Source organism: Xylanimonas allomyrinae (genome assembly GCF_004135345.1).
In the GTDB taxonomy this organism is placed as follows: Bacteria; Actinomycetota; Actinomycetes; order Actinomycetales; family Cellulomonadaceae; genus Xylanimonas; species Xylanimonas allomyrinae.
Map to the genome: position 1 here is coordinate 1,554,620 of NZ_CP035495.1, position 57,671 is coordinate 1,612,290.

Here is a 57,671-nt window from a genome sequence, read left to right on the forward strand (position 1 = left end):
CGAGTGGCGGAGCTTCTCGACCAGGTCGCCCTGCCGACCGACGTACTCCATCGGCGTCCCGGCGAGCTGTCGGGCGGGCAGAGGCAGCGCGTCGCGATCGCACGGGCCCTCGCCCCGGAACCCGCACTGCTTGTGTGCGACGAGGCCGTGAGCGCACTGGACGTACTCGTGCAGGATCAGGTACTGGCGCTGCTTGCAGACCTGCAGCAACAGCTCGGCGTCTCGTACCTGTTCATCACACATGACCTCGCCGTTGTCCGGCAGATCGCCGACAATGTCGTGGTGCTGCGCCACGGCAGTGTCGCAGAGTCAGGTTCGGTCGACGACGTCTTCTTGAGTCCGCAGTCCGACTACACCCGTGAGTTGCTTGGAGCCATCCCCGGTGCCGCCTTCCTCCGCTGATCACCATGCCGTAGCCGCCGTCCCCGCCTATCCGTCGGGCGGCGCGACCTCGTGGGTGCAGGACGCCATCCGCCGGGACGTCATCACCGGTCGGCTCACGCCCGGCGACCGCGTGACGGAGGCGTCCCTCGCAGCGCGCTACCGCGTCTCGCGGGTTCCTGTGCGGGAGGCGCTACGCGGGCTGGAGAGCGAGGGGTTCATCGTGCCGCGGCCGCACGTGGGCTCACGCGTCGCGGCCGTCCCCGTGGCCGATGCCGACGACTTGTTCGCCATCAGGGAGACCATCGAGGTCTCGACGGCGCGGCGGGCCGCGCTTCGCGCTTCGACGATCTGGTCGGGGGACGACACTCCGGACGAGTGGTTCGTTCAGAGGCGTGAGATCGCCTCGCTTCTCGACGAGGGTGATGCGTGCCTGGTGCGGGGCGACCTGGATACCTTGGTCGACGTTCATGACCGGTTCCATCTTGCCGTCGCAAGCCTGGCGGCAAGCGACGTGCTGCAAAGGCTGCTGCGGCACGTGACCTGGAACATCGAATGGCTGTACTCCACCGACCCGCACGCTCGCGGCAGTCGCCTCTGGCCCGAGCACCGTGTGATCGTCGCGGCAATCGATGCCGGCGACACCGCCAGAGCGGCGTCGCTGATGGGCGCGCATGTGCGTGAGTCCCGCCTTACCTACCTCGCCCGCTATGAGGGGCGCGGGACGAGCGCCGACCCTGCCGTCGCGGCCGCCGTAGACGAGCGCCGCCGCACCCCCTAGTACTCACGGGGTCGCAGGCACCACCCACCACATCCGGCACAAGGACGACGCGACAGACGCGCTACGTCGAGAGCACGCTCTGCGCTGGCCCTCGACGCCGTCGTCGTCCCCGCAGCCGTCATCGGCACCGCTGTCCGCCATCTCCGCCCACGGCCCGAGGGGCCCGCCGGTACCTAGGGCCCCCACGATGGCGGACCACCGCGACGTAGGTCCCACCCGCCGCGAAGATACGGCACCTGCCCGATCCGCGGACGCTACCTCAGGGACGAGCCTGGTCTGGTCGCACCGAGAGAACGGATCAGCCATGGACTCGCTCGCCTTCCACACCGTCCAGCGCGCCGAGCAGGAAGAGCTTGAACGCCACCTCGCCCAGGTCCGGCTCGCGCGCGCCGTCCGCGCCGAGCACGACCGGCTCGCGCGCAGGGACCCGTCCCCGCGGCGTCGCCCTCCGCGGACGCTGCGCAGCCGCATCTCCGACATGCTCCACGTACCGCGCCATCCCGTCCGCACGGCCTGAGCGCGGTCGCGACGCGCCACCCGAGGCACGCACGGCGACCGACCCCCACCGCCAGCGCCGCAGGACACGCAAAACGGCCCGGCGCCGGGCAGAATGGAGGTGCTGGCGCCAGGTCGCCAGCCCGGCGACGTCGCCACCGCGCAGCGCCGGATCCACGGCGGGCCCACCCTTCCCGCCCGGCACCAAGGAGCACTCTCATGGACCCGCAGTCCTACGTCACCACCTGGCTCGCCGTCGAGGCGCAGCGCGCCGTCGAGGCCGAGCACCGCCGCGAGGCCGCCGCTCGGCCCGAGCAGCGTGTCCGCCGTCGCCACGGCCGGCTCGCCGTGGCGGTTCGCCGCGCGCGTTGATCCCGGCCGCACGCTGACCGCACCCGTACAGTCGCGGTCGTGCACGACCGTTACGGCCCCGACGCCCTGATCTCGACGCCCCGCACCCGGCCCACGTCGCAACCTCTCGCCGCCGAGCACGGACTCGTCGTCGAGGAGGTGCAGACCGGCTGGGTCGGGGCCGTCGTTCGTGTCGAGAAGTCCGGCGGGATGCACCTGGTGGTGCTCGAGGACCGCGCGGGACGCACCCGGTCGTTCCCGCTCGGGCCCGGCTTCTGGGTGGACGGCAAGCCTGTCGTGCTCACCGCGCCCGTCACGTCTCGTGCGCCCGCGCCACCCACCCGGACGGCGTCGGGATCCGTGGCCGTGCACGGGCAGCGCGCCCGGGTCGCGCGCGGTTCACGCATCTGGGTCGAGGGCAAGCACGATGCCGAGCTCGTCGAGAAGGTCTGGGGCGACGACCTGCGCGTCGAGGGCGTCGTCGTCGAGCTGCTCGACGGCGTCGACAACCTGGCCGCGGCGCTGGCCGACTTCCGCCCGGCCCCGGCCGGCGCGTCGGCGTGCTGGTCGACCACCTGGTGCCAGGGTCGAAGGAGCGGCGGCTCGCCGACGCGGCGCTGCGGACCGTCCCTGCAGGAACCGTGCTCGTGCTCGGGCACCCCTACGTCGACGTCTGGCAGGCCGTGCGCGCCTCACGGCTCGGGCTGGCGGCCTGGCCGGTCATCGAGCGCGGGACCGAGTGGAAGCGCGGCATCCTGCGTTCTCTGGGCTGGCCGGCACAGACCCAGGAGGACGTCGCGCACGCCTGGCAGCGCATCCTGCGCTCCGTGCGCGACTACCGGGACCTGGACCCGGCGCTCCTGGGGCGGGTCGAGGAGCTCATCGACTTCGTGACCGCGTGACCCGGGTCTGCGACGGGGGGTCACGCTGGCCGGCGCCCGCCGCATCGACGGGCGCCGGGGGCGATCAGACGATGGTGCCGCCCGTGATGCGGCGGAACGCGTAGGCGACCGCGAGCGTCGACAGCGGGATCGTCACGAGCAGACCCACGACCAGCGCCAGGGCCCCGACAATGTTGATGCCGACGAGCGTCAGCAGCAGCAGGAACACCGATCCGAAGTTCTTGCCCACGAGACGGAAGCTCGTGCCGATCGCGCCGAACGCCGTCGCACCGTGGTCGATCGTGACCAGCAGCGCGAAGACCGTGAACAGCGGCCATGCCAGCCCGCCGAACGGGACGTAGCTCACGACCGTCGCGGCGATGCCCAGGACGACGGCGGTGAGCAGGGCCGCGCCGAGGTGCGGTGCCCGGAAGAACGAGCCGAGCGACGGACGCACGCCGTCCGCCTCGCGCAGCGCGCCGTTCCACGCGAACACCTGGAGCATGTAGCCGACGAGCGTGCCGAGGAACGACAGGAAGACCAGCCCAGGGGCGAACCCGATCGACAGGCTGGCCTGCGCGGCATCCGGGTCGTTCGTCATGTCCGCGACGTCCCGGAAGAAGCTCACGGACTCTCGCACGAGAGGAATGCTCGCCGCGCCGCTCACGATGGCGATGATGAGGACGAGAACGACCCACGAGATGGCGTTGCGGGCGAACTTGGCCCACGCGAAACGCAGGGCGTCGCCGACGCGCAGCACAGGGGCGTTCGGTGCGTAGGGCGACGTGGGCGGCGCGGCCGGGGCACCGCCCGCGAACTGCCCGTACGACGGCGGGGCCTGCGGGGCCGGACCGGGCTCGCCGTACGACGGCGGGGCCTGCGGGGCCGGACCGGGCTCGCCGTACGGCGATGGGGCCGGCTGACCGGGGGTCGGCTGCGGGTACTGCGGGGGCACGGGCGGCACACCGTGCGGCTGCGGCTCGCCGGCGCCGGGCTGCGGGGTTCCGTATGGGTCGCTCATGGGTCCCAGCGTTCCGTGCTCAGCACGGAAGCGCTAGTTCGCGGTCGCCATGAGCGCAGACACGAGCACCGTTTCGCACATATCGTTGTCCGGGTGAGCACCCCCGTGCACTACCCGCCGCCGCCCCTGCCCGAGCACGAGGCACGCAACTGGGCGATGGCCGCCCACCTCTCGCCTCTCGTGATCGCCCTCCTGAGCGGCGGCATCCTCGCCGCGATCGCTCCGCTCGTCATCTGGCTGCTCTACCGCCAGCGCAGCTGGCTCGTCGACGACCAGGCCAAAGAGGCGCTCAACTTCCAGATCACGCTGGCCATCGCCTACGTCGTCGGCCTGGTCACGCTGGTGTTCCTCGTCGGGGTGCTCATCTGGGCGGCAGCGTTCGTGCTGGCGATCGTCTTCGCCATCCAGGGTTCCGTCGCGGCATCCCGGGGCGAGCGCTACCGCTACCCGATCTCGATCCGTTTCGTGCGTTGACGCGGAGCCGCGTCAGTCGGTCAGGTCCCGCACGACGGCGTCGGCCAGCAGGCGGCCGCGCAGCGTCAGCAGCGCGCGCCGCGGCTCACCGTCGGCCCCGAGCGCGGCCCGCCCGTCCAGCAGTCCGCGCGCCACGAGCCCGGCGACGGCGCTGCGGGCCGCTGGCGCGAGCCCACCGATCGGCAGACCCTCGCGCAGCCGGACGCCGAGCATGACGCGCTCCAGCTCGCCGTCGGCTCGCGTGAGCAGCTCGCGAGCCGCGCCCGGCGTGCGGCCCTCCTCCAGCAGCGCGGCGTAGCGGCGCGGGTGCTTGACGTTCCACCAGCGCACGCCGGCATGCCCCTCGGCCCCGCCCGCCGCGGCGACATAGCTGTGCGCTCCCGGACCGATGCCCCACCAGTCGTGGCCACGCCAGTAGGCGAGGTTGTGGCGGCACTCGCGCCCCGGTACGGACCAGTTGCTCACCTCGTACCAGCGCAGCCCCGCGTCGGTCAGCAACGCGTCGGCGAGCTCGTACTTGGTGGCCTGGTCGTCCTCGTCGGGCAGCGGCAGCACGCCGCGGCGCACCTGCGCACCCATCTTCGTGCCCGGTTCGACGACGAGGGCGTACGCCGAGACGTGCTCGACGCCTGTCGCGAGCACGGTCTCGATCGAGGCCCGCCAGTCGTCCAGGGTCTCCCCCGGAGTTCCGTAGATCAGGTCGAGGCTCACGTCGAGCCCCGCGTCACGCGCCCAGCGCACGACCTCGGGGATGCGCCGCGGGTCGTGCGTGCGCTCGAGTGTCGCGAGCACCGACGGCACGGCCGACTGCATGCCGAACGACACGCGCGTGAAGCCCCCGTCGGCCAGCTCGCGCAGCGACTGCGGGGTGACCGAGTCGGGGTTGGCCTCCGTGGTCACCTCCGCGCCGGGGGCCAGCGCCCCCTGCGACAGGGTCTCGCGCACCCCGCGCAGGATCCGCACCAGGTCCGACGCCGGGAGCATCGTGGGCGTGCCGCCGCCGAAGAACACCGTCGAGACGGGCCGCCCGGCAAGCCCCGCACCCTCCAGCACGCGGCTCGCGAGGCCGACCTCGCGCAGCGCCGTCGTCGCGTAGGCGTGCTGCGACGCGCCGCCGCCCAGCTCGGACGCGGTGTAGGTGTTGAAGTCGCAGTACCCGCACCGCACCGAGCAGAACGGGACGTGGACGTACACGCCGAAACGCCCGCGCGGGTTGCCCGCCCACGTGGGCAGCGCACCGTCGTCGGGTACCGGGACGCCCTCGGGGAGCTGCGGCACTACTTCTTCGCCTTGGCGTCCTTGCCGCCGCCGGCGTCGGAGGACAGGGCGGCGATGAAGGCGTCCTTCGGGACCTCGACGGACCCGATGGTCTTCATGCGCTTCTTGCCCTCCTTCTGCTTCTCCAGCAGCTTGCGCTTGCGGGAGATGTCGCCGCCGTAGCACTTGGCGAGCACGTCCTTGCGCATCGCCCGGATCGTCTCGCGGGCGATGACGCGAGCCCCGACGGCCGCCTGGATGGGCACCTCGAACTGCTGGCGAGGGATGAGCTCCTTGAGCTTCTCCGTCATCCGCACGCCGTAGTCGTACGCCTTGTCCTTGTGGACGATCGCGGAGAACGCGTCGACCTTGTCGCCCTGGAGCAGGATGTCGACCTTGACGAGATCGGCGGCCTGCTCGCCCGTGGGCTCGTAGTCGAGCGACGCGTAGCCGCGCGTGCGGGACTTGAGCTGGTCGAAGAAGTCGAACACGATCTCGGCCAGCGGGAGGGTGTAGCGCAGCTCGACGCGGTCCTCCGAGAGGTAGTCCATCCCGAGCAGGCTGCCGCGACGGTCCGTGCACAGACCCATGACGGTGCCCACGAACTCGCTCGGCGTCAGGACCGTCGCCCGCACCACGGGCTCGCGCACCTCCCGGATCTTGCCGCCGGGGAACTCGCTCGGGTTCGTCACCAGGACCGTCGTGCGGTCCTCCAGGTCGACGTCGTAGATCACGTTGGGGGCCGTCGAGATGAGGTCGAGGTTGAACTCCCGCTCCAGGCGCTCGCGCACGATCTCCAGGTGCAGCAGGCCCAGGAACCCGACGCGGAACCCGAACCCCAGGGCCACCGACGTCTCGGGCTCGTAGTTCAGCGCGGCGTCGTTGAGCTTGAGCTTGTCCAGCGCCTCGCGCAGCGCGGGGTAGTCGGAGCCGTCGATGGGGTACAGGCCCGAGAACACCATGGGCTTGGGGTCCTCGTACCCGCCGAGCGCCACCGTGGCCGGCTTGGCCTGCGTGGTGACGGTGTCGCCCACCTTCGACTGCCGCACGTCCTTGACGCCCGTGATGAGGTAGCCGACCTCGCCGACGCCGATGCCCTTGGTGGGGATCGGCTCGGGCGAGATGACGCCGATCTCCAGCAGCTCGTGGGTCGCGCCCGTCGACATCATCGCGATGCGCTCGCGCGGGTTGAGGTTGCCGTCCACGACCCGCACGTAGGTGACGACGCCGCGGTAGATGTCGTACACCGAGTCGAAGATCATCGCGCGGGCCGCGGCGTCGGCGTCTCCGACCGGCGCGGGGATGCGCTCGACGATGCGGTCGAGCAGCGGCTCGACACCCTCGCCGGTCTTGCCGGAGACCCGCAGCACCGACTCCGGGTCGACGCCGACGAGGCCGCCGATCTCCTCGGCGTACTTCTCGGGCTGCGCGGCCGGCAGGTCGATCTTGTTGAGCACCGGGATGATCTCGAGGTCGTTCTCCATCGCCAGGTACAGGTTGGCGAGGGTCTGCGCCTCGATGCCCTGCGCGGCGTCCACCAGGAGCACGGCACCCTCGCACGCGGCCAGCGAGCGCGAGACCTCGTAGGTGAAGTCGACGTGGCCGGGCGTGTCGATCATGTTGAGCGCGTACGGGGTGTCGCCCACCTGCCAGGGCATGCGGACGGCCTGCGACTTGATCGTGATGCCGCGCTCGCGCTCGATGTCCATGCGGTCGAGGTACTGGGCGCGCATCGCGCGCGCCTCGACGACGCCCGTGAGCTGCAGCATGCGGTCGGCCAGCGTGGACTTGCCGTGGTCGATGTGCGCGATGATGCAGAAGTTGCGGATCAGCTCGGGCGCGGTCGCGTTGGGCTCGATGCGCGCACGGAGATCAGGTCCGGGAATGGGCAACGCGTACTCGCTTCTCATGGACGGATTCGTAGGCCCCGACATTCTCCCATGCTGCGCAACAGGCGTGACCGCCGATAGCGTGCTGTTATGACGCCTGCAGCGCTGCTCGCGCACCTCAGCCGCCTCCAGGACGCGTTCACCACCCTCACCGCCGCGACCGACCCCGCCACGGCGGTGCCCGGACTCGGTGGCTGGCGCGTGCGCGACCTCGTACTGCACCTGGCGGGGGTGCATCACTGGGCCGCCGGCATGGCCGTCGGCGACCCCACCCGTGACATCACCCTCGTCGCCGACCCCGGGCTGCGCCCCGGCGAGCTCGCCGCGCTCTACGCGAGCCACGCCGCCGCGCTGCGCGCGACGCTCACCGACGCCGGGCCCGACGGCCCCGCTCGCACGCTGGTGGGACGCGGGACGACGTCGTTCTGGTTCCGGCGCCAGACCCACGAGACGCTCGTCCACCTCGGCGACCTCGCCGCGGCCCGAGCGGGTGCCTGGACTCCCGACGTGCTCGACAGCCTCGTCGCGCTCGACACCGACCTGTGGGCCGACGGCGTGGACGAGGTCGTCACGATGTTCCAGCCCCGGCAGACGCACCTGGGGCGCACCTCGCCGCTGGAGCGGACCGTCGCGCTGTACGACATCGACTCCGGACGCACCTGGGTGCTCGGCGCGCACGAGGACGGGCGCACGCCGTCCGACCGGCCCGCCGTCACCGTGACGGGCGACGCCCGCGCGCTCGACCTGCTGCTGTGGGGCCGGGTGCCGCTCGCGGCCGGCAGCGTCGTCGTCGACGGCGACGCGGGAGCGCTGAGCGCGGCGCTCGCCGCGGGCGTCACCCCCTGACCCGGGCCCCACGGCCCTCACCCGAGCCGGGTGACCTGCACCTCGACCTGCAGGACGCTGGGCCCGGGCCCGGCGTACACACCCTTGAGCGGCGGCACGTCGCCGTACTCGCGCCCGCGCGCGACCACGACGTGGTCGGTGCTCACGAACCGCCGGTTGGTGGGGTCATAGCCCGTCCACGAGCCCGTCCAGAACTCCAGCCACGCATGCGAGTCGCCGCGGACCGTCTCCCCGATCCCAGCGTCGCTCAGCGGGTGCAGGTACCCCGACACGTACCGGGCCGGGATCCCCACGCTGCGCAGGGCGCCGATCGCCAGGTGCGCCATGTCCTGGCACACGCCCTTGCGCGCGGCCCACGCCTCGGCGGCCGGGGAGTGCACGGCCGTCACGCCCGGCACGTACTCGAGCCGGTCGCGCACGGCCAGGCACACCGCCTCGGCCGCGGCCGCCGGGGCCAGGCCGCCCGCCGCCTCGAGCGCGAGCTCGGCGACGTCGTCGGGCACGTCCGTGGTGGCGGTCGGCGACAGGAACGCCGCGTGGGCGTCGAGGACGGCCTCCTCGCCCAGGTCCGCCCACGAGCGGTCGGGCGTCGGCGCCGGAGCGGGCCCCCGCTCGACGACGGACGACGCCACGATGGTCAGCCGCTCGTGGGCGCTGAGCATCTCGAACGCCGTGACCGCCGTGCCCCAGTAGTCGACGTACTCGTCGGTCCAGGTGTGCGGGTGGACGTCGACGCGGGTGCTGCGCACGTGCTGGCGCTCGTCGGCGACCGGGCGCATGCGCGCCTCGTTGTACGAGGCGCGCACCGCACCGCCGTAGTCGAACCGGGTCGTGTGGACCACACGCAGGACGCTCACAGTGCCTCCCCCACCCAGGCCGTCGTCGCCGCGGCCGGGAAGTACCTCGCCTTGACGGCGTCGCTCGCCTGCGAGCACGCCAGCTGGACGCGCTCGAGCACCTCGGGCAGCTCGTCGAGCAAGAGCTCGAGCCGTGCGTACTCCAGCTCGGTGCGCACGATGCCGAGCTCGCGCCTCGCCTCGTCCCCCGCGCCTCGCGACGGTTCGGAGGGGCCGAGGTCGCGCAGCGCGGCGTCGGCCTGCGTGAGTGCCGCGACGATCGAGCGCGGGAACAGCGGGTCGCGCAGCAGGAATCCCGCCGCACGGTCGTCGTCGGCTCGCCCGCGGTGGGCGCGCAGGTAGGCCTCGTGCGCGCCGCACGAGCGCAGCAGCGTGGTCCAGCCCGGGCCTGCCGCGCCCAGGCGTGCGTGGGTGGCGACGAGGCGAGCCGTCATGTCGGCCCGCTCGATCGACCGGCCCAGGATCATGAAGTGCCACGTCGCGTCGCGGCTCGTGGCCGAGTCCATGATCCCCGCGACGACGGCGGCGCGCTGGCGCACCCACTGGAAGAAGTCGTGCGGGATCAAGGACAGCGCCATCGTCGAGACCTCGTTGCGGGTCGTGTTCAGGCACTCCCACAGCTCGGTCGAGACGATCTCGCGTGCCCGCCGCGCGTTCTCCCTGGCCGAGACGAGCGATCCGGTGATCGACGACGGGTTTGCGCGGTCGCGCGACAGCAGCCGCACCACCAGGTCGCGGTCCACGATCTCCTCCGACGGCGGCGCCGGGTGGTCCATGATCGCCAGCAGCGACCGGCACGCGAGCTGCTCGTCGGCGAACGGGTCCTCCGAGAGCCGCTGGACGTGGACGTCGAGGATGCGCGCCGTGACGTCGGCCCGTTCGACGTAACGGCCGATCCAGAACAGCGACTCGGCGATGCGGCTCAGCACGTGACGGCTCCCGATGGTTCGAAGAAGGACTGTTGCTGTTGTTGCTGCTGCTGGCTCGACCGCAGGTCCGCCGGGTTGGTCGTCAGCGGCACCCCGGCCGCCGTCGCACCCGCGGGGTGAGCCGGCCTGCCCGTCGGCGTCGCGGCCTCGGCCTCGGCGCGGCGCGTGCGCGGACGGCCCTCGACCACCCAGGTGTCCTTCGAGCCGCCCCCCTGCGAGCTGTTGACGACGAGCTGCCCCTCGGGCAGCGCGACGCGCGTCAGTCCACCCGGCAGCACCCACACGTCGTCGCCGTCGTTGACCGCGAACGGCCGCAGGTCGATGTGGCGCGGGCGGAACCCGCCGTCGACGAACGTCGGCGCCGTCGAGAGCTGGACGACCGGCTGCGCGATCCAGCCGCGCGGGTCGGCGACCAGGCGCGTGCGCAGCTCGTCGAGCTCGGCCCTGCTCGCCGCCGGGCCGACGACGATGCCCTTGCCGCCCGAGCCGTCGACCGGCTTGACGACCAGCTCGTCGAGGCGGTCGAGCACCTCCGCGAGCGCCTCCGGCTCCTGGAGCCGCCAGGTGTCCACGTTCTTCAGGACGGGCTCCTCCCCGAGGTAGTACCGCACGAGGTCGGGCACGTAGGTGTAGACGAGCTTGTCGTCCGCGACGCCGTTGCCGATCGCGTTGGCGAGCGTGACCTGCCCGCGCCGTGCGCAGCCGACCAGGCCGGGCACGCCCAGCACGGAGTCGGCCCGGAACTGCACGGGGTCGAGGAAGTCGTCGTCGACCCGGCGGTAGATGACGTCGACGCGGCGCGGCCCCTGCGTGGTCCGCATGAACACGTGCCCGGACGCGCAGAACAGGTCGCGCCCCTCGACGAGCTCGACGCCCATGAGCCGCGCGAGCAGCGCGTGCTCGTAGTAGGCCGAGTTGTAGACGCCCGGGGTGAGCACGACGACGGTCGGGTCCGGCACGCCCTCGGGTGCCGCCGCCACCAGCGCGGCCAGGAGCCGCTGCGGGTAGTCGACCACGGGCCGCACCCGCATCGAGGAGAAGAGCTCGGGGAAGGAGCGCACCATGGCCTGCCGGTTGGACACGACGTAGCTGACGCCCGACGGGACGCGCACGTTGTCCTCCAGCACGCGGAACTCGCCGGACTCGTCGCGAACGATATCGATGCCCGCGACGTGGCACCGCACACCGTTCGGAGGCTCGATGCCGTGCGCGGCCCGCTTGAACTCCGCGCTCGACAGGATCAGCCGCAGGGGCACCACGCCGTCCTGGACCGCCTGCTGGGGGCCGTACACGTCAGCCAGGAACGCCTCCAGCGCCCGCACCCGCTGGGCGACGCCGCGGGCCACGACATCCCACTCGGCAGGCTCGACGACGCGCGGGACGACGTCGAGCGGGAAGGGCCGCTCCTCTCCCGCGAAGTCGAAGGTCACGCCCTGGGCGAGATAGGAGCGGGCGAGGGCGTCCGCGCGTGCGGCGACCTCGGAGGCCGTCAGGCTGGCCAGGGTGCCGTGCACGGGCGCATAGCGCGGGCGCACGCCACGGTCACGGTCGAGCATCTCGTCATATGCCGCGCCGAGTGCGTAATCGTCGAACAGGTCCGCCATGGGCGCACGGTACGGCGCGTTCTGTGGCCTGTGGGTTCCGTCCATGTTTCGAGAAGATGACGACACGGCGCCAGGTGCCGTCCACCGCCGTGCCCCGGCGGAACTTCGAGACGCGCCGTCGCGCAACCGGCCGCGGCCGTAGTCTGGGCGCCGTGGCGAACAGATGGGTCAACGTGCTGGTGGACGTCGCGCGCGCTGCGCTGTCGGGCAGCCGTAAGCGCACGCCCACCGCGGGGCGCGGCGCCGGCGTGGCCGCCCGGCCCGCCCGCGACGGCGGCACGCCCGGCGGTCGCACCGCACGGCCTTCCGCGACGACGACGCGGCCCAGGCCCACGTCGTCCGGCACCGCCGCGGCGGGCACCGCCTACCCCGGCGACTACCTCGGGACGGTGCGCGCGCAGTACGCGCCCCGCCTCGACGGAGCGCCCGACCCGGGCGAGATCGTGTGGACCCGCGTGCCGTTCGAGGAGGATCCGGCCCAGGGCAAGGACCGGCCGGTGCTGCTGGTCGGCCGCGACGGGAGCTGGCTGCTCGCGCTCCAGCTCACGTCGAAGGACCACGACCGCGACGCCGCGCAGGAGGCCCGCGCGGGCAGGCTCTGGATGGACATCGGCACCGGCGCCTGGGACACGCAGGGGCGACCCTCCGAGGTCCGGCTCAACCGGGTGATCCGGATCGACCCCGTGGCGGTGCGCCGCATCGGCGCGGTGCTGCCCGAGCCGGTGTTCCGGCGCGTCGTCGCCGCGATGAACGACGCGCTGGGCTGACGTCAGCCCAGCGCGCGGGCCGCGGCGTCCACGGCCGCACAGCGACGCCGCAACGAGGCCGAGCCGGCCCGCTCCGGCACGGCGAGCACGTCGCGTGCGAGGGCGTGGGCGTCGTCGACCACGGTGGCGAGCCGCCGGGCGCGGCCGACGCCGAGGATGCGGGCCGCCCGCACGGTGCCGTCGAGCAGTTCCAGCTCGCCGTCGGCTGCCGCGAGCCGCTGCGCGGGCTGCGCCGACGCCTCCCCCGCGCGGCGGCGGCGAGCACCTCGCGCGCCGCTGCGGCCAGGCGCGCCACGCGCGACCGGGTCACGTCGCAGGTCCGCACCGGCAGCACGATCCAGGCACAGGCAACGGCGACGACACCGCCGAGCACGACGCCCAGCAGGCGCTGCTGCAGCAGGTGCGGGCCGGCCTGCCCGAGGAAGCCGTAGAACAGGCTGAGCGCGGCCGTGACGCCGAACGCCCAGAACACGTGCCCGTGCGGGCGCAGGGCCGCGGCGAGCGCGAGGATCGCGAAGAGCAGGGCGAGGGCCGTGCGGTCCCCCGCCGTGGTCCCCAGGAGGGTCGCGACGGCCGTCCCGGCCAGCGCACCGGCGACGCGCTGCACACCCTTCCAGAGCACATCGCCGCGACCCCGGTTGGCGCTGTGGACGATGAGCGCGGTCATCACCGGCCACACGACGTGCGCCGGGTCCACCCACTGCGCGGCCGCGAACGCGACGGCGACCGCGACACCGGCCTGGACGGCCAGACGCGTGCTCGCTCGCGGCGTGCGGGCCGGCCTGCGCGGGGCCGACCGCTGCGAGGTCGGCCGTGCGCTGGTCGGCCGTGCGCTGGTCGCCGGCGGGCGCAGGCTCCGCACGGCCAGCGTCCATGCGAGGGCGACGCCCGCTGCGACCAGCGCCCAGCCCAGGAACGACGAGGAGGGCTCGAGCGCGGCCGAGACCACCAGGACGGCCGCGAGCGGCAGGGTCGTCGCCGCCCCCGCCGCCTGCCACACCGCACCGAACCTCCGCAGCCAGACCGGTACCGCCACCGCGAGCGCGAACAGCCCGGCGCCGACGGCGCGCGCGCGTCCGCCGTCGGCCAGCAGGATGCCGCAGCAGACGGCCACGGCCACGCCGAGGCCGAACGACGCGACCGCCAGGGGCAGAGCCCGCCCGCGTGCGGGGCCGAGGCCCCTGGGCAGCGAGAACGCGAGCACGACGGCGAACACGACCGCGCCGCGAGGCGGTGCCCACCACGTTCCGAGCTGGAGCATGGACCACAGGGTGGGCAGGACGACGACCATCGTTCCGACTGCCAGCGTCGCGCTCTCGCGGATCGGCCGGACGGGACGGGTCGGGGCTGTGGTGGTCATGCGTCCGTGCCTCCGCGTGGTGGACCGGCGGTGCCCGCGCGCCGTCGAGATACTAAGTGATAGCGTAATACTTGTGGATGCGCGAACCAGCCCTGGCGACGTCGCCCCGCTCGTACGGTTCGCCGTCCTGCGGACGGCGCGACGACTGCGAGCCGCGCGCGACCGCTCCGCGCTGAGCACCAACAAGATCGCGATCCTCGGCCACCTCGCGCGCAACGACGCGAGCACGCCGTCGCGCATCAGCGCCGAGGAATGGCAGCAACCGCAGTCCCTGACCCGCCCCCTCGCCGAGCTCGAGGCCGACGGCCTCATCGCACGCTCGGCCGACCCCGCGGACGGCAGGCGCAGCGTGCTGCGGCTGACGCCCGCGGGCCGCAGCGCGTTCGACGCCGACATGCGCGCCCGCGACGAGTGGCTGCGCGGCGCGCTCGCGCACCTCGACACCGACGACCTCCGCACGCTCGCCGAAGCCGCCGAGATCCTCGGCCGGCTCGAAGGAGACGATCCCCGTGACTGACACCCCCGACTGGGCCGCCCACGCGATCTGGTGGCGCCTGTACCCGCTCGGGTTCACCGGCGCCTACCCCGCCGCCGTCGCCCCGGCCGCCGACGAGCACCGGCTGCGCCGGATCATCCCGTGGCTCGACCACGTCACCGAGCTGGGAGCGTCCGGGATCGCTCTCGGTCCGCTCTTCGCCTCCACCAGCCACGGCTACGACACCGTCGACCACTACCGGATCGACCCCCGCCTGGGCGACGAGCACGACTTCGACGAGCTCGTCGCCCAGGCGCACGCACGCGGCCTCAAGGTGCAGCTCGACGGCGTGTTCAACCACGTGGGCAGCGCGCACCCGATCGCCCAGGCCGCACTGCGCGACGGGCCGGACAGCCCCGCCGGGCAGTGGCTCGCCCCCGGGGCCGACGGCGGGTTCGTGCCCTTCGAGGGTCACGACATCCTGCTGACGCTGAACCACGCCAACCCCGACGTGCAGCGGCTCGTCGCCGACGTCATGCGGCACTGGCTCGACCGCGGCGCCGACGCGTGGCGCCTCGACGCCGCCTACGCGACGCCCACCACCTTCTGGGCGCAGGTACTGCCGCAGGTGCGCCGCACGCACCCGCAGGCATGGTTCGAGGCCGAGGTCATCCACGGCGACTACGCCGCGTTCGTGCAGGCGAGCAGCGTCGACACGTGCACGCAGTACGAGCTGTGGAAGGCCGTCTGGTCGTCGATCAACGACCGCAACCTCCACGAGCTCGCCTGGACGCTCAGCCGCCACGACGAGCTGCTCGCGACGTTCGCGCCGTCGACCTTCATCGGCAACCACGACGTCACCCGCATCGCCAGCCGGCTCGACGACGCACGCCACCTGCCGCACGCCGTCGTGCTGCTCGCGGTGCTCGGCGGGACCCCCACCGTCTACGCGGGCGACGAGTACGGGCTGCGCGGCGTCAAGGAGGACCGCCCCCACGGCGACGACGCCATCCGGCCCGCCTTCCCGGCCACCCCGGCGGACCTCGCCGGCGCAGACCAGGGGCTGTTCCGGCTGCACCAGCGGCTCCTCGGCCTGCGCCGGCGCCACCCGTGGCTGCACCGGGCCACCGCCACGCCGACGCAGCTGAGCAACGACCACACGATCCTCGAGGTCGCGCACGGCGGGCATGCGCTCAGCGTGACCCTCAACCTCTCCGACGTCGCCGTGCCGAGCGGGGCGGGCGACGTGCTCGACCAGGACGACGGCTCGCAGCACACGGGTGACTCCGTCGCACCGCACGGCTGGCGGATCGCCTCGCTGCGCTGAGGGGCGACAGCCTCTGTTACTCTTGGTGGTTGCGTGTCCGCCCAGGTCGGCGGACACCGCCTCAGTTCCTCTCCAAGGGTTCCCCACCCCCAGTCCCGGAGCTGTGGCCGCCCTCTACGACCTATCCGCTCGTGCTGTCACCTCGCTGGCAGGCGAACACACCAGAAAGTCCACCAGTGGCAAACATCAAGTCCCAGATCAAGCGCATCAAGACGAACGAGAAGGCTCGTCTGCGCAACAAGGCCGTCAAGTCGGAGCTCAAGACGTACGTGCGCCGCGTGCGCGAGGCCGTCGCCGCCGGCGACAAGGAGGCCGCGACCACCGCTGTCGCCGCTGCGTCGCGCAAGCTCGACAAGGCCGTCTCGAAGGGCGTCATCCACGCGAACCAGGCCGCGAACCGCAAGTCGGCCATCGCGAAGCTGGCCAACGCTCTCTGAGCCCACCTGGCACAGGCACCACACAGGGCGCCGCCTCCCGCAGGGGAGGCGGCGCCCTTGCCGTCGCGCTCGCCCGGACCGGCAGCGACCGCGACTCGCGCGGTTGTGGCTGCAGGTCGTGACAACCAGTCGTGGCGAGAGGTCGTCGCGACGCGCGCGACGGGACCGCACCGGCACACGGCACGCCGCCGCGCGGGCGGGCGCGGGCGTGCGGGCGTTGGCGTGAGCGCGCGCGACGTCCGGACGCTCACCGGGAAGGCGGGCGCGGTGGGCAGGGAGGCGCGGTAGGCGGGCGCGCGCGGTGTCGCGTGCGCCGGTGGGGGCGAGGAACGGTCAGCGAACGGCTGCGGGGCGTGCGGCGGCGGCGATGGCCAGGACGGCCGTCTCGACCGCGTAGACCGGGTCGCGGCCGGCGCCCTTGACCTCGGCGTCCGCCTGCGCGACGGCGGTGATCGCCCTCGCGAGCCCCTCCGGCGTCCAGCGCTGGAGATCCTTCTGCGCGTTGCGGACCTGCCAGTCCTGCAGGCCGAGCTCGCGCGCCGTGACCGCGCCGCCGCGCAGCGCCGCAACCTTGGCCAGGGTGCGCAGCCGCAGCGCGAGCGCCGCGACCAGCGGCACCGGGTCGGCGCCCGTCGCCAGCGCGTGCCGCAGGAGCGCGACGGCGCCGCCGGCGTCACCCGCGACCGCGGCGTCGGCGACCTTGAAGCCCGTCGCCTCGACGCGCCCGCCGTAGTACCGGTCGACGACGCCGGTGGTGAGCGTCCCGGTCGTGTCGGCCACGAGCTGGGCGACCGCCGAGGCGAGCTCGCGCAGGTCGGTGCCCAGCGCGTCCACGAGGGCGCGCACGGCCTCCGGCTCGGCACGGCGGCGAGCCGCGCGCAGCTCTCGGGCCACGAACTCCGCCTTCTCCGCGTCGCGCGTCACGGCGTCGCACTGGAGCACCGGGGCACCCGACGCGACGATCGTGTCGAGCATCTTCTTGCCGCGCTGCCCGCTGCCGTGCACGACCACGACCGTCGTCTCGTGGTCGGGGTTCGCCGCGTACGCCAGCACGTCCGCGTACATCTCGTCGGTGCCCGCGTCCGCACCGGCGAGGACGACGACCTTGGCCTCCCCGAACAACGACGGGCTCGCCGCGACCTGGAGCTGCCCGGCGCCGTACGTCGGCCCGTCGAGCTGGGCCTTCTCCGTCTGGGGGTCGCGCTCGCGGGCGAGGCCGACGATCCCCTCGACCGCCCGCTCACGCAGCAGCTCCTCGGGGCCGCGCACCAGCACGAGGGGGGCGAGCGTGGGCTCGTCCCACGAGCGGACGTTGCCGGGACGAGGGCGGGCGCCGGACCGGGCGCGGGCAGCGGGAGGCACGCGCCCACTCTGCCACGCGCCACCGACCGACCCGGCGGGCGCGCGCGCCGCACGCCTCATCCGCACGCCAGCGCCAGCCTGCCGTGACGTGCCACCAGCACGGCCGACCCGCACTCGTCGGTCCGTACGGTGGTGGCGCCCACGGCCGCATACAGGGCGAGCATGCGGTCGGTGGGATGCCCGTAGGTGTTGCCCGCCCCGACGCTGACGAGCGCGACGCGCGGGTGCAGCAGGCGGGCGAGCCCCGCGGACTGAGACGCCGACCCGTGGTGCGCCACCTTGACGACGTCGACGCCGTCGGTCACGCCGGGCGGGCCGGTCGCCCTCAGCGCCGCGAGGAGCGCCTCCTGCCCGGGCTCCTCCAGGTCGCCGAGCGCAACCACGTCGATCGTGCCTCCGGGGCCGCGCGAGGTGAGGTCGAGCGCGAGCGAGGCGTCGTTGACGCCGTCGCCCTCGGCCGACCCGCTTGCCACGCCGGCCGGCCGGCTCCCGCTGGCGGTGCCCGTGCCGAGCACCCGGACGCCCACGGCCCACGGGCCCTCCCCCACCGTGCCGCCGTCCCCCACGACCGGCACGGCAGGTGCCAGGCCGGCGGCCTCCAGGGCGCCCGCCGCGCGGCGCGCGTTGGCGGCCGGCTCGTCGAGCGGCGAGACCCACGCGGCGCGCACACGGCGCCCGGCGAGGACGCCGGCGAGCCCGCCGACGTGGTCGAGGTGGTCGTGCGTGAGAACCAGCAGGTCGACCCGCGTGACCCCCAACCGGTCGAGGCAATGCCCTGCGGCGTCACCCGGGGGCCCGGTGTCGACGACGATCGCCGACGCCGGGCCCGTGCGGACGGCGAGCGCGTCACCCTGCCCGACGTCACAGGCCACGACCTGCCAGTCCGCGGGCACCGAGCCGCGCACGGGCAGCGCGCGCACGAACGCCGTCGTTGCGGCGACCGCCAGGAGCACGAGGGCCAGGGCAGCACCGCAGACGGCGGTGGCGACGCGCCGGTCGTGGTGCGTCGCCACGCCACGCCGACAGCGGGCGAACGTCGCGCGCCCCGACGTCCGCGCACGGCGCCACGTGCGGCGCCCGATCTCGGTCCACGCCCAGCCCTCGGCCGGCTCGCGACGCAGGACGAGCACGAACGCCGCAACCGTCGCCGCGAGCATCGCGAACGCCCCGGGCGGGCCACCCGGCCAGGGCAGCGCCGCCCCGGGCAGGGCCGCGCACCATCGAGCGACCGCGGCGATCCACCAGGTCGCGCCTCCGGCGAGCCAGGCGAGCACGCGCGCCGCCGCGGGCCACCCGGGGCCGATGACGGTCGCGCCGAGGCCCAGCAACGTCGCGGGAGCGACCGCGGGAGCGGCGAGCAGGTTGGCGAGCACCGACGTCGTCGGGAGGCCGGGCGAGAGCAGCACGAGCACGGGGCCGCACGCCGCCTGGGCCGCGACCGGGACCGCGAGCGCGAACGCGCCGGCCCGGCCCAGCCACGGCGTCAGCCGGCGCACGAGGGCCGGGGCGAGCAGCACGAGCCCGGCCGTCGCCGCACACGAGAGCGCGAACCCGAACGATCGCGCGAGCCACGGGTCGGCGCACAGCAGCGCGACGACGCACACGGCGAGCGACGGCACCGACGCGGCGGGCCGGCCCAGGACCAGGCCCAGCAGCGTGACCGCACACATCGCCGCGGCGCGCTGCACGCTCGGGTCGGGGCGCACGAGGAGGACGAACGCGGCCGCGACCACGGCCACGAGCGCCACCCGTGCGGCGCGAGGGGCACGCACGGCCCCGGCGAGCGCCGTGACGAGCGCGAGCACGATCGCGAAGTGCCCGCCCGAGACGGCCGTCAGGTGTGTGAGCCCTGTCGCCCGGAACGCGTCCGCCAGGTCGGGCGGCAGCCGAGAGGTGTCCCCGACGGCGATCCCCGGCACGAGCCCTTGCGCCTGGGGCGACAGGTCCGCGGTGACGTCGCGCAGCGCCGCACGCATCGCGTTCGTCACCCGGACGACGGCAGGTGGCGCGCGGGTGACCTGCGCCGCGTCGCCCGTGGCGCGCGCGGCCGCCGCATCACCCGGCCGGGCGGGCGAGAGCCGCGCGCGTACGACGACGCGCGCCCCGTACGGCGGGGCCGTCGGCGTCGTGACCTCGATGCGGCCTCGCACCGAGGTCGTCACGGCGCGCGCCGTGAGCGAGTCGGCGGCCAGCTCCCAGCGCTGCCCCGTCCCGAACGACGCCGGGGCAGGGTCGGTGACGACCCGCCCGTGGAGGACGGCGTCGGCGTGCTCGGTCGCGAGCAAGGCCAGCGGGGCGCGCGTCGTGGTGTCGACGTGGGCCGAGAGCGCGACGGCGGCGACGGCGCCGAGGGCGAGCAGGACGTGCGCGGCACCGGTTCCCGAGCGCCACCCGAGTCGTGGCGCGGCCTGGCCCCGCCTGGACGCCGCGAGGGCCGCGAGGATGCGCGGCCACCGGTCCACCGCGCGCGCAGGCCGCGCACGGGCGGCGGTCGCCCGCGGCGGCTGACGCTCACCGCGACCCCGCGGCGGCTGGGGTTCACCGTGGCCCCGGGGCGACGCGAGGCGCAGGCGTCGCCACCCCAGGGTCAGCAGCGCGAGCAAGGCCCCGGCGCTCGCGGCGACGACGGTCGACGACGCGGCCCGGGGCGGGGCTGCCGCGCCTGTGAGCGTCCACGCGGCGGCCCACGCCGCGAGCGCCGCCGGGGCGAGCCGCAGGTCCGCCCTCACACCGTCACCAGGTCGCGGACCTTGGCCATCATCGCGGGCCCGATACCGGACACCTGGTCGAGCTCGTCGACCGACGCGAACGCCCCGTTCTGCTCACGCCAGGCGACGATCCTGGCGGCGAGCGCCGGGCCGATCCCCGGCAGGGTGGCGAGCGTCGCGGCGTCGGCGGTGTTGAGGTTGACGAGACCGGCGGGCGCGGCGAGGGCGCTCGTCCCGTCCGCGGCGGCCGCTGGTCCGGGCGCCGGAGCGACCGCCTCTCCGGGGCCGGCACGCGCAGCTGCTCACCGTCGACGAGGAGCCGGGCGAGGTTGACGGCGCTCAGGTCCGCGCCCTCGGTCGGCCCGCCGGCGGCGGCGACGGCGTCGGCGACGCGCGCCCCCGCGGGCAACGTGAGCAGTCCGGGCGCGTGGACCTGGCCGACGACGTCGACCACGACGCCGGGGGCCGACGGGCTGGGCGACGGCAGCGGGGCGACGCTCGCGAAGGGGTTTCCCGCCGCGTCTCCCAGGGTCGGGGACGCGGCACCGGTCATGCCGAGCACGTCGACGTCGTCGCGCGGCCACAGCGCGACGACGGCGAGCCCGGCACCCAGCAGGAGCACGGCACAGACCGCGGCGACGGCGGCCCGGGGTCGCAGCGCCCAGCGTCGGGCGCCGGGGTTGTGAAGCTCGGTGTCATCGCCGCCGGGGACGTGGCCTTGGAGCGCGGCGTACGCCGCGGCCGCGTGCCGCGCGGCGGCGGTCGCCTGGCGGCGGTCGGCGAGCCGCGAGCGCAGGTCGTCCGCGAGGTCATCCGCCGTGCCGGCGTCAGCGATGTCACCTGCCGAGCCGACCCCGGCGAGGCCGTCAACCACGCCAACCCCAGCGACATCGCCCGCCGTGCCAGCGCCCGCGAGACCGTCAGCCGTGCCGACCCCAGCAGGACCGTCAGCCAAGCCAACCCCCGCAGGACCGTCAGCCAAGCCAACCCCAGCGAGATCGCCCGCCGTGCCAGCGCCCGCGAGACCGCCAGCCGTGCCGACCCCCGCAGGACCGTCAGCCAAGCCAACCCCAGCGACATCGCCCGCCAGGCCGACGCCCGCGAGACCGTCGACCACCCCTGCGGGACCGCCGGCCGGATCGCCCTCCGCAGGGCCGTCACCCGAACCGGCCCCCGCCGGACCACCGGTCCAGGCACCCCCAGGGCCACCAGGCTCGGCACCCCGGAGAGGTCGCGCCTGCGCGTCGGGCGGGGACACGGGCACCGCGCCCGACCCGCTCTGCTGCACCGCGCCCGCCGCGCGCGGCGCGCGACCGGTCACGGCGTTGTCCCACGGCAGGCCGGCTCCGCCCTCGTGCTCCCCGGTGCGGGCAGCGCCGTCGGCCCGTGCCGCCCGCAGCCTTCCGAGGGCTGCCGCGAACGCGTCGCTCTCCCTGTGCTCGCTCACGGCCGCGACGTTAGGGCGCGCCGTGGCGGCGCCGGTCCTGCCGGCTGCGGCCTGTGCGCAACCCCGGCGGCCGGCCCGCGGGGGACGGCGTCAGTGCGAGTGGCCGCCGAGGTCCGCCACCACGACGGCCACCGCGCCCGGCCCCGCGTGGGTGCCCAGGACGGCGCTGACCGGCGTGACGACGGGCGTCGCGTCGAGGCGCTCCCGCAGCCGGGACGCGACGTCTGCGGCACGCTCGGGCGCACCGAGGTGGTGCACGGCCACGCCCACGCGCTGCATCCCGTCGGCGTGCTCGACGGCGAGCGCGAGCATGCGTTCGAGCGCTGCCGCCCGGGTCCGGACGCGCTGCACGAGCCGCACCGCGCCGTCGTCGATCTCCAGGATGGGCCGCACGCCGAGGGCCGTGCCGAGCGCGGCGGCCCCTGCGGACAGGCGCCCGCCGCGCCGCAGGTGGTCGAGCGAGTCGACGAGGAACAGCGTCCGGCTCGATGCCGCGACGGCTGCGGCGCGGGCGGCGACGTGCTCGGCGTCGGCACCCGCGGCGGCGCACTGCGCGGCGGCCTGCGCGGCGAACCCGAGCGCCATCGCGACGGCACGCGAGTCGACCGCCCGCACCGCGAGCATCGCGCGCTGCCCTGCGTGCCCCGCGCCGGCGACCGTCCCGGACAGGGCGCCCGACAGGTGCACCGACACGATGGCGCGCGCCCCGTCCTGCGCGAGCGCGCGGTATGCCGCGGCGAAGTCCTCGGGCGAGGGCTGCGACGTCGTCAGCCGCTGCCCGGCACCGATGCGCTCGGCGACCTGCGCGGGTGTGATGTCGACGCCCTCGCGCAGCTCGCCGTCGGGCGTCATGACGCGCAGCGGGACGACGACGGGCCCGCTGCCCGCGCCGTCGGGCGAGACGCCGGGGTGATGGGGCAGGCACGCCGTCGAGTCGGTGACGACACGCACGGCGGGTCGGGCGACGTCGTCCGCGACGACGTCGCGCGGAGCTGAGCGGACGCTGTGGGTCAGGAGGTGAGGCAGGCGCATGGCACGGTCACCATATCCAGCCACCCGCCGGGCGGCGGCCCATCGCGCGCGCTAGGTTGCGCGCATGCCCGAGGATCACCAGCCCACGGCCCCGACGAGCGCCGACCTCGCGGCCCTGCGGGCAGCGGCGGCGCAGGCGGCCGCCGAGGCCGCAGCCGCCAAGGCGGCGGCAGCGCAGGCCGCGCTCGAGGCGGCCGAGGCCGCCGCGCAGGCCGCCGGCCCCGGCCAGGCCGCCACGCCCGCACCGCCCGCCGACCCCGCTCCCCCGGCGGTCGCGTCCGCACCGTCCCTGCCACCGGCCGCCGCACCCGCGCCGGTCGGCGACGCCCCGCGCACGCCCCCGGACCTCGACGGGTACGCCGCCGAGGTCGCCGCGGGCTACGCGGTGCGCGGAGCCTTGCTCCCGCTCGGTGCCCTTCTCGAGGACGTCGGCGGCACGCCCGCCCCGAACCCGGACGTGCAGGTGGGCTTCGCGCTGTCGATGCTCAACCGGCACGGCCTCGTCGCGGGAGCCACGGGCACGGGCAAGACCAAGACGCTCCAGGCGATGGCCGAGGGCCTGTCGCTCGCGGGTGTGCCGGTGTTCCTCGCGGACATCAAGGGCGACCTGTCGGGCCTGGCGGTCGCGCCCGCCCCGAGCGAGGCCGTCAGCGCGCGCGCGGCCAGCATCGGCCAGGCGTGGGCCCCGACGGCGTTCCCCGTCGAGTTCTACTCGCTGGGCGGGCTCGGTGCGGGGGTGCCGATCCGCACCACGGTGACCGACTTCGGCCCGTTGCTGCTGAGCAAGGTGCTGGGGCTCAACGACACCCAGGAGTCGAGCCTCGGCCTGGTCTTCCACTGGGCCGACGCGCAGGGCCTGGCGCTGCTCGACCTCAAGGACCTGCAGGCGACCATCGCCTACCTCGTCTCGGACGAGGGCAAGGCGGAGCTCAAGGGCATCGGCGGCCTGTCGGTGGCGACGGCGGGCGTGATCCTGCGCGAGATCGTCGCGCTCCAGGCGCAGGGGGCGGACGTGTTCTTCGGCGAGCCCGCGTTCGCGACGTCGGACCTGCTGCGCACGGCCGCCGACGGCAGGGGCGTGGTCTCGGCGCTGGAGCTGCCCGCGGTCCAGGACCGTCCCGCCCTGTTCTCGACGTTCCTGATGTGGCTGCTGGCCGACCTGTTCCAGGAGCTGCCGGAGGTGGGCGACCCGGACAAGCCGCGCCTGGTCTTCTTCTTCGACGAGGCTCACCTCCTCTTTGCCGGCGCGAGCAAGGACTTCCTGCAGCAGGTCACGCAGACGGTGCGCCTCATCCGCTCCAAGGGGGTGGGCGTCTTCTTCGTCACCCAGTCCCCCAAGGACGTGCCGGCCGACGTGCTCGCCCAGCTCGGCAACCGGGTGCAGCACGCGCTGCGGGCCTTCACCCCCGACGACGCGACGGCGCTGCGCCAGGCGGTGCGGACGTTCCCGCACTCGCCCTACGACCTGGAGCGCCTGCTGCAGTCGCTCGCGACGGGCGAGGCCGTGGTCACCGTGCTGACCGAGAAGGGTGCGCCCGCGCCGGTCGCCTGGACGCGCGTGCGCGCCCCGCAGGCGTCGATGGACCCGGCGCCGCCCGCCACGCTCGACGCCGTCGTGGCGGCGTCGAGCGGGCAGGCGCGTTACGGCACCGCCGTCGACAACGAGTCGGCGTTCGAGCTGCTGCAGGTGCGCGTGCAGCAGGAGGCGGCCGCGCGCGAGGCCGCCCGGGCCGCCGACGCCGCCGCGCAGGCGCAGGCGAAGGCTGAGGCGGACGCCGCGGCCCAGCGCGAGCGGGCCGCCCGCAAGGAGCAGGCCGAGCTGGAGAAGATGCGCGAGCGCCTGCTGCGCGACGCCACGCAGCGTCCGACGGCGTCCCGGCCCCGCTCGCGCGCGGCGAGCCCGCTCGACTCGATGCTCCGGACGGCCGGCAACACGCTGGCGCGCGAGATCACCCGCTCGATCTTCGGCACGCGGCGACGCTGACCGCCGCCGTCACGCCACGTACTCGTCCGCAACGTCGAGCGCGGCGTCGATCACCGCGAGCCCGCGCCGCAGCTCGTCCTCCGCGATGACCAGCGGCGGTGCCAGGTGCACGCGGCTGAAGTGCGTGAAGGGCCACACGCCGCCCGCCTTGCACGCGGCGGCGATGCGCGCCATCGGCTCGGCGTCGGCACCCGCGGCGTTGAACGGTACGAGCGGCTCGCGCGTCTCGCGGTCGCGCACGAGCTCCAGCGCCCAGAACAGGCCCCGGCCGCGCGCCTCGCCCAGCGCGGGGTGCCGCTCGGCCCAGGCCGCGAGCTCGGGGGCGATCACGCGTTCGCCGAGGTCGCGCACGCGCTCCAGGATGCCGTCGCGCTCGAACACCTCGAAGGTGGCCACGCCCGCCGCGCAGGCCAGCGGGTGGCCGGAGTAGGTGAGCCCGCCGGGGAACGGGACGTCGTCGAAGTGGCGTGCGACGGCGTCGCTGATGACGACGCCGCCCAGGGGCACGTACCCGGAGTTGACGCCCTTGGCGAACGTGATGAGGTCGGGCACGACGCCGAACGCGTCGACGGCGAACCACTCCCCGACGCGGCCGAACCCCACCATGACCTCGTCGGCCACGAGGAGGATGCCGTGCCGGTCGCACAGCTCGCGCACGCCCGCCAGGTAGCCCGGCGGCGGGACGAGCACGCCGTTGGTGCCGACGATGGTCTCCAGCACGATCGCGGCGACCGTCCCGGCGCCCTCGAGCCGCACCACCGACTCCAGGTGCTCGAGCGCGCGCTCGGTCTCCTGCTCGGGGTCGTGGCGTGGAACGCCGAGCGGTACGGGTAGGGGCCGAAGAAGTGGGCGACGCCCGGGTCGATCGGGCGGTTGGCCCACCGGCGCGGGTCGCCCGTCAGGGCGATCGCCGTCGACGTCGAGCCGTGGTACGAGCGGTAGGCGGACAGCACCTTCCAGCGCCCGGTCGCCTGCCGCGCGAGGCGGACCGCGTACTCGTTGGCCTCGGCGCCGCCGTTGGTGAAGAACACGTGGTCGAGCGTGCCGGGCGCGACGGCGGCGATCCGGCGCGCCAGCTCGCCGCGCACGTCGTTGGCCAGGGACGGCTGGATCGTGGCGAGCCGCCCGGCCTGCTGCTGGACGGCGGCGACCAGGTCGGGGTGCTGGTGGCCCAGGTTGAGGTTGACGAGCTGGGAGCCGAAGTCGAGGTAGGCGTTGCCCTGGTAGTCCCAGAACGTCGAGCCCCGGCCCGCCGCGACGGGCAGCGGGTCGATGTGGGCCTGCGCGCTCCAGGAGTGGAACACGTGCGCCCGGTCGTCCGCGCGCACCTGCGCCTCGGCGTCCGCGTCGCCGAACGGGTGGTGCGTGCCGTGCCGGTCGAGGTGGCCGTGCGGTTCGTCGCTCGCGCTCGGCACGAGCGCGTCGTTGGTCGGCGTCATCGGTGCTCCTCAGCGGTTCGACGGGAAGGCGAGCTCGACCTTCGAGCCGGCCGGGTCGGGCCAGCGCGAGGTGACGACCTTGCTGCGCGTGTAGAAGTGGAACGACTCGGGGCCGTAGATGTGCGTGTCGCCGAACAGCGAGTCCTTCCAGCCGCCGAACGAGTACGCGCCCACGGGCACCGGGATCGGCACATTGATGCCGATCATGCCCGCGTCCGCCTCCCGCTGGAAGCGGCGCGCGGCACCGCCGTCGCGCGTGAAGACGGCCGCGCCGTTGCCGAACGGGCTGCCGTTGACGATCGCGACCGCCTCGTCGAACGTCTCGGCCCGCACGACGGCCAGCACGGGCCCGAAGATCTCGTCGTCGTACACGGGCGTGCCGGGCCGCACGTGGTCGACGAGGCTGGGCGCCAGGAAGAACCCACCGCCCGGCAGGTCGCGCTCACGCCCGTCGACGACGACGGTGGCGCCGTCGGCGGCCGCGCCGGCCACGTAGGACGCGACCTTGTCGCGGTGCTCGCGCGTGATGAGCGGGCCCATCTCGCTCGCCGGGTCGGTGCCGGGGCCGACGACGAGCGCGTCGAGCCGCCGCGCCACGGCCTCCACGAGCCGGTCGCCGACGTCACCGACCGTGACCAGCACGCTGACGGCCATGCAGCGCTCCCCGGCCGAGCCGTAGGCGGCCGAGACGGCAGCGTCGGCCGCCGCGTCGACGTCGGCGTCGGGCAGCACGACCATGTGGTTCTTCGCGCCGGCCAGCGCCTGGACGCGCTTGCCGGACGCGCTCGCGCGGGCGTAGATGGCGCGCGCGACGGGCGTGGACCCGACGAAGCTCACCGCGCCCACGTGCGGGTCGTCGAGCAGCGCGTCCACGGCGTCCTTGGCGCCGTGGACGACGTTGAGCACGCCGTCGGGCAGGCCCGCCTCCTGGAAGAGCCGCGCGAGGAACAGGGGCGCGCTCGGGTCCTTCTCGCTCGGCTTGAGCACCACGGTGTTGCCGCACGCGACCGCGCTGGCGACCATCCACAGGGGCACCATGACGGGGAAGTTGAACGGGGTGATGCACCCGACGACGCCGACGGGCTGCCGCACCGAGTACACGTCGACGCCGCGCGAGACCTGCTCGCTGTGCTCGCCCTTGAGGTGCTCGAGCAGGCCGGCCGCGTACTCGACGTTCTCCAGGCCGCGCCCGATCTCGCCGAGCGCGTCGGCGTGCACCTTGCCGTGCTCGGACGTGACGATGCGCGCGAGGTCGTCTCGGCGCTCGGTCAGCAGGTGCCGCAGCCGGAAGAGCACGTCCGCGCGGCGCGCCAGGCTCGTCTCGCGCCAGGCCGGCAGGGCCGCGCGCGCCGCCTGGACGGCGGCCGCGACGTCGGCGGCACCGCCCAGCACGACGTCGTGCTGGCGCTGCCCGGTCGCCGGGTCGAAGACGGGGCCGACGCGGGCCGGGTCGCCGGTCTCGGCTCCGGCGACGAGATGACGGATGAGTGCCACGGTTCCTCCACAGCAGGGACGACGGGGATGCCGGACGATCTGCCCGGATGGTGACTAGTCTCAGAACCTCGATCATCTCGGCGCGGAAGCGAGGCCAGCGATGTCAGACCGTCCCGGATCACGCACCGTTCGGACAGATCGTCCGGCACCCGGCGACTCGCACCTGCTGCCGAGCGTGCGCGACGTGCTCGCCTCCGAGCCGGTCGCCCGGGCCCTGCCCGAGCTGGTGTGCGGCGCCGAGGGGCTCGACGCGCCCGTGCGCTGGGTCCACGTCGCCGAGACCCCCGAGGCCGCGGGCCTCGTCTCGGGCGGCGAGCTCCTGCTCTCGACGGGCATCGCCTGGCCCGCCGACGGTCCGGCGCTGCACCGCCTGGGCCGGCAGCTCGTCGCGGCCCGTATCGCGGGACTCGTCCTGGAGCTCGGGGACCACCTGCCCGCCGCCCCGCCCGCCCTCGTGGCCGAGCTGCGCGCCGCGGGCGTCCCGTTCGTCGTCCTGCACCGCAAGGCCCGCTTCGTCGACGTCACCGAGTCCGTCCACGCGCGGATCATCTCCGACCAGACGGCCGCGCTGCGCGCCCGCGACGAGATCCACACGCTGTTCACCGGCCTGAGCCTGCGCGGCAGCCCCGCCGACGTCATCGTCGCGCACGCCGCACGCGTGCTCGCCTGCCCCGTCGTGCTGGAGGACGCCGCCCACCAGGTCGTCGCCGCCGAGAACCTCTCCCCCGACGGCGCCGACCTCGCCGCGTGGGAGCAGCGCTCACGCGCCGCGCACCGCGGCACAGGACAGGACGGCTGGACGATCGCGCCCGTCGAGGCGCGCGGCACCCGCTGGGGGCACCTCGTCGCGCTCCCCGGGGAGCAGCACCGCGCCGGCCGCTCGACCGTGCTCGAACAGGCCGCCGTCGCACTGACCCTCAGCCGGCTCGCCGACCGCGACGACGACGCGTGGTCCCGGCACAGCCACACGGCCCTCCTCGGCACGCTCCTGCGCGGGCGGCACGCCGGCGACGGCGAGCTCACGGCGCGCTTCGAGGCGTCCGGCTTCCCCGTCACCGGCCGTGTCCTGACCGGCGCCGTCCTGCTGCGGCGCGCGGGCGCCCTCGACGACGGCGCCGCGACCCGCGTGGTGCGCGCCGCCCGTGCCAGCGGGCTCGGCGTCCTCGCCGCACCCCAGCCCGACCGGCCGGGCCGGCTCGTCGTCGCCGTGTCCGCGCGCGACGGGCACGCGCCCGACGACGCCGCGTTCCAGGCGCTCGCGGCCGCCGCGCCGCACGAGGCCGACGAACGCGCGGCCGACGTCGTCGTCGGCACCGGGGCCCACGGGCCGGCCGGGCTGCTCGCCTCGCTCACCGAGGCCGTCGCGCTCGCCGGGCGCCTGACGCCGGGGCCCGCCGCCGCCGTCCACCGGGCGTCCCGGCACCCGCTGCTGCGCCTGGTCACCGCGCTCGGCGGCGACCCCCGGCTGACGGCGCACGCCGAGGACCTGCTGCGCCCGCTCGTCGAGCACGACCTGGCGCACGACGGCGACCTGGTCGAGGTGCTGCGCGCCTACGTCGCCCACCCCGGCAACCGCACCCGTGCGGCGGCCGCGAGCCACCTGTCACGCTCGGTGTTCTACCAGCGGCTGGCGCTCGTCTCCCGGCTCCTGGGACTCGACCTCGACGACGGCGAGGCGGTCGCGGCGCTGCACGTCGCGGTGCTGGCCCGGCCGCCCCGGCGCGCCTGAGGCCCTGGCGAGTCTGAGGCCCTGGCGCGCCTGAGTCCCTGGCGCGCCTGAGTCCCCGGCGCCTGAGACTAGGCGCCAAACGCGGCCCGGACCTCGGCGTGCGGCAGGGCGTAGGCGCGGTGCCCGTCACGCCCCGTCACGTCGTGCGCCGCGACCAGCGCCTCCGCCACGGCCTCCTCCGTGGCCTCGACCGTCGCCGCGTAGAGCGGGTCGACCAGTCCCCACGGCACGGACCGGAGCCGGTCGAGCGGCGGGGTCTGCCCGGCGGGGATGCGCGAGACGAGCGCGCCGGTGTTGGCCGTCGAGAACGCGAGGAAGATGTCGCCCGAGAAGTGGCTGCCGGTGGTCCCCGTGCGCGCCAGCCCCAGCGGCACGCGGCGCGCGACCGCCGCGAGCTGGTGCGGAAGCAGCGGCGCGTCGGTCGCCACGATCCCCACCACGCTCCCCGCCCCGGCCGCCGCGCCCGGGTTCTCGCCGTCGCGCACCAGCCAGTCGGTCTCCGCCATCGGGTTCGGCGCGGCCGAACGCCGGCCGAGCGGCACGCCGCCCAGGCGCAGCTCGGGCCGCGACCCGAAGTTTGCCTGCAACAGCACGCCGACCGTGTACTGCTCGTCACCGACGTCGGCGACCCGCGACGCCGTGCCCGTGCCGCCCTTGAAGCCGTAGCAGCACATGCCCGTGCCGCCGCCGAACGGGCCGCTGACGACGTCGGCGCTCGCGGCGTCGATCGCGCGACCGGCGTCGTCGGGCACGAGGTGACCGCCGTTGATGTCGTGCAGGTAGCCGTCCCACGTCTCGCCCACCACGGGCAGGAGCCACTGGGAGGCCAGCGCCGGATGGTGGCGCACGACCCAGTCGACGACGCCGCGATGGACCGTCCCGACCGAGTGCGAGCTCGTCAGGAGCACGGGCAGGTCGAGCGACCCGCTCTCGTCGATCCACGTCCGGCCCGTGAGCTCGCCGTTGCCGTTGAGCGAGTGCGTCGCGGCCGCGCACGGGACGCCGACGCCGTCGCGGCCTCGCGGCAGGATGGCTGTGACTCCGGTCTGGACGTGCCCGGCCGAACGGGTCACGTAGCCGACCTCGACTCCCCCGACGTCGGTGATCGCGTTGCGCGGCCCGGGGACGCCGTCGAAGGAAACGCCGAGGTCACGTGCGTGGATGCCAGACATGCGCGACAGCATAGCGATTCTGAACGCTTGCTCAAGATGCGCTTGATCTTGCCCGGACAGGCTTGACAGACAGACTGGGACGCCGCTTGACTCCCTGTTCAATTCCTGCGTAACGGCGCGCAGACCTGACTAGGGGAGTCGCATGAGCCAGCTCAACGCAAGAGCCTCGTCCCACCCCACCAGCGAGACCCAGGAGGGCCGGCAGCTCGCGTCCGGCCGACTCGGCGTGTGGGGAATCGCGTTCTTCGTGATCTCCGCCGCCGCCCCGCTCACGGTGGTGGTCAGCGCGGCACCCACCGCGCTGCGCCTGGGCGGTATCGGCGCACCCGGAGCCATGCTCGTGTGCGGGATGGTGCTGATCCTGTTCGCGGTGGGCTTCACCGCGATGTCCCGCTACGTACGCAACGCCGGAGCGTTCTACGCGTACGCCACGCGCGGGCTCGGACGGCCCGCCGGGCTCGCGACGGCGCTCGTGACCGTGTTCGCCTACGCGTCCCTGTGCGTGTGCTTCTACGGGTTCATCGGCTTCTTCGGCCAGATCACCGTCGAGGCGCTGCTCGGGTACCACCTGCACTGGGGCTTCTACTCGCTCGCCTCGGCCGCCCTGGTCTGCGTGCTCGGCTACCGGCACATCGACGTCGGCGCCAAGGTGCTCGGCGTCCTGCTCACGCTGGAGGTCGCGATCCTCCTGGTGCTCGCCGTCGCGGTGCTCATGCAGGGCGGTCCCGCGCCGGCCTCGGCCGCGTCGTTCGACCCGCGCAACATCTTCCTCGCCGCGGGCTCAGGCAGCCTCTTCGTCTTCGGGTTCGGCGCCTACATCGGGTTCGAGGGCACCGCGATCTACACCGAGGAGGCCAAGGACCCGCGCCGGACCGTTCCGCGCGCCACGTACGTCGCCGTCGGGTTCCTCGGCGCGTTCTACGCCTTTACGTTCTGGATCCTCACGGTCGCCTTCGGCGCCGACAACGTCGTCGAGCTCGCCCAGGGCGAGGACTTCCAGGACATCGTCTTCTCCGCGGGCTCGACCTACCTCGGCGACGCCGCGGCCGACACCATGCGCGTCCTGATCGTCACCAGCTTCTTCGCCTGCCTGCTCGCGTTCCACAACGCGTGCTCGCGCTACGTGTACTCCCTCGCCCGCGAGCGCCTGCTGCCGTACGGCCTCGCCAGCACGCACCGCGTCAGCCGCTCCCCCCACCGGGCGAGCCTGCTGCTGTCGGGCCTGAGCCTGGTGGTCATCGTCGCCTGCATCGTCGTGAAGGCTGACCCGTTCCTCCAGCTCGGGATCTGGACGTACTCCATGGGCGTGGCCGGCCTCGTCTTCGCCCAGGCGGTCGCCGCGGTCGCGATCGTCGGCTTCTTCACCCAGGACCTGCGAGGCCACTCCCCGTGGCGGGTGCTGATCGCACCCGTCCTCGGCGCCGTCGGCCTCGCCGTCGGGTTCTGGCTCATCGCCACGAACATGGACATCATCACGGACCAGGAGGGCGCGGTGAACACCATCCTGCTGCTGCCCACGCCCGTGCTGGTGGTCGTCGGGCTCGTCGCCGCCCGGGTGATGCGCCGACGCGACCCGGCGCGGTACGCGTCGCTCGCGACGGCGGAGGCGCCCGAGGCCCTGGAACGGGTCTGAGACGGCCATGGGCGCCGCAGGCGGCGGTCGCCGCCGCGCCGAGCTCGTCTCGGCAGCGTTGCGGGTCGCGCGGGACAAGGGCGTCGGGGCGACCAACGTCCGGTCCGTCGCGGCGGAGGCCGACGTCTCCACCGGCACGGTGATGTACCACTTCTCGACCTTCGACGACCTCGTCTTCACCGCGGTCGAGGGCGTCGTCGAGGAGTTCTACGAGCGCCGGCGCGAGATCGCCGAACGGCACGCCGACCCGCGCGACCGCATCGTGGCTCTCGTCGAGGCCGGGGTCCCCGACGTCATCTCCCAGGACCTGCGCCTGGTGTACGAGAGCATCCCGTTGCTACGCCAGCGGCCTCAGTACAAGCCGCTGCACCGCTCGATCGTCGAACGGCAGGTGATGCTCTACCGCACGACGATCGAGCTCGGCGCCGGGCTGGGGCACTTCCACCCGGCCGCCGAGCCGGCAGCCATCGCCCGCAACCTCGTCGCGCTCGAGGACGCGTACGACCTGTACCCGCTCATCGGCGTGGAGCTCGACCGGGCCGCCTGCCGCGCGAACGTGCTGTCGTACGCGAGCCTCGCGCTCCGGTGCACGCTCGCCGGACCGGGCGGCGTGCCGCGCGCGACCGGCACGGGAAAGGCGAGCTGAACGGCGCGTGCCTGGCCGCTCGCTCCCGGCCGCAGCCGGTGCTTCTGAGCACGCACGACGGCGCCGCACCCCCGCGCGGGGGTGCGGCGCCGTCGTGCGTGCGATCAGTCCTGGACCGGCACGGGCTCCACGTGCCAGATGCGGTCGAGGTAGTCGCGCATGGACCGGTCCGAGGAGAAGAAGCCGCTGCGGGCCACGTTGAGCACCGCCGCGCGGCTCCAGGCGTCCGCGTCGCCGTAGGCGGTGTCGACGCGCTCCTGGGCGTCCATGTAGGACTGGTAGTCCGCGAGCACCATGAAGCGGTCCTCGTACAGCAGGTTCGAGACGATCGGCTCGAAGACGCTGCGGTCCCCGCCCGAGAACTCGCCGGCGGCGATGAGGTCGAGGGCCCGGCGCAGCACCGGGTTCTGCTCGTAGTACGCGGCCGGGCGGTAGCCGGCCTCCTGGATCGCACTCGCCTCCGGCTCGGTCAGGCCGAACAGGAAGAAGTTGTCGTCCCCGACGAGCTGGCGGATCTCGACGTTCGCGCCGTCGTCCGTGCCGACCGTGAGGGCACCGTTGAGCGCGAACTTCATGTTGCCGGTGCCTGACGCCTCCTTGCCCGCAAGCGAGATCTGCTCCGACAGGTCGGCGGCGGGGATGAGCGTCTCGGCCACCGTCACGTTGTAGTTGGCCGGGAACGCCACCCGCAACGCCTGCGACACGACCGGGTCCCCGTTGACGCGGGCCCCGACGTGGTTGATGAGCGCGATGATCTCCTTGGCCATCTTGTAGCCGGGTGCGGCCTTGGCCCCGAAGACGACGGTGCGGTGCACCGCCGTGGCCGGGTCGAGCTCGCCCGTGCGCAACCGGTCGTACGTCGTCACGACGTGCAGCACCTTCAGGAGCTGGCGCTTGTACTCGTGCAGGCGCTTGACCATGACGTCGAGCATGGTGTCCGGGTCGATCGCGATGCCGTCACGCGCGGCGAGCAGGTCGACCAGGCGGTGCTTGTTGGCCTGCTTGACCTCACGGAACCGGGCCCGGAACTGCGCGTCGTCGGCCAGCGGCTCGAGCTCGCGCAGGCGCTCCAGGTCGGTGACCCAGCCGTCGCCGATGGCCTCGGTGATGAGGCTCGACAGGCCCGGGTTGGCCAGGCGCACGAACCGGCGCGGGGTCACGCCGTTGGTCACGTTCGTGAACTTCTCGGGCCAGAGCTCGGCGAAGTCGGTCAGCACCTTCTCGCGCAGGAGCTGGCTGTGCAGCTCGGCGACGCCGTTGATCTTCGACGTGCCCACGCTCGCGAGGAACGCCATGCGCACGGCCCGCTCGGGGTGCTCGGCGATGATCGACATGCGCCGGACGAGCATCTCGTCGTTGCCGAACCGCTCGCGCACCGAGGCGAGGAACTCGTCGTTGATGCGGTAGATGATCTCCATGTGCCGCGGCAGCAGCCGCGCCATGAGCTCGACCGGCCACACCTCGAGCGCCTCGGGCAGCAGCGTGTGGCAGGTGTAGGCGAAGCACTGGCGGGTGATCCCCCATGCCTCGTCCCAGGTCAGCCCCTTGAGGTCGATCAGGATGCGCATGAGCTCGGGGATCGCGATCACCGGGTGGGTGTCGTTGAGCTGGAAGGTGATGCGCTCGGGCAGGCGGTGCAGGTCGAACCCGTCCTCGAGGAATCGCTCGACGAAGTCGTGCAGCGACGCCGCGACGAAGAAGTACTGCTGCTGCAGGCGCAGCTCCTTGCCCTGCGGCGTCGAGTCCTCGGGGTAGAGGACCTTGGTGATGTTCTCGGCGAACGTCTGCGCGCGCACGGCCTCGGCGTAGTCGCCGTAGTTGAAGATCTTCAGGTCGAACGCGTGGGTGGCGCGCGCGCTCCACAGGCGCAGCGTGTTGACGCGGCCGTTGAGGTAGCCGGGCACCATGTAGTTGTAGGGGATGGCGAGCACGGACCAGCCGGGAACCCAGGTGGTGCGCTCGACGCCGTCGACCGTCGCCGTCTCGGTGTGGCCACCGAAAGCGATCTCGACCTCCTGCTCGGGCGGGCGATCTCCCACGGCGAGCCGTTGTCGAGCCACGAGTCCGGCTCCTCGACCTGGCGGCCGTCGACGAACGTCTGACGGAAGATGCCGTACTCGTAGCGGATGCCGTAGCCGATGGCGGGGATGTTCATGGTCGCGAGCGAGTCGATGAAGCAGGCGGCGAGACGGCCGAGGCCGCCGTTGCCGAGGCCCGGCTCGACCTCCGCGGCGCGCAGCTCGTCGAGCGAGAGGCCCAGGCTGGCCAGCGCCTCCGCCGCCACGGCCTCCAGGCCCGAGGCGATGAGCGCGTTGTCGAGCTGGCGGCCGAGCAGGTACTCGGCGGAGAGGTAGGCGACGCCGCGACCGGGCTGGTGGTACTGGTGGGTCACCGTGCGGTTCCAGCGCGACATGAGGTAGGCGCGGGCGGTGCGGGCGAGAGCCAGGTACTTGTCGTTGAGCGAGGCACGCTCGAGCGTCGTTCCCTGCGTGTACGTCAGCTCCCGCAGGTACTGCCGCACGAAGCCCTCGACGGTGTGCTCCGGGCTGGCGATGGGGGGTGTCGTGTCGGTCACGCCACGACAGTACAAGCGAGCGGGCGGGAAGGCAGCGGGGAAGTCGCATTCCGCGTCGATGACCTGCGCAGGCCCGCGCCCGGGCGCTCAGCGCGCCGCCGGCTGCGGCCCCTCCGGGACGCCGACGACGGCGCGCGCCCGCGAGCGACCGCCGGAATCCTTGGTGACCACGTAGGAGGCGTCCACGTGCGGTTCGAGCGCCGAGACCTTGTCGTTGGGCGCGCCGACCACGAGCTGGAACCCGAGCCCGCGCCAGGCGCCCACGGCGCGACCCGAGAACTGGGCGTCGGCCTTGATGAGCGCCTCGTCGAGAAACACGGGGGCGTAGCGCGGGCGGTCGGCGCCGGCGTCGCCGAGCTGGTAGCGCAGCGCGGCCCCGACGATGAACGCGACCAGCTCCTGCGACTCACCGCCCGACTTCTCGCCGATGTGGTCGTAGAGCGCGACGTGGGCGCCGTCGAGGTCGACCTTCTCGGCCGACAGGCGCACGTGGCGGCGCACGTCGACCAGGTCGGCCCGGTCGGGCGCGCCGGGCCGCAGCCGGTCGATGAGGCGGGCCATGCGCGCATACCGGGCCTCGCGCTCGGCCTCGGTGGCCTGCGCGGACACCAGCTCGCGCACCTCGCGCAGCTCCTTGCGGAACCGGGTGACGAGCGCCGACTGGACGGGGCGTGCGTCGATGCGCAGACGGTGGTCGTCGTCGGCGAACGGCAGCCCGGACAGGATCCGGTTGACCGGGTCGATGCGCTCGGTGATCTCGCGCAGCGAGCGCGCGACGGTGCGTTCGAGGTCCGTGAGGTCGTCGCCCGACATGCGCAGCAGGCTGCGCCGCCAGTCGGCCTCGAGCTCGTGCAGCCGGTCGGTCTCGAGCGTCGTCAGCACGCGCTCGTAGTCGGCGTACGAGGCGTCGGGGTCGGTGCCCAGGTTCGGGTCCTCCCACTGCCGGGTGAACGCCTCGAACAGCGTGCGCAGCGCCTCGCGTCCGGTCTCGACGGCGGTCGCCGCCGTCTCGCGGTCGTGCCGCAGCCGTTCGGCGGCGCGCGCCACGACGGCGTCGAACGCGGCGAGCGCGGCCTGCGGGTCGTCGCCGCCGTCGCCCGGGGCGGTCGCGTCGGCGAGCACCTCGTCGAGGTAGGAGCGCTGCCGCGCGGTGAGGGTGTCGCCGCGGTCGGCCGCGTCGTCGAGCACGCGCTGGGCGGCGTCGACGTCGTCGCTGACCCGTTCCCAGCGTGCCTGGAGCTCGGCCGACCTGCCCTTGGCGAGGCCCAGGTCCTGGGTGAGCGCGTCGACGCGCGCGTCCAGCTCGGCGGCGCGCGCCCGCAGGTCGTCGAGCTCGGGGCTCTCGGCGCGCGCCTGGGCGATGACGTCACGCCAGCGCGCGCAGGCGGCCTGCGCGGCAGCGACGTCGACGCCGTCCCAGCTCAGTTCCGTGACCACGCGCGCGGCCGCGGCCTGGTCCTCGACGGCGTCCAGGCGCAGCGCGGCACCGCGCAGCGCCTCGGCGGCGGCGCGCAGCTCGGCGCCGGCCGACTCGATCGCCCGGTCGAGGTCGGCCAGGCGGCGGGTGTTGGTGAAGCCCAGCACGTTGGCGTGCCCCTGGCCGCCGTGCGCGCCGCGCGAGCCCTCGGAGGTCTGCCCGGTGCGCGTCAGCGCCTTGGGGTGCCGGGCCAGGTCGGCGGGCGAGTCGACGCACGTGAACGCGAAGCGCTCGGCGAGGCGCTCGCGCAACCAGCCCTCGAACGGGCCGCGCGCGTGCTCGACCCGCCCGGGCAGGGTCGCCGGGTCGGGGCGGGACTGGCTGACGACCCCGGTCGGCACGCCCTCGAAGCGCAGGCGCACGGCCGACGGGACGGCGTCGATCGCCGCCCGGAACCGGTCGAGGTGCGCGACGTCGAGCAGCAGCGTCGTCGCGAACCCGCCCAGGGCCAGGTTGAACGCCTCACGCCACGGCTCGTGCTCGGTGCGCACCTCCAGCAGCTCGGCGACGAACGGCAGCTCGGCGACGTCGAGCCCGGCCGCGTGCGCGAGTGCGACACGCGCCCGGTGCAGCACCTCGGGAACGTTGCCGTGCCGGGCCGCGAACGCCGTGCGCTCGGTCGTGAGCTCGGCCAGGGCACGCTCGGCGGCGATCTGGGCGTCGCGCGCCCGGTCGCGCGACTCGAATGCCGCGTGCCGGTCCTGGGAGTCGGCGAGCCGCGCCGTGGCGGCCGCGGCGAGCCGCACGAAGTCGGCCTTGCTCGTGACGGTCGCGCCCAGCACGTCGAGCGCGGCGTCGAGGCGCCCGCGGTGTCGCTGCACCTCGGCGAGCGCCGCCTCGGCACGCGACAGCTCGCCCTCCGCCTGGTGCAGCCGTTCGCCGCCCGAGGCCCACAGCTGGGTGCGGATCGCGTCGAGCTCGGCCTTGCACGCCTTGACGACGGCGTCGAGCTCGCGCACGCGGTCCCCGGCCTGCTGCGCCTGCCGGCGCACGTCGTCCTCGAGCGCGCGCAGCAGGCCCGCACGCCGTTCGGCACGCCACAGGCCGACCGGCGACCCGTCGTCGTCGGTGCGCCCGACGCCGTCGACGACGGCGAGCCGCTCGCGGGCCGCGTCGATGCTCGCGCGGTGGCCGCGGACCGGGGACAGGACGCGCACCTGCTGCTGCGCGGTGAGCATCCGCGCGCGCGTGCCGGAGAGCTCGTCGAAGTGCTCGACGACGTCGTCGGCCCGGGCCAGCGTCTCGGGCTCCTCGAGGACCATCGACTTGTAGAGCGCGTCGACTGTGGTGATCTGCTGGCCCGCCTGGATGCGCGCGAGCAGGCCGACGGCCTTCTCGCCGCCGCCCGCGGCGCCGATGCCGAGCGTCGAGTACAGGCGCGCCGCGAACTCGCGGTCGGTGTCGAAGCAGGTCAGGCCGAGGGCCACGAGGGCCGGGCGGGCGAAGCGCTGCTCGGCCGCGGGCGCCAGGTCACGCAGGTCGAGCGGCCCGGCGACCGTGGCGCGCACGGGGGTCAGCGCGTCCATGGTGGTGGCCCCGGCGGGGACGTACCAGGCGCGCACGGCCGTCAGCTCGGCGCCCGACTGGTCGGCCCACGTCATGGCGATGGCCGTCCAGGTGTCGCGTCCGTCGCCGCGCAGCACCCGTTCGCGCGTGCCGTCGGCGGTGCGCGACTCGTCGAGCTTGCCGCGCGCGTACGAGATGACGTTGCGCTGGTCCTTGCCGCGCGGGCGCCCGACGACGCCCCCGTTGGACGCGCCGTTGAACGGCGTCGTGTGGGGCATGAGCAGCGCGATGTAGGCGTCCATGAGGGTGGACTTGCCCGAGCCGGAGCCGCCCGCGAGCAGCGTGGCGGTGGAGGCCAGCCGCACGCGGTGGGAACCGTCGTAGCCGCCCCAGTTGACCACCTGAAGGTCCCGGGCGACCCACTGCTGGCCCGTCGAGGCCGCCGGGATGAGCCCGAAGAGGGTGTCGACCATCGTCATTCGTCGTCCTCCTCGTCGGAGTCGGTCTCGTCGGAGTCGGTGTCGTCGGAGTCGGTCTCGTCGGAGTCGGTCTCGGCCGCGTCGTCCAGGACAGCGGCGAAGCCGGCGTCGGAGCCGACGGCGTGGGCCGCGGCCTCGGGAGCCGGGCGTCCCCCGGCGCGCAGCCACGCGGCGAGCTCGGCCAGCCGGTCGACGGGCAGCACCACCTCGACCAGGGCGGTGACGCGGAACCGCCCCGGCGCCTCCTCGACGAGGAACCCCTCGGTCACGAGCTTGGCGATGGCCGCGCGCACCTCGCGCTGGCGCAGCGCGACGTTCGTCTCGGCCGGGTCGAGGTAGGTGAACACCCACTGCTCGAGCTCCTCGGCGTCGACGCGTGCGGCGACCTCGCCCGCCCGGCTCTCCTGCTGGTGCAGCGTGCGCAGCTGCACCAGCAGCACCGTCTCGACGCGCGTGTACGACTCGTCGCGCAGCAGGATCGGGATGTCGACCTCGCCCGAGCGCACCTGCCGCTTGTAGGCGATGCCGCGGTCGCGGTCCACGACGAGCGTCACGAACAGGTCGTGCAGCCGCGACTCGATGACCGTCTGGTGCGCCAGGAGCGCCTGCCAGCGCTCCGGCGTGCGCTCGGCCGACAGGTAGCGGCGGCGCAGCAGGTCCACGAGCACCACGCGGGCGGCCGGATCGAGCGTGCCGGTGTCACCGGCGAACAGCTCGGCGGGGTCGGCCTCCATCGCGACGGGCGCGATGAACCCGCCGGGCTCCACGCCCGGGTCCCCGACGGGCGCGCCCTCGACGGGCACGTCCTCGACGTCGCTCATACGTCCCCCTCCGGGCCGGCGGTGCTGGTGCGGTCGGGGCGTGGCGCGAGCGCGACCCCCTCGAAGGCGAGACGACGGCGCGTGCCGTCGGGTCGCACGGTGTCGACGACGGCGACGGCGTCGCGGTCGACGAGCCCGTGCCGGGCGCCGAGCTCGAGCAGCCCGACGAGGTCGACCGGGCGGCGCGTCGCCGCGTCCGCACCGGCGAACAGGTCGGCCAGGTCGGCGGGCCCGCCGTCGGCGGCCCGCGCGAGCAGCGCGGCGAGCTCGTCGTAGTGCGGCCCGCCCCACGCCTGCGCGTGCTCGAGCGACGGCTCGGTCCCGTCGTCGTCCCACGGGGCGAGCGGCGCGGGCCCGTCCGCGGGGCGCAGGTCGGCGAGCGTCGCGCGCAGGCGTCCCACGCTCGCGCGCGGCAGGCGGCGCAGCGGGTCGACGGGCTGGGCGCGCCGCGTCGTCGGCATCCACGCACCGAGCCCGGAGATGACCTCGCGCAGCAGGTCGTCGACCTGGCGGTCGCGCAGCGGGTCGTGGTGGCGCACCTGTGCCGCGATGACGCGTGACGCCTGACGCTGCGCGGTCAGCACGTCCTCGAACCCCTGCTCGATGCGCTGGGTGATCGCGCGCAGCTCGGCACGCTGCTGCTCGGGCAGGCGCGCCGCGAACGGGTGGCGTAGCACGACGTCGAGGGCGTCGGCCAGCTCGTCGAGACGCTGCGGATCCCCCAGCAGCCGCGTGGCGCCGGCGAACGCCCGGCCCTCGGCCGTGGCGTCCATGAGGTGCTCGGCGCGGTCGAGGTAGTCGCGCAGCACCTCGCCGGTCGGCCGCTCGTCCTGGCGCAGCGCGGTGACCGTCTCGCGCTGGATCGAGCGGATCGACTCGGCGACGCGTGCGAAGTCGGCCGGCAGCTCGCGCACCAGCATGAGCACGTTCTCGGCCGCCTCGAGCAGGTGCTCCTCGCCGACCGGGTCGACGGTGCCGTCGCGTTCGAGCCGTGCGCGCTCGGTCTCGCGCTGCGCGATCTCCCGGGTGAGCCGGGCGATGCGCGCGGCCGCGTCCGGGTTCGCGTCGTCGGCCAGCCGTTCGACGGCCTCCAGCAGCGTGAGCACGCGTGAACGCGTCACGCGCGAACGTCCACCGCCTGCGCGGCCCGTGATCTCCAGGGCGCCGACGGCGTGCGCCGACAGCCGGTACCTCTCGGTCCCGTCCTCGTCGGCCTGGCGCACGAGCCAGCCCGCCTCGACCCAGGTGCGGCACAGCTCGCGCGCCGGGCGCTCCGGCAGGTCGTCGTACCCGGCCGCGCGCAGCTGAAGGACGGCGTCGGCGATCTCGGTGTGCGCGTCGGCGACGCGCACGATCGTCCGGTCGGGCTGGAACACGCTCGACAGCAGCGCGACGACCAGCGGTGCGTCACGCTTGTGCAGCAACGCGAGCATGGGGCTGCGGAAGCCCCGCAGCGCGCCCGCGTAGGCGCTCTCGATCCTGTTCATCACGGGGGCGCGGGCCCTCAGACGACGACGTTGACCAGCTTGGGCGCGCGCACCACGACCTTGCGCACGGGCTTGCCACCGATCGCCTTGACCACGTTCGGCTCGGCCAGCGCCGCGGCCTCCAGGTCGGCCTCGCCGATCGACGGCGGCACCTCGATGCGACCGCGCACCTTGCCCTGCACCTGGATCACGCACGTCACGGTGTCCTCGACCAGGTACTGCGGGTCGGCGACGGGGTACGGCTCGTACGTGATCGACTCGGCGTGGCCCAGGCGCTCCCACAGCTCCTCCGCCAGGTGCGGGGCGAGCGGCGCGACCATCTGCACCAGCGGCTCGACGGCGGCGCGCGGCACCGCGTCGAGCCCGGTCAGGTGGTTGTTGAGCGTGATGAGCTTGGCGATCGCCGTGTTGGGGCGCATGCCCTCCATCTCCGCCGTGACGTCGGCGATGGTGCGGTGCACGGCCCGCAGCGTCTCGACCGAGGGCTCGGCGTCGACGACGGTGACCTCGCCCGTCTCCTCGGACACCACGTTGCGCCACAGCCGCTGCAGGAACCGCTGCGAGCCGACGACGTCGCGCGTGTTCCAGGGGCGCGACAGGTCCAGCGGGCCCATCGACATCTCATAGACGCGGAAGGTGTCGGCGCCGTACGCCTCGTACATCTCGTCGGGCGTGACGACGTTCTTCAGGGACTTGCCCATCTTCCCGTACTCGCGGGTCACCGGCTGGCCCTGCCACGTGTACCCGGTCTGCTCGTCGCCCTCGACCTCGGCCGCCGGGACCGGGAACCCCTGGGCGTCGCGGTAGGCGTACGCCTGGATGTAGCCCTGGTTGAACAGCGTGCCGAACGGCTCGATCGCGCTCACGAAGCCCAGGTCGTACAGCACCTTGTGCCAGAACCGCGCGTACAGCAGGTGCAGCACCGCGTGCTCGACGCCGCCCACGTACAGGTCGACGCCGCCGGCCGGGCCCGACGTCGGGTTGTGGCGCGGCCCCAGCCAGTACTCGTCGAGCGCGCGGTCGACGGCCGCACCGGACTCGGTCGGGTCCAGGTAGCGCAGGTAGTACCAGCACGACCCGGCCCAGTTGGGCATGGTGTTGGTGTCGCGGCGGTACCGGCGGGGCCCGTCGCCCAGGTCGAGGGTCACCTCGACCCACTCGGCGTTGCGGCCCAGCGGGGCCTCGGGCACCGAGTCCCTGTCCTCCGGGTCGAAGGTGCGTGGCGCGTAGTCGGGCACGTCCGGCAGGTCGACGGGCAGCAGCGACTCGGGCAGCGCGACGGGGCGGTCCTGCTCGTCCCACACGATCGGGAACGGCTCGCCCCAGTAGCGCTGCCGGCTGAACAGCCAGTCGCGCAGCCGGTACGTCGTCGTGCCCTCGCCGACGCCGTGCTCCTCGAGCCACGTGATCGCGCGGGCCTTGGCCTCGGCGACGCCCAGCCCGTTGAGCACCAGGTCCGCGGCGGGGATGTCCCCGGCGTCGGGCGCGGGGCTGTTGATCGCGACGCCGTCGCCCGTCCACGCCCCGTCCAGGTCGGCGGGCAGCCCGCCGTCGGGCGCCACGGTGTAGACGATCGGCAGGTCGAACGTCGTGGCGAACGCGTAGTCGCGCTCGTCGCCGCCCGGGACGGCCATGATCGCGCCCGTGCCGTAGCCCATGAGGACGTAGTCGGCGGTGAAGACCGGCACGTACGCGCCCGTGAGCGGGTTGACGGCCAGGTGGCCCGAGAAGACGCCGGTCTTCTTGCCGGCGTCGGCCTGCCGCTCGACGGCCGACTTCGTCGCGGCCTCGCGGCGGTAGGCGGCCACGGCCGCGACGGGCGACTCGTGCCCGCCGGTCCACGAGGAGCGCGTCCCGTCGGGCCAGGCCGCGGGCACCTCGTCGAGCAGCGGGTGCTCGGGGGCCACCACCATGAACGTCGCACCGAACAGCGTGTCGGGGCGGGTGGTGAACACCTCGATCGACTCGCCCGCGCCCGCGGCGTCGAGGTCGACGGTGCCGACGACGTCGAACCGCACGTTCGCGCCCGTGGAGCGGCCGATCCAGTTGCGCTGCATCGACTTGACCTTCTCGGGCCAGTCGATCAGCGCGAGGTCGTCGTTCAGGCGGTCGGCGTAGGCCGTGATCCGCATCTTCCACTGGCGCAGCGCCTTGGTGAACACCGGGAAGTTGCCGCGCTCCGAGCGGCCGTCCGCGGTGACCTCCTCGTTGGCCAGCACCGTGCCCAGTCCGGGCGCCCAGTTCACGGGCGACTCGTCGACGTAGGCCAGGCGCTGGGCGTCGACGACGTCGCGCTGCTGCGCCGTGGTCAGGTCGGCCCAGGCCGTGCCCGCGGGGTAGCCGGGGACGGGCCGCGTGCCCGCGGCCAGCTCCTCGCGCAGTTCCGCGATGCGACGGGCGCGGCCCGTGCCGCCGTCGGGGCGCGCGGCGTCGGCGTCGTACCAGGAGTCGAAGATCTGCAGGAAGATCCACTGCGTCCAGCGCACGTACCCCGGGTCGATCGTGGCGAACGAGCGGCGCGGGTCGTGGGCCAGACCGAGGCGGCGCAGCTGGCGCCGCATGGTGGCGATGTTCGCCTCGGTGGTCACGCGCGGGTGCTGGCCCGTCTGCACGGCGTACTGCTCGGCGGGCAGGCCGAACGCGTCGTAGCCCAGGGCGTGCAGCACGTTGTCGCCGCGCATGCGCCGGAAGCGCCCGACGACGTCGGTGGCGATGTACCCCAGCGGGTGGCCGACGTGCAGGCCGGCGCCCGACGGGTAGGGGAACATGTCCATGATGTAGTACGGGCTGCCCGACGCGGGAGCCCCGCCCGGGCCCGTGAGGTCGCCCCGCGGGTTCGCGGCGTGGAACGTGCCGCGCTCCTCCCAGCGGTCCTGCCAGCGCTGCTCGATCTCCTGCGCGAGCACCGGCGTGTAGCGGAAGGAAGTCTCGCGGGAGGACTCGGAAACCGGGGTGGCCTGGGCGGCGTCGGGCGTGCTCACGACTCGCCATCCTAGTGCGGCACCGCGCGCGGCCGCGGTCCGCTGTCCGGCGCACGACGCCGGCCGCGCGGCTCCCGGCTCCCTCCGGCCGGCGCGGGCGCCGCTCAGCGGCGGTCGAGCCAGTGCTCGGGCGCGGGCAGCAGTCCCTCCAGCTCCGCGAAGAGCGCGTCGGGCAGGTCGGCCGTCGCGGCGGCGACCGTGGGGGCGACGCGCGCGGCCGAGCTCATCCCGACGACGGTCGTCGCGAACCGGGGCTCGCGCGTCGAGAACCGGACGGCCGCGACGTCGAGCGTCGTGCCGTACCTGCGGCAGGTCGCGCGCATCGCCTCGATGGCCTCGAGCACGGGGGCGGGCGCCGGGCCGTACCCATACTTGCCCGGCACGCGCACCGGGTCGGTGAGCGCGCCGCCGCCCAGCACGGCCGCGTTGATGAGCGCGGCGCCGTCGGCCTGCGCCCGCGCGAGCAGGTCGCCGGCGCTGCGGTCGGCGAGGGTCCAGCGGTTGTGCACCAGCAGCAGTTCGAACACCCCCAGGTCCCAGTAGCGCGACGTCACGCGCGTGTCGCCGCCGGCCAGGCCGACGAACCCGACCTCACCGCGCTCGCGCGCGGCCACGAGCTGTTCGACGGCGCCGCCGGGGGCCGTCATGGCCGCGAAGTCGTGGAACTCCGGGTCGTGCAGGTGCACCACCGGCAGGGGCCGGATGCCGAGCCGCTCGGCCGACTCGGCGAGGGAGCGCCGCACGCGCTCCCCCGAGTAGTCGGAGCCCAGCGGGTCCACCTTGGTGATGACGAGCGTGTGCTCGGGCAGCGTGCCGTAGGCGCGCAGGGCCGCGCCGATGCGCCGTTCGCTCTCGCCCGCGCTGTACCCGTTCGACGTGTCGATGGTGCGGATGCCGGCGTCGAGCGCGGCGCCCACCAGGTCGATCGCGTCTCGCTCGGGCACGTCGTTGCCGAACAGCGCGGGCATCGACCCGAGGGGGCCGCCGCCGAGGGTCACGGGCGTCACCTTGAGGCCCGTCGAGCCGAGGTCGTTGAGCTGCCAGGGTGTGGTCATCGCGAGGACTCCTGTGCGTCGAGAGCGGGGCCGCCGTCGAGGGCGGTCAGGGCGTCCGCCACCTGGGCGGCGACGTCGTCGTGCCGGTGCGTCGCCGGCTGGCGCCCGAGCGCCAGCACGAGCGCCAGCCCCAGCGCGGTCAGCACGACGCCGGTCCACGCGGGCGCGAGGTAGCCCCAGCCGGCGGCGATGACGAGGCCGCCGAAGAACGCCCCGGACGCGTTGCCGACGTTGAGCGCCGAGTGGCACAGGGCGGCGCCGAGCGACTGCGCGCGCGGCGACAGGTCCATGAGCCGGGTCTGCATCGACAGGCCCAGCACCTGCGAGGTCACACCCAGCAGGAACAGCGCGGCGATCGCGGGCACCACCTGGTGGCCGACCAGCGCGAAGACCGCGAGCGCCGCACCCGTCGCGACGAACCCGCCCACGACGGTGCGCAGCACGTCGCGGTCGGCGAGCCGCCCGCCCAGCAGCGTGCCCACGGTCATGCCCACGCCGAACACGGCCAGCACCCAGGGCACGTGCCCGGGTGCGAGCCCGGCCGCTTTGGTCATGGTGGGCGCCACATAGGAGTAGACGGCGAACAGCCCGCCGAACCCGACGGCACCGGCAAGGAACCCGATCCACAGCGGCGCGTTGCGCAGCGAGCGCAGCTCCTGGGACACCGAGGAGTCGACCGGCCCGTCGTGCGGCACGAACGCGAGCACGCCCGCGAGCGTCGCCGCGCCGAGCACCCCGATGAGCAGGAAGGCGACACGCCAGCCGAGCTGCTGGCCCACGAAGGTCGACAGCGGCACGCCCACGACGTTGGCGACGGTCAGCCCGGTCATCATCATCGAGACGGCGTGCCCGCGGCGCCCCGGCCCGGCGACGGAGGCCCCGACGGCGGCCCCGACGCCGAAGAACGCGCCGTGCGGCAGCCCCGCGAGGAACCGCCCGGCCACCAGCAGGCCGATGCTGGGCGCGGCCGCGGAGACGAGGTTGGCGAGCGTGTACGCGCCCATGAGCACGAGCAGCAGGCGCTGGCGGCTCAGGCGCGCGGCCGCGACCGTGAGCAGCGGGGCGCCGACGACGACGCCGAGCGCGTACGCCGTGATCGCGTGGCCGACGACGGGGTCGCTGACGCCGAAGTCGTCGCCGATCTGGGGCAGCAGCCCCATGGTCGCGAACTCGGTGGTGCCGATGGTGAAGCCGCCGAGCGAGAGCGCGAACAGCGCCGCGCCGACACGCCGTACGCGAGGGCCGGAGGGGGCCGTGGGCTGGATCGTGGGCAAGCAGGTCTCCGCCCTGGGTTCCGGATCGATTCGCGCGGAGCCTACGCCCTCGTGACCCACACGCGCGACGCCGGCCGCGCGCCGATCTCGGCTCCCCGCTGCGCCCCGTCGCACGACCAGGTGAGCGCGAGCACGTCACGCCGCGGCAGCCGCGCCGTGACGGTCACGGGGACGTCGAGCGCGAAGCCGAGCCCCGCGAGGAACCGGAGGTCGGCCGGGTCGGCGTCCGAGATGCGCGCGATCACGCCCGACTCCCCCGCGTCGAGCACCGACAGCGGCACGGCGTCGGGCCGCACGACGCGCCCGTCGGGCGTGGGGATCGGGTCGCCGTGCGGGTCGCGCACCGGGTGGCCCAGCAGCGCGTCGAGGCGTTCCACGAGCCGGTCGGAGACGGCGTGCTCGAGGCGCTCGGCCTCGTCGTGGACCTCGTCCCAGGCGTAGCCGAGCTGCTGCACGAGCCACGTCTCGAGGATCCGGTGGCGGCGCACCATCACCAGGGCGTAGCCGCGCCCGCGGTCGGTCAGACCGACGCCGCGGTAGGGCTCGTGGACCAGCAGGCCCTGCTCGGACATGCGCTGCACGGCCTCGGACACGGTCGAGGGCCCGACGCCGAGCCGTTCGGCGAGGCGGCCCGTCGACGCCTTGGCCGGCTCGCCGTCCGGGACCCATTCGAGCAGCGACCAGACGGCCTTCAGGTAGTCCTGGGCGACGGGGGTCAGCTCAGCGGGGTCCACCCTGGGAGCCTACGGCTGCGGGGCGGACTCGGGGAGGCCGTCGGCCGGGTCGGGCGCCTGGCTCGTGCCGTCACCCTCCTCGGCGCCGCCGGGCTCGGTGCTCTCCGGCCCTGTGCCCTCCGACCCGGCGCCCTCCGACCCTGCGCCCTCGTCCTGCGGGTCCTGCGACTCCTCCGCGACCGGCCGCGGCCGCAGCGGGACGGTGCGCCACGGGCTGACGGTTGCCGTGGCGTCGGGGAACACCTCGACCAGCTTCCACTCGGTGAACCGCTTCTCCGCGGTGTCGAAGCGCAGCAGCGTCATCTCCGCGATCCCGTGCAAGGGACCGACGGTCGGCTGACCGGACTTCGCGCCCGCCGTCGAGGCGTTGACGTAGCGGATGCCCAGGCCCCGTGGCGCGGGGTCGTGCCGCAGGTGCGTGTGGCCCGACACCTGGAAGGGCACGCATCCGGAGTCGAGGGCGTCCTGCCCCACGGCAGGGGTGTGGATGAGCAGCAGGTCGACGTCGCCCGCGTCGCACGCCGTCTGCGCGAGCCGCTCACCCATCTCCGCCGCCGTCTCGCCGCGCGACGTCGTCCCGCCGCCCACCCGCGTCTCGTTCGGGTCGTGGTCGCCCAGGATCCGCACCCCGGCGACGTCGATGACGTCGCCGCTGAGCACCGTGATGCCGTTCGAGCGCTGCTCGGCGGCGATGATCGCCGAGTCGTGGTTGCCGTCCGAGACCACCATCGGCACGCCCTTGGGGCGGGCGGTGGCGAACGAGTCGACGCACACCCGCTCGACGGCCGTGCCGTTCATGGTGGTGTCGCCCGCGTCGAGGATGGCGTCGACGCCGGCACGCTCGGCGACGTCGCGGATCAGCGGGGTCATGCTCATGTTGCAGTGCAGGTCGGAGACCACGAGGAACGTCACCTGCCCGGCGTCGTCGGGGGCGTCGGCCGCGTCGTCGCCCCCGGTGCCGCGCGAGGGGGTGGCGTCGGGGCTGGGCGTGACGTCGGGCGTGACGTCGGGCGTGACGTCGGGCGTGACGTCGGGCGTGACGTCGGGGCTGCTCGACGGCGTCGGCGCCCCGTCGGCGTCGTCGAGCGGGGCGGTCCCGTCGTCCGGGGCCGCGCTCTCGCTCCCCTCGGGCCGGGGCGTGGCGTCCTCGGGCGGGAACGCGTCGTGGATGCCCGCCGTGCCCTGCGCGACGGCCAGCGCCGCAAGCCTCCGGTCGGCCTCGGCCTGCTCGTCCCACGCGACCTGGAGCGCTCCGCGCGCGTCGGCGTAGAACGCCTCGTTCTGGCGGTAGATCCCCACGAGCTGGGCGCCGTAGGTGTCGATGACGCCCGCGAGCCGGCCCGTCAGCCGCGCGCCCTCGAGCGCCGTCCCGGCGAAGACCGGGGACATCGGTGCCTCGCTGCGCGAACCCCGGGCGTCGGACGCCACGAGCCCGCCCACGAGCGCGACCACGACGGTGCCCGCGGTGATGGCCCACGTCCGCGGCGCGAGCGCCGCGGACAGCTCGCGGCGGCGCGCCTTGCCCACGAGGAACCACAGCCCGGCCGCTGCGAGCGCGACGACGACCAGGGCCACGGCCGTGCGCCGCACCGCGTCGAGCACGAGAGCGCGCACGACGGTCGACGCGGTGACCTGCGGGCTGCCGAAGAACTGCAGATAGGAGTCCAGGTCCCCGCTGAGCCCTTCGAGCGTGCGGGCCTGGCTGATCTCCGTGAGATCCGCCGGGATCTCCTTGATGGTCACGTCGATCCCGAGCGGCCCGGCGGGCGAGTCGAGCCGCAGGGTGCCCAGCGGGCCGAGGTCGGCCACGACCTCGCCGTCGGTCGTCACCTCGTAGCGGGCCTCGTGCGGGCCGAGCGACAGGTCGGCCGACGCCGTCGTGACGCCGAAGACGACGCTCACGAGCACGGCGGCGAGACCGGCGAGGGTCCAGCGAACCCAACGGGGTGGGGTGCGACGCGCAGCCTTGCTCACAGGGTCCACCTTGAACGACGACCCGCACCGACGCCAACACGGCCACACCCCGTGGCGCTGAGCCGGTCGAAGCGGGCGAAGATGGGTGGATGCGCGCGTTCCGGCTCGTGTCGCGCTGGCACCTGCCCGCCGACGTCGACACCGTGTGGGGCGAGCTCGCCGACCCCGCGTTCACCTGGCCCCGCTGGTGGCCCGGCCTCACGGCCGACGAGGTGAGCACGCCGGGCGGGCGCGTCGTCGACGGCTGGTCGAGTGCGCGGGTGCGCGTGCGCAGCCCGCTCGGCTGGACGCTGCGGTTCCTGCTCGTGCTGGTGTCGTCGGACCCGCCCGATCCCGGCCCGCCTCCCGCCGCGGGGCGGGCCCTCCTGCGCGCCACCGGCGACCTGTCCGGCACCGCCGACGTCGTCGTCGCCGCGGCACCCGGCGGCACCGAGGTCGCGCTCACGTGGGCCGTCGACCTCGCCCGCGACGACGTCGTCGGGCGGCTGCTGCGCACGCTGCCGCGCCCGGCCCTGGCCGCCACGCACGCCGCCGTCATGCGCGCGGGCGAGCGCGGGCTGACCACGCGGCTGACGGCCGGGGCCTGACCGGCTCACCCGCTGCGACGGGACCTGGCCTCCTCGACGCTCCGGCGCAGCGCCTCCATGAGGTCGATGACCTCGGCGCCCCCGCCCTCGGCGGCCGTGCCGAACGTCTCGGCGCTGCTGACCGACTCTCCGCGCTCGATCTTGGCCTCGATGAGCCGCCGCAGCTGCGCCTGGTACTCGTCCTCGAACTCCTGCGGCGCGAAGTCGCCCTCGAAGCTCGCCACGAGCTGACGCGACATCGCCAGCTCCTTGTCGGTGACGGCGACGTCCTCGGCGAGCGACGGGAACGCGGCCTGCCGCACCTCGTCCGACCACAGCAGGGTCTGCAGCACCAGCACGTCGCCGCGCACCCGCAGGGCCGCGAGCCGGGTCCGCTGGCGCAGCGCGAACTTCACGAGGGCGGTGCGGTCCGTCTCCTCAAGGGTGCGGCGCAGCAGCACGTACGCCTTGGTCGACGCGGAGTCCGGCTCCAGGTAGTAGGTGCGGTCGAGCAGGATCGGGTCGATCTGCGACGACGGCACGAACTCGACGACGTCGATCTCGCGGTCGCGTTCCGCGGGCAGGCCGGCCAGGTCGTCCTTCGAGAGCACCACGGTGTGCTCGCCGTCGTCGTAGGCGCGGTCGATGTGCTCGTAGGGCACCACGGCGCCGTCCAGCTCGCACACGCGCTGGTAGCGGATGCGACCGCCGTCGGCGTCGTGGACCTGGTGCAGCGGCACGTCGTGGTCCTCGGTGGCGCTGTAGACCTTGACCGGCACGTTGACGAGCCCGAACGTGACCGCGCCCTTCCAGATGGCCCGCATCGGTCCATCGTGACGCGGCTCACGTCACGGCGCGCGTCCGGGCCCGCGCGGGGTGCGCCGCGCCGTCACCGGCTCGAGCGCGACGCCTCGTCGGCGACCTCGGCGGCGTGCATGAACGCCTCGAGCACCTCCTCGGGGCGCAGCTGGGTCTCGCCGCGGCCCAGAGGGTCGTCCTCGTCCGCGGCGATCGCCTTGACCTCGTCGTGGATGCGCTCCATCGAGCTGTCGAGCGACCACGCGACGTCCGCGGCGAGCTTGAGCGAGTCCGTGAGGTGACGCGGCACCTCCTTGCCGTACTTGTAGTAGATCTTGTGCTCCAGGCTCGCCCAGAAGTCCATGGCGATGGTCCGCAGCTGGATCTCGACGACGACGTCCTCGACCCGGTCGGACAGGTAGACCGGCACCTTGACGATCAGGTGCAGCGACTTGTACCCGTTGGCCTTCGGGTGGGCGATGTAGTCGCGCTCCTCGACGACGGTCAGGTCGCGCTGGGCGGCGAGCATGTCCTTCACCCGGTAGATGTCCGAGATGAAGCTGCACGTCACGCGCACGCCGGCGACGTCGTACATCTGGGAGCGGATGTCGTCGAGCGTGAGCGGGATCTGCTTGCGCTGCGCCTTGAGGACGATCGACTCGAACGACTTGAGGCGCGAACCCGTGTGCTCGATCGGGTTGTAGTCGTGGATGTGCCGGAACTCGTCGCGCAGGATGCCGATCTTGGTGTTGATCTCGTCGATGCCGAACTTGTACGACAGCATCAGCCGGCGCAGGTCGAGCATCAGGGCGCGCACCTGCGCGGGGTCGAGGGACGCAACGGACGGCAGCACGACAGGGTCGGTCACGACCCCACCGTAGGCCGCGCGGCTGACCGGACGCGTGCAACTGCCTGTGACGTGCGTTGTGATGGGACTCGTGCCCACCGCGCAGACCGTGACCGTGGACGGGCGCCGCGTCCGGCTCACCCACCTGGACAAGGTGCTCTACCCGGCCACGGGCACCACCAAGGGCGAGGTGCTCGACTACCTCGCCCGGATCGCCCCCGCGCTCCTGCCGCACGTGCGGCGCCGTCCCGCGACCCGCAAGCGCTGGCCCGACGGCGTCCAGGGCCAGGTGTTCTTCCAGAAGAACGCGGACGGCTCGACGCCGCCGTGGGTGCGCACGCACCGGCTGCGCCACCAGAGCTCGGCGAACGACTACGTGCTGGTCGACGACCTCGCGACGCTCACCTGGCTGGGCCAGACGGCCACGCTGGAGCTGCACGTCCCGCAGTGGCAGGTGGGCCGCACCGGCGCACCGCTGCCCCCGGACCGGCTGGTGCTCGACCTCGACCCGGGGCCGGGCGCGGGCCTGGCGGAGTGCGCCGAGGTCGCCCGCCTGGCCCTGCCGCTCCTGCGCGGCATGGGCCTGGAACCCCTGCCGGTCACGAGCGGCTCGAAGGGCCTGCACCTGTACGCGGCGCTCGACCTCGACCCCCACGCGGGCGCCACCCGGCCCGACGCCGCACGGCCGCCGTCGACCGAGCAGGTCTCGGCCGTCGCCCACGAGCTGGCCCGCTACCTCGAGGCCGACCACCCCGACCTCGTCGTCAGCGACATGCGCAAGTCCGTGCGCGCCGGCAAGGTGCTGGTCGACTGGTCGCAGAACAACGGCAGCAAGACCACCATCGCGCCCTACTCCCTGCGCGGCCTCGACCACCCCACGGTCGCCGCCCCCCGCACCTGGGCCGAGCTCGACGACCCCGGGCTGCGCCACCTCACGTTCGACGAGGTGCTCGCGCGCGTCGCACGCGACGGCGACCTGCTCGCCCCGCTCACCGCCGGGCACCTGGCCCAGCTCGAACCCACCCCGGCGCACCTGGCACGCTTCGAGCGCCTGGAGACCTACCACGCCAAGCGTGACCCCGACCGCACCCCGAGCCGTTCGAGCACGAGCCGTTCGAGCACGAGCCACCGCGGGCGCCGTCGTCCGCGGCGGAACCTCCGGGGGCAGGTGCGGCGGCGTCCGGCCCCTCCCCCTCGCGCCTCCAGGCGACCCCGCCCGTCCCCGGGGTGCCGCGCGGGCGCCGTCCTTCGTCATCCAGGAGCACCACGCCCGGCGCCTGCACTGGGACTTCCGCCTGGAGCACGACGGCGTGCTGGTGAGCTGGGCGCTGCCCAAGGGCGAGCCCACGGACCCCGCCCGCAACCACCTCGCCGTCCAGACCGAGGACCACCCGCTCGCCTACGGCACCTTCGAGGGGCGCATCCCCGCAGGCGAGTACGGGGCGGGCGAGGTGACGCTCTGGGACACCGGCACCTACGAGCCGGAGAAGTGGCGCGACGGCCGCGAGGTCATCGTGACGCTCCACGGCGACCGCCGCGGCACGCGCCGCCTCGCCCTGATCCGCACGGGCACCGGCACCCACTGGCTCATCCACCGCACCCAGCAGCAGCCTGCTCCCCCACCGGGGTCACCTCGGCACTTCGTCGTCGGCTCGTGCCCCCGGGCGCACGAGCCGACGACGAAGTGCCGACCAGCCAAGCCGCCGGCACCATGTCGTCGCGGCTGGAGCCCATGCTGGCGACCGGCGCCGGGCCCGTTGAGGTGCGGGGGCTGGAGGCGGACGCGCTCCTGCCCGAGCCGCGGTGGGCCTTCGAGATGAAGTGGGACGGCTACCGCACCCTGGCCGTCGTCGAGAGCGGGCCCGAGGGCAGGGCCGTGGCCCGCTTCCGGTCGCGCGGCGGGGTGGACCTCACGCCCACCTACCCTGAGCTGCAGGCCCTTGCCGGCCAGGTCCTGGGTGACCTGCCCGTGGTGCTCGACGGGGAGATCGTCGCCCTGGACGCGTCCGGCCGGCCCGACTTCCGGCGTCTGCAGCACCACGACTCGGCCGTCGAGCTCATCGTGTTCGACCTGCTGCAGGTCGGTGGCCGATCCTTGCTGCGCGCCCCCTACGACGAGCGCCGCGCACTGCTGGCGGACGTCCTCGACGCACGCCGCCCGATCCACCGGCCGCCCGCGTTCGACGGCGACCTCGGCGCCGCGCTCGCGACCTCGCAGCGGCTGCGGCTCGAAGGCGTCGTGGCCAAGCGCCGCGACTCGACCTACGAGCCGGGCCGCCGCTCGCGGCAGTGGCTCAAGCTCAAGCACACGCGCACGCAGGCCGTCCTGGTGGTCGGGTGGCGGCCGCTGCACGCGGGCGGGCCGCACGCGGACACCCTGCACGCCGGTGGCCTGCTCCTCGCGGTGCCGGGCCCGGACGGCGCGCTGCGCTACGTCGGCCGGGTCGGCACGGGCTTCACCGACGCGGACCGGCGCGCCGCAGCCGAGCGGCTGACGGCCGTGGAGCGCCCTTCTCCACCCGTGGACGGCGTGCCGCGCGCCGACGCCGCGGACGCCCGGTGGGTGACACCGCTGGTCGCAGAGGTCGAGTTCGCCGGCTGGACGGCCGACCCGGCGGCCGAGCCCGAGGCGCGGCTGCGGTCGGCGCGCTGGCGCGGCTGGCGCGACGACACCGCGCCGGGCGACGTCGTCCTCGAATGAGGCGGGGCCGGTGAGCCCGGGGGCGCCTACCGTGGACGCATGACGCCCTTCGCCGCGCACGTGTACGCCGACCGCCGCCGTCGGGCCGCCGCCCTCGCGGACGAGGCGGGGCTCGACGGGGTGGTGGTCACACCCGGACCCGACCTGACCTACTTCCTCGGCTACTCCTCGTCCACGACGTCGGAACGGCTCACGCTGCTGTTCATCCCGGCCTCGCCCGCCGGGGCCGAGCCGGACGGCATCGCCCAGGCCCTCGCCGTGGTGCCGCGGCTCGAGGAGCACGACCTGCTCCGCGGCGCCGTCGGGCCGGTGCAGGCGGTCGCGTGGTCCGACGGCGACGACGAGCACGCCGCGGCGGCCGGCCTGCTGCGACCGCGGGGCCGGTACGCGATCAGCGACGCCGCCTGGGCGCTGCACGTGCTGGGGCTGCAGCGCGCGCTGCCCGGCACCGGCTGGCTGCCGGTCACGCGGGCGCTGCCGATGCTGCGCGCGGTCAAGTCGCCTGAGGAGGTCGAGCGCCTGGCTGCCGCCGGGGCGGGTGCGGACGCCGTCTTCGACGAGATCGTGCAGCGCCGGTTCGCCGGGCGCCGCGAGCGCGACGTCGCGGACGACCTCGCGGCACTGCTGCGCGACCAGGGGCACGAGCAGGTCGACTTCACGCTCGTGTGCGCGGGAGCCAACGGCGCCGACCCGCACCACGACGCGGGTGACACCGTGATCCGCGAGGGAGACATGGTGGTGCTCGACTTCGGCGGGCTGGCCGACGGCTACGGCTCCGACACGACGCGCACGGTCCACGTGGGCGAGCCGGAGCCCGACGAGCGCGAGGTGCACGACGTCGTCCGGGCGGCGCAGGCGGCCGGGATCGCGGCCGTGCGCCCGGGGGCCACGTGCCAGGACGTCGACCGCGCGGCGCGGCGCGTCATCACGGACGCCGGGTTCGGCGAGCACTTCATCCACCGCACGGGCCACGGCATCGGCCTGACCACCCACGAGCCGCCCTACCTCGTCGAGGGCGAGGCCACGCCTCTCCGGGCCGGGATGTGCTTCTCGGTCGAGCCGGGCGTCTACCTGCCGGGCCGGTTCGGGGTGCGCATCGAGGACATCGTCGTGGCCTTCGACGCCGCCTCCCCGCAGGGTGCGCGGCGGCTCAACACCTCGCCGCGCGGCCTGCGGCTCGTCGAGTGAGCCGGCTGAGGGTCGCGGCGGGCGTGGCGCTGCTGGCCGCGACGCTCGGCGGGTGTACCGGTGGCGGCGCACCCGCGCCGCGGCCGACGGCGTCTGCTAGCGCCACGGTCCCCGCGGGCCCGGCGGCGCCCGGGTCCCCCGCCACCCCTGGGCACCCCGGCGCCGCCGCGAGCCCCGCGCCCACGCAGGATCTCGCGGCCGACGCGCTGCGCCTGGGTGTCACCGAGGGGCCGGTGACGCTGCTGATCGCGCTCCCGGGCGGCGACGTGCAGGACGCGCCCGCCCAGGTGGGCGCGTCGCACGACGGTGCGCTGCCGGTGACGCTCGACCCGGCGGGCATCGCTGGCGGGGTCGTGGGCGTGGACCTCGCGTCGGGCGGCACCCTGACGGCGTACCCGGACGGCGGCCTGGCAGTGCGCGACGCGGACGGCACGCTCGTGGGCGGCCTGAGCGCCCCGACCGGCGGGGGCCGCTTCACGGTCGTCTCCCCGGGGCGGGCGGAGCTGCGCTGGACGACGACGCCCGCCGCGCCGCAGGCCGTCGCGTTCTCGCTCGGGACGCGCGGCATCGTCTCGGCGACGTGGGGCGAGCGCGAGGGCGGCCGGTCGCTGGCCGTGGTGCCCACGGGCTGGGCACGTGACGCGGGCGATGCGGGCCGCGAGCTGGTGTGGGCCGAGGTGACGGCCGCGCAGCCCGAGGCCGACACGTCCGGGATGCGCGACCAGCTCACGTGCCATGCGATCGGCGCGCGCGACAAGGCGTCGTGGAACCTTGAGCCGTGGCGGCCGGACGTCGGTCTGCTCGCGGTGATGGCGGCGCGGTGCAACCCGTCGTGACGGCCCGGTCCCCGCGGGCGGCGCGGGCTCAGCCTGCGGTGTGCCCGGATCGCCAGTACCCGACGAAGTCGACGTGTGCCTTGGGCAGGCCACGCTCGGCCACGAGGTGCCTGCGCACGCCCGTGGCGAGCGCCGACTCCCCGACGGCGAACGCGTAGGCGGTGCCCGCGGGCAGGTCGGCCGCGCCGACGGCGTCGAGCGCGGCGAGGCCCGGCGCGAGGTGCGGGTCGCGGACCAGCCAGTGCAGGTCGACGCCGTCGGGGACGCGGAACTCCTGGGCGTCGTCGGGCGCGGGCACCTCGATGACGGCCAGGCCGCGCGCGTCGTCGGGCAGCGACTCGCACACGCCGGCCACGGCGGGCAGCCCGGTCTCGTCGGCGACCAGGAGCGTCCAGTCGTGCGTGTGGCGCGGGTGGTAGCCGACGCCCTGGTCGAGCAGGCCGACCTGGTCGCCCGGGCGGGCGGCAAGGGCCCACTCGACGGCGGGTCCGCTGTGCCCGTGCTCGTCGGTGTGGACGACGAAGTCCACGTCGATCTCGTGCAGGCCGGGGCGCGCGGCGCGCACGGTGTAGTTGCGCACCCAGGGGCGGCGCGCCTTGGGGGTGGCGAGGTACTGCGCGTACCAGAGCGCGGACGTCGCGGTCGGGAGCGCGAGGGCGTCCTGCCCGGCGCGTGGCAGGAAGAGGCGGAACCACTGGTCGAAGCCGGTGACCGTGAACCGCCGGAGGCCCTCGCCGCCGAGGGTCACGCGCAGCAGGTGCGAGCTGAGGCGTGTGGTGGCGACGACCTCGGCGAGCAGGACGTGGGGGTCGACGGCGGGACGTCCGCGATAGCTCATGGCCGAAGGTTAGGTGAGGCTTACCTCACCAGTCCAGGCGGTTCGTGCGAGACGATCCCGTTGACGCGCGGCGTCACGCGCCGCTCGAGCAGGAGCGCCGTGCCCGCGAGCGCCCCGCAGCCCGCGACGACGACGGCGATGAACCCGCCGGCGAGGTGGTGCTCGAGCAGGAAGCCCGCCACGACGGGCCCGGCGATGGTGCCCGCCTGGAAGGCGCCCGAGTTGACGGCGTTGTACCGCCCGCGCAGATGGTCGGGGGCCATGTCGTTGGTGATCGCGGGCAGCGCGGACTGCATCAGCGTCTCCCCCAGCCCGAACACGCCGTGGAACACCAGCACGCCCGCAGCGGCCGCGGCGCCGCCCGGCACCAGCCCCGTCGCCCCGAGGATCAGCCACGACAGCGCCCAGATGGCCGCCATCGCCACCAGCACCCGCGTGCGCCGTCGTCCGCGAGCGCGGTTCATGACCCAGAACTGCAGCAGGACGATGACGGCGGTGTTGACGACGAACGCGAAGCCGACCACGCGCGTGGACACCTGCGCGGCCTGCCGTGCGAACGCCGGGAACCCGCCCTCCATCTGCCCGTAGCCCACGAACGAGGCGAGCACGGCGAGCGCGGTCAGCCACAGCACCTCGGGGCGGCGCAGGATCGCGAGGTACCCGACGGTTCCCTCGGCCGCGTCGGCGGGGCGTTCGGCGCGGCCGTGCAGGTGCCGCAGCGGCCCGAGCAGCACCGCGACCGGGGCGAGGAACGTC

The 57,671-nt window shown here is 74.5% G+C and carries 43 protein-coding genes and 6 pseudogenes (2 of these 49 running past the window's edge); 21 read left to right on the plus strand and 28 right to left on the minus strand.

Going from position 1 to position 57,671, the window contains the following annotated elements:
• The 5 genes and pseudogenes from ET495_RS07150 to ET495_RS07165 all read left to right on the plus strand — a co-directional run.
• Positions 1 to 402: the final stretch of a dipeptide ABC transporter ATP-binding protein gene (locus ET495_RS07150; protein WP_129203797.1), read on the plus strand. Its footprint begins 1,260 nt before the window's first position; the window shows 402 of its 1,662 coding nt (coding positions 1,261–1,662); its start codon lies beyond the left edge, outside the window; the stop codon is at positions 400 to 402.
• A 55-nt stretch (positions 403 to 457) separates the two neighbouring features.
• A complete protein-coding gene (locus tag ET495_RS07155; protein WP_129203799.1) occupies positions 458 to 1,162 on the plus strand; it encodes a GntR family transcriptional regulator in 705 nt (234 codons plus the stop codon).
• A 304-nt stretch (positions 1,163 to 1,466) separates the two neighbouring features.
• Positions 1,467 to 1,679: a hypothetical protein gene (locus tag ET495_RS07160; protein ID WP_129203801.1), complete on the plus strand. Its 213-nt coding sequence runs from the start codon at positions 1,467 to 1,469 to the stop codon at positions 1,677 to 1,679.
• A gap of 197 nt (positions 1,680 to 1,876) precedes the next feature.
• Positions 1,877 to 2,029 carry a hypothetical protein gene (locus ET495_RS17595; RefSeq protein ID WP_162616396.1) on the plus strand — a complete coding sequence of 51 codons (153 nt, stop codon included), beginning with the start codon at positions 1,877 to 1,879 and terminating at the stop codon, positions 2,027 to 2,029.
• A gap of 39 nt (positions 2,030 to 2,068) precedes the next feature.
• Positions 2,069 to 2,910, plus strand: a pseudogene (locus tag ET495_RS07165) (DUF3097 domain-containing protein).
• Positions 2,911 to 2,974: 64 nt separating this feature from the next.
• Here ET495_RS07165 and ET495_RS17600 read toward each other — a convergent pair.
• Positions 2,975 to 3,910: a DUF2189 domain-containing protein gene (locus tag ET495_RS17600; RefSeq protein ID WP_162616397.1), complete on the minus strand. Its 936-nt coding sequence runs from the start codon at positions 3,908 to 3,910 to the stop codon at positions 2,975 to 2,977.
• A gap of 93 nt (positions 3,911 to 4,003) precedes the next feature.
• On the opposite strand from ET495_RS17600, the gene ET495_RS07180 reads away from it, so the two are divergent.
• Positions 4,004 to 4,384 (plus strand): DUF4870 domain-containing protein, encoded by a 381-nt coding sequence (locus ET495_RS07180; RefSeq protein WP_129203807.1) that lies wholly within the window; start codon positions 4,004 to 4,006, stop codon positions 4,382 to 4,384.
• A gap of 12 nt (positions 4,385 to 4,396) precedes the next feature.
• Here the strand turns inward: ET495_RS07180 and hemW are convergent, their stop codons facing one another.
• A complete protein-coding gene (gene hemW / locus ET495_RS07185) occupies positions 4,397 to 5,662 on the minus strand; it encodes a radical SAM family heme chaperone HemW (protein ID WP_129203809.1) in 1,266 nt (421 codons plus the stop codon).
• On the minus strand, positions 5,662 to 7,551 hold the full coding sequence (gene lepA / locus ET495_RS07190) for a translation elongation factor 4 (protein ID WP_245993358.1): 1,890 nt from the start codon (positions 7,549 to 7,551) through the stop codon (positions 5,662 to 5,664). Before lepA ends, hemW begins: the two co-directional genes overlap by 1 nt.
• 69 nt (positions 7,552 to 7,620) lie before the next feature.
• Between lepA and ET495_RS07195 the strand changes: the two genes are divergently transcribed.
• Complete coding sequence (locus ET495_RS07195) at positions 7,621 to 8,376, plus strand: maleylpyruvate isomerase N-terminal domain-containing protein (RefSeq protein WP_129203811.1); 756 nt, start codon at positions 7,621 to 7,623, stop codon at positions 8,374 to 8,376.
• 17 nt (positions 8,377 to 8,393) lie between these two features.
• On the opposite strand, the gene ET495_RS07200 is transcribed toward ET495_RS07195, so the two are convergent.
• The 3 genes from ET495_RS07200 to ET495_RS07210 are packed head-to-tail and all read right to left on the minus strand — an operon-like array spanning position 8,394 to position 11,766.
• Positions 8,394 to 9,233, minus strand: coding sequence for a transglutaminase family protein (locus tag ET495_RS07200; RefSeq protein ID WP_129203813.1), 840 nt, complete (start codon positions 9,231 to 9,233; stop codon positions 8,394 to 8,396).
• Positions 9,230 to 10,162 (minus strand): alpha-E domain-containing protein, encoded by a 933-nt coding sequence (locus ET495_RS07205; protein WP_129203815.1) that lies wholly within the window; start codon positions 10,160 to 10,162, stop codon positions 9,230 to 9,232. The genes ET495_RS07200 and ET495_RS07205 overlap by 4 nt, the downstream gene beginning before the upstream one ends.
• The gene (locus ET495_RS07210) at positions 10,156 to 11,766 is read right to left on the minus strand and encodes a circularly permuted type 2 ATP-grasp protein (RefSeq protein ID WP_129203817.1); all 1,611 of its coding nucleotides are present in this window, start codon (positions 11,764 to 11,766) and stop codon (positions 10,156 to 10,158) included. The genes ET495_RS07205 and ET495_RS07210 overlap by 7 nt, the downstream gene beginning before the upstream one ends.
• Positions 11,767 to 11,918: 152 nt before the next feature.
• Here ET495_RS07210 and ET495_RS07215 point away from each other — a divergent pair, with 152 nt between their 5' ends.
• Positions 11,919 to 12,533, plus strand: coding sequence for a type II toxin-antitoxin system PemK/MazF family toxin (locus tag ET495_RS07215; protein WP_245993359.1), 615 nt, complete (start codon positions 11,919 to 11,921; stop codon positions 12,531 to 12,533).
• On the opposite strand, the gene ET495_RS07220 is transcribed toward ET495_RS07215, so the two are convergent.
• Positions 12,424 to 13,893: an FUSC family protein gene (locus ET495_RS07220; protein ID WP_162616398.1), complete on the minus strand. Its 1,470-nt coding sequence runs from the start codon at positions 13,891 to 13,893 to the stop codon at positions 12,424 to 12,426. The genes ET495_RS07215 and ET495_RS07220 overlap by 110 nt on opposite strands.
• A 73-nt stretch (positions 13,894 to 13,966) precedes the next feature.
• Here ET495_RS07220 and ET495_RS17605 point away from each other — a divergent pair, with 73 nt between their 5' ends.
• From ET495_RS17605 to rpsT, 3 genes are all read left to right on the plus strand, one after another.
• Positions 13,967 to 14,410 (plus strand): MarR family winged helix-turn-helix transcriptional regulator, encoded by a 444-nt coding sequence (locus tag ET495_RS17605; protein WP_162616399.1) that lies wholly within the window; start codon positions 13,967 to 13,969, stop codon positions 14,408 to 14,410.
• Positions 14,403 to 15,695 (plus strand): alpha-amylase family protein, encoded by a 1,293-nt coding sequence (locus tag ET495_RS07230; RefSeq protein ID WP_129203825.1) that lies wholly within the window; start codon positions 14,403 to 14,405, stop codon positions 15,693 to 15,695. Before ET495_RS17605 ends, ET495_RS07230 begins: the two co-directional genes overlap by 8 nt.
• Positions 15,696 to 15,871: 176 nt before the next feature.
• On the plus strand, positions 15,872 to 16,132 hold the full coding sequence (gene rpsT / locus ET495_RS07235; protein ID WP_129203827.1) for a 30S ribosomal protein S20: 261 nt from the start codon (positions 15,872 to 15,874) through the stop codon (positions 16,130 to 16,132).
• Positions 16,133 to 16,465: 333 nt separating this feature from the next.
• On the opposite strand, the gene holA is transcribed toward rpsT, so the two are convergent.
• The 5 genes and pseudogenes from holA to ET495_RS07255 all read right to left on the minus strand — a co-directional run bounded on the left by holA (position 16,466) and on the right by ET495_RS07255 (position 22,681).
• The gene (gene holA / locus ET495_RS07240; protein ID WP_245993360.1) at positions 16,466 to 17,494 is read right to left on the minus strand and encodes a DNA polymerase III subunit delta; all 1,029 of its coding nucleotides are present in this window, start codon (positions 17,492 to 17,494) and stop codon (positions 16,466 to 16,468) included.
• Positions 17,495 to 17,550: 56 nt separating this feature from the next.
• On the minus strand, positions 17,551 to 20,223 hold the full coding sequence (locus tag ET495_RS07245) for a ComEC/Rec2 family competence protein (protein WP_245993361.1): 2,673 nt from the start codon (positions 20,221 to 20,223) through the stop codon (positions 17,551 to 17,553).
• Positions 20,220 to 20,357, minus strand: coding sequence for a ComEA family DNA-binding protein (locus tag ET495_RS18545; protein WP_245993416.1), 138 nt, complete (start codon positions 20,355 to 20,357; stop codon positions 20,220 to 20,222). The genes ET495_RS07245 and ET495_RS18545 overlap by 4 nt, the downstream gene beginning before the upstream one ends.
• 194 nt (positions 20,358 to 20,551) lie before the next feature.
• Positions 20,552 to 20,755 (minus strand): annotated as a pseudogene (locus ET495_RS18555) (SLBB domain-containing protein); the annotation flags it as partial.
• 984 nt (positions 20,756 to 21,739) lie between these two features.
• On the minus strand, positions 21,740 to 22,681 hold the full coding sequence (locus ET495_RS07255) for a DegV family protein (RefSeq protein WP_129203829.1): 942 nt from the start codon (positions 22,679 to 22,681) through the stop codon (positions 21,740 to 21,742).
• Positions 22,682 to 22,745: 64 nt separating this feature from the next.
• On the opposite strand from ET495_RS07255, the gene ET495_RS07260 reads away from it, so the two are divergent.
• Positions 22,746 to 24,665: a helicase HerA-like domain-containing protein gene (locus ET495_RS07260; RefSeq protein WP_129203831.1), complete on the plus strand. Its 1,920-nt coding sequence runs from the start codon at positions 22,746 to 22,748 to the stop codon at positions 24,663 to 24,665.
• Positions 24,666 to 24,674: 9 nt separating this feature from the next.
• Here the strand turns inward: ET495_RS07260 and ET495_RS07265 are convergent.
• Both ET495_RS07265 and ET495_RS07270 read right to left on the minus strand, forming a co-directional pair.
• Positions 24,675 to 26,104 (minus strand): annotated as a pseudogene (locus ET495_RS07265) (aminotransferase class III-fold pyridoxal phosphate-dependent enzyme).
• A gap of 9 nt (positions 26,105 to 26,113) precedes the next feature.
• Positions 26,114 to 27,598, minus strand: a complete 1,485-nt coding sequence (locus ET495_RS07270; RefSeq protein WP_129203833.1) for a CoA-acylating methylmalonate-semialdehyde dehydrogenase — start codon at positions 27,596 to 27,598, stop codon at positions 26,114 to 26,116.
• A gap of 100 nt (positions 27,599 to 27,698) precedes the next feature.
• Here ET495_RS07270 and ET495_RS07275 point away from each other — a divergent pair, with 100 nt between their 5' ends.
• Positions 27,699 to 29,327, plus strand: a complete 1,629-nt coding sequence (locus tag ET495_RS07275; RefSeq protein ID WP_129203835.1) for a PucR family transcriptional regulator — start codon at positions 27,699 to 27,701, stop codon at positions 29,325 to 29,327.
• 68 nt (positions 29,328 to 29,395) lie between these two features.
• Here the strand turns inward: ET495_RS07275 and ET495_RS07280 are convergent, their stop codons facing one another.
• Complete coding sequence (locus ET495_RS07280) at positions 29,396 to 30,499, minus strand: P1 family peptidase (RefSeq protein ID WP_245993362.1); 1,104 nt, start codon at positions 30,497 to 30,499, stop codon at positions 29,396 to 29,398.
• Positions 30,500 to 30,641: 142 nt separating this feature from the next.
• Between ET495_RS07280 and ET495_RS07285 the strand changes: the two genes are divergently transcribed.
• Complete coding sequence (locus tag ET495_RS07285; protein ID WP_129203839.1) at positions 30,642 to 32,132, plus strand: APC family permease; 1,491 nt, start codon at positions 30,642 to 30,644, stop codon at positions 32,130 to 32,132.
• 7 nt (positions 32,133 to 32,139) lie between these two features.
• Complete coding sequence (locus tag ET495_RS07290; protein ID WP_129203841.1) at positions 32,140 to 32,778, plus strand: TetR/AcrR family transcriptional regulator; 639 nt, start codon at positions 32,140 to 32,142, stop codon at positions 32,776 to 32,778.
• Between the two features lie 104 nt (positions 32,779 to 32,882).
• On the opposite strand, the pseudogene ET495_RS07295 reads toward ET495_RS07290, so the two are convergent.
• From ET495_RS07295 to ET495_RS07335, 9 genes and pseudogenes are all read right to left on the minus strand, one after another.
• Positions 32,883 to 35,353, minus strand: a pseudogene (locus ET495_RS07295) (glycogen/starch/alpha-glucan phosphorylase).
• An 87-nt stretch (positions 35,354 to 35,440) separates the two neighbouring features.
• Positions 35,441 to 38,815: an ATP-binding protein gene (locus ET495_RS07300; protein WP_129203843.1), complete on the minus strand. Its 3,375-nt coding sequence runs from the start codon at positions 38,813 to 38,815 to the stop codon at positions 35,441 to 35,443.
• Positions 38,812 to 39,636 carry a DUF4194 domain-containing protein gene (locus ET495_RS07305; protein WP_129203845.1) on the minus strand — a complete coding sequence of 275 codons (825 nt, stop codon included), beginning with the start codon at positions 39,634 to 39,636 and terminating at the stop codon, positions 38,812 to 38,814. Before ET495_RS07305 ends, ET495_RS07300 begins: the two co-directional genes overlap by 4 nt.
• Complete coding sequence (locus ET495_RS07310; RefSeq protein WP_129203846.1) at positions 39,633 to 41,123, minus strand: DUF3375 domain-containing protein; 1,491 nt, start codon at positions 41,121 to 41,123, stop codon at positions 39,633 to 39,635. The genes ET495_RS07305 and ET495_RS07310 overlap by 4 nt, the downstream gene beginning before the upstream one ends.
• 17 nt (positions 41,124 to 41,140) lie before the next feature.
• A complete protein-coding gene (gene leuS, locus ET495_RS07315; protein ID WP_129203848.1) occupies positions 41,141 to 44,104 on the minus strand; it encodes a leucine--tRNA ligase in 2,964 nt (987 codons plus the stop codon).
• A gap of 104 nt (positions 44,105 to 44,208) precedes the next feature.
• Entirely contained in the window at positions 44,209 to 45,159 is a 951-nt protein-coding gene (locus tag ET495_RS07320) for an aldo/keto reductase (RefSeq protein ID WP_129203850.1), read from the minus strand.
• Positions 45,156 to 46,433, minus strand: coding sequence for an MFS transporter (locus ET495_RS07325; protein ID WP_170220574.1), 1,278 nt, complete (start codon positions 46,431 to 46,433; stop codon positions 45,156 to 45,158). Before ET495_RS07325 ends, ET495_RS07320 begins: the two co-directional genes overlap by 4 nt.
• A gap of 41 nt (positions 46,434 to 46,474) precedes the next feature.
• The gene (locus tag ET495_RS07330) at positions 46,475 to 47,167 is read right to left on the minus strand and encodes a metal-dependent transcriptional regulator (protein WP_129203852.1); all 693 of its coding nucleotides are present in this window, start codon (positions 47,165 to 47,167) and stop codon (positions 46,475 to 46,477) included.
• A gap of 9 nt (positions 47,168 to 47,176) precedes the next feature.
• Positions 47,177 to 49,141, minus strand: a complete 1,965-nt coding sequence (locus tag ET495_RS07335) for a metallophosphoesterase family protein (RefSeq protein ID WP_129203854.1) — start codon at positions 49,139 to 49,141, stop codon at positions 47,177 to 47,179.
• An 89-nt stretch (positions 49,142 to 49,230) separates the two neighbouring features.
• Here ET495_RS07335 and ET495_RS07340 point away from each other — a divergent pair, with 89 nt between their 5' ends.
• On the plus strand, positions 49,231 to 49,728 hold the full coding sequence (locus tag ET495_RS07340) for an SRPBCC family protein (RefSeq protein WP_129203856.1): 498 nt from the start codon (positions 49,231 to 49,233) through the stop codon (positions 49,726 to 49,728).
• Positions 49,729 to 49,733: 5 nt separating this feature from the next.
• Here ET495_RS07340 and ku read toward each other — a convergent pair whose 3' ends face one another.
• Both ku and ET495_RS07350 read right to left on the minus strand, forming a co-directional pair.
• Positions 49,734 to 50,531, minus strand: a complete 798-nt coding sequence (gene ku, locus ET495_RS07345; protein WP_129203858.1) for a non-homologous end joining protein Ku — start codon at positions 50,529 to 50,531, stop codon at positions 49,734 to 49,736.
• 65 nt (positions 50,532 to 50,596) lie between these two features.
• On the minus strand, positions 50,597 to 51,310 hold the full coding sequence (locus ET495_RS07350) for a GTP pyrophosphokinase (protein ID WP_129205933.1): 714 nt from the start codon (positions 51,308 to 51,310) through the stop codon (positions 50,597 to 50,599).
• Positions 51,311 to 51,434: 124 nt separating this feature from the next.
• Between ET495_RS07350 and ligD the strand changes: the two are divergent.
• From ligD to ET495_RS18575, 5 genes and pseudogenes are all read left to right on the plus strand, one after another.
• Positions 51,435 to 52,271, plus strand: a pseudogene (ligD, locus tag ET495_RS18560) (non-homologous end-joining DNA ligase); the annotation flags it as partial.
• Positions 52,272 to 52,425: 154 nt separating this feature from the next.
• Positions 52,426 to 53,172 (plus strand): DNA polymerase ligase N-terminal domain-containing protein, encoded by a 747-nt coding sequence (locus ET495_RS18565; protein WP_245993417.1) that lies wholly within the window; start codon positions 52,426 to 52,428, stop codon positions 53,170 to 53,172.
• A 29-nt stretch (positions 53,173 to 53,201) separates the two neighbouring features.
• Positions 53,202 to 54,053, plus strand: a pseudogene (locus tag ET495_RS18570) (ATP dependent DNA ligase); the annotation flags it as partial.
• Positions 54,054 to 54,092: 39 nt separating this feature from the next.
• On the plus strand, positions 54,093 to 55,241 hold the full coding sequence (locus ET495_RS07360) for a M24 family metallopeptidase (protein ID WP_129203862.1): 1,149 nt from the start codon (positions 54,093 to 54,095) through the stop codon (positions 55,239 to 55,241).
• Entirely contained in the window at positions 55,238 to 56,077 is an 840-nt protein-coding gene (locus tag ET495_RS18575) for a DUF2599 domain-containing protein (protein WP_245993363.1), read from the plus strand. The genes ET495_RS07360 and ET495_RS18575 overlap by 4 nt, the downstream gene beginning before the upstream one ends.
• 28 nt (positions 56,078 to 56,105) lie before the next feature.
• Here the strand turns inward: ET495_RS18575 and ET495_RS07370 are convergent, their stop codons facing one another.
• Both ET495_RS07370 and ET495_RS07375 read right to left on the minus strand, forming a co-directional pair.
• Positions 56,106 to 56,915: a siderophore-interacting protein gene (locus ET495_RS07370; RefSeq protein ID WP_129203865.1), complete on the minus strand. Its 810-nt coding sequence runs from the start codon at positions 56,913 to 56,915 to the stop codon at positions 56,106 to 56,108.
• A gap of 20 nt (positions 56,916 to 56,935) precedes the next feature.
• Positions 56,936 to 57,671: the 3' portion of an MFS transporter gene (locus ET495_RS07375; protein WP_342770156.1), read on the minus strand. The gene runs 257 nt beyond the window's last position; the window shows 736 of its 993 coding nt (coding positions 258–993); its start codon lies beyond the right edge, outside the window; its stop codon occupies positions 56,936 to 56,938.

Coding starts and splice junctions, on each gene's coding strand:
- ET495_RS07210 (WP_129203817.1), bottom strand. CDS start 11,766: ATGGCGGACCTGTTCGACGATTACGCACTCGGCGCGGCATATGACGAG.
- ET495_RS07350 (WP_129205933.1), bottom strand. CDS start 51,310: ATGCTCGACCTGCGCCGGCTGATGCTGTCGTACAAGTTCGGCATCGAC.
- ET495_RS07370 (WP_129203865.1), bottom strand. CDS start 56,915: ATGAGCTATCGCGGACGTCCCGCCGTCGACCCCCACGTCCTGCTCGCC.
- ET495_RS07260 (WP_129203831.1), top strand. CDS start 22,746: ATGCCCGAGGATCACCAGCCCACGGCCCCGACGAGCGCCGACCTCGCG.
- ET495_RS07340 (WP_129203856.1), top strand. CDS start 49,231: ATGCGCGCGTTCCGGCTCGTGTCGCGCTGGCACCTGCCCGCCGACGTC.
- ET495_RS07285 (WP_129203839.1), top strand. CDS start 30,642: ATGAGCCAGCTCAACGCAAGAGCCTCGTCCCACCCCACCAGCGAGACC.
- ET495_RS07320 (WP_129203850.1), bottom strand. CDS start 45,159: ATGACCACACCCTGGCAGCTCAACGACCTCGGCTCGACGGGCCTCAAG.
- ku (WP_129203858.1), bottom strand. CDS start 50,531: ATGCGGGCCATCTGGAAGGGCGCGGTCACGTTCGGGCTCGTCAACGTG.
- ET495_RS17600 (WP_162616397.1), bottom strand. CDS start 3,910: ATGAGCGACCCATACGGAACCCCGCAGCCCGGCGCCGGCGAGCCGCAG.
- ET495_RS07305 (WP_129203845.1), bottom strand. CDS start 39,636: ATGAGCGACGTCGAGGACGTGCCCGTCGAGGGCGCGCCCGTCGGGGAC.
- ET495_RS07275 (WP_129203835.1), top strand. CDS start 27,699: ATGTCAGACCGTCCCGGATCACGCACCGTTCGGACAGATCGTCCGGCA.
- ET495_RS07360 (WP_129203862.1), top strand. CDS start 54,093: ATGACGCCCTTCGCCGCGCACGTGTACGCCGACCGCCGCCGTCGGGCC.
- ET495_RS07160 (WP_129203801.1), top strand. CDS start 1,467: ATGGACTCGCTCGCCTTCCACACCGTCCAGCGCGCCGAGCAGGAAGAG.
- ET495_RS07310 (WP_129203846.1), bottom strand. CDS start 41,123: ATGAACAGGATCGAGAGCGCCTACGCGGGCGCGCTGCGGGGCTTCCGC.
- ET495_RS07290 (WP_129203841.1), top strand. CDS start 32,140: ATGGGCGCCGCAGGCGGCGGTCGCCGCCGCGCCGAGCTCGTCTCGGCA.
- ET495_RS07255 (WP_129203829.1), bottom strand. CDS start 22,681: ATGCGCCTGCCTCACCTCCTGACCCACAGCGTCCGCTCAGCTCCGCGC.
- ET495_RS07300 (WP_129203843.1), bottom strand. CDS start 38,815: ATGACGATGGTCGACACCCTCTTCGGGCTCATCCCGGCGGCCTCGACG.
- ET495_RS07220 (WP_162616398.1), bottom strand. CDS start 13,893: ATGACCACCACAGCCCCGACCCGTCCCGTCCGGCCGATCCGCGAGAGC.
- lepA (WP_245993358.1), bottom strand. CDS start 7,551: ATGAGAAGCGAGTACGCGTTGCCCATTCCCGGACCTGATCTCCGTGCG.
- ET495_RS07280 (WP_245993362.1), bottom strand. CDS start 30,499: ATGTCTGGCATCCACGCACGTGACCTCGGCGTTTCCTTCGACGGCGTC.
- ET495_RS17595 (WP_162616396.1), top strand. CDS start 1,877: ATGGACCCGCAGTCCTACGTCACCACCTGGCTCGCCGTCGAGGCGCAG.
- ET495_RS07195 (WP_129203811.1), top strand. CDS start 7,621: ATGACGCCTGCAGCGCTGCTCGCGCACCTCAGCCGCCTCCAGGACGCG.